The 54,772-nt window shown below is 59.9% G+C and carries 65 protein-coding genes and 2 riboswitches (1 of these 67 cut by a window edge); of the genes, 37 read left to right on the forward strand and 28 right to left on the reverse strand.

What is annotated here, in order from left to right; genetic code table 11:
- Positions 1-287: ATP-binding protein (locus tag N434_RS17990; protein ID WP_181424011.1), on the forward strand; the 287-nt coding region annotated here is incomplete at its 5' end.
- A gap of 49 nt (positions 288-336) precedes the next feature.
- Here the strand turns inward: N434_RS17990 and N434_RS26235 are convergent.
- The 6 genes from N434_RS26235 to N434_RS18020 all read right to left on the reverse strand — a co-directional run bounded on the left by N434_RS26235 (position 337) and on the right by N434_RS18020 (position 4,092).
- Positions 337-621 carry a phage tail fiber protein gene (locus N434_RS26235; protein ID WP_110759701.1) on the reverse strand — a complete coding sequence of 95 codons (285 nt, stop codon included), beginning with the start codon at positions 619-621 and terminating at the stop codon, positions 337-339.
- A complete protein-coding gene (locus N434_RS18000) occupies positions 621-1,247 on the reverse strand; it encodes a hypothetical protein (protein WP_110759703.1) in 627 nt (208 codons plus the stop codon). The genes N434_RS26235 and N434_RS18000 overlap by 1 nt, the downstream gene beginning before the upstream one ends.
- A complete protein-coding gene (locus N434_RS18005) occupies positions 1,247-1,948 on the reverse strand; it encodes a phage adaptor protein (protein WP_110759705.1) in 702 nt (233 codons plus the stop codon). The genes N434_RS18000 and N434_RS18005 overlap by 1 nt, the downstream gene beginning before the upstream one ends.
- Before the next feature lie 3 nt (positions 1,949-1,951).
- On the reverse strand, positions 1,952-2,398 hold the full coding sequence (locus N434_RS18010) for a hypothetical protein (RefSeq protein WP_110759706.1): 447 nt from the start codon (positions 2,396-2,398) through the stop codon (positions 1,952-1,954).
- Between the two features lie 62 nt (positions 2,399-2,460).
- Positions 2,461-2,922 (reverse strand): hypothetical protein, encoded by a 462-nt coding sequence (locus tag N434_RS18015; RefSeq protein ID WP_110759708.1) that lies wholly within the window; start codon positions 2,920-2,922, stop codon positions 2,461-2,463.
- Between the two features lie 72 nt (positions 2,923-2,994).
- Positions 2,995-4,092 (reverse strand): N4-gp56 family major capsid protein, encoded by a 1,098-nt coding sequence (locus N434_RS18020; RefSeq protein ID WP_110759710.1) that lies wholly within the window; start codon positions 4,090-4,092, stop codon positions 2,995-2,997.
- A 148-nt stretch (positions 4,093-4,240) separates the two neighbouring features.
- Between N434_RS18020 and N434_RS18025 the strand changes: the two genes are divergently transcribed.
- The 4 genes from N434_RS18025 to N434_RS18040 all read left to right on the forward strand — a co-directional run bounded on the left by N434_RS18025 (position 4,241) and on the right by N434_RS18040 (position 6,275).
- Positions 4,241-4,993: a glycoside hydrolase family 108 protein gene (locus N434_RS18025; protein ID WP_110759712.1), complete on the forward strand. Its 753-nt coding sequence runs from the start codon at positions 4,241-4,243 to the stop codon at positions 4,991-4,993.
- Positions 4,990-5,514 (forward strand): 3TM-type holin, encoded by a 525-nt coding sequence (locus N434_RS18030; RefSeq protein WP_110759714.1) that lies wholly within the window; start codon positions 4,990-4,992, stop codon positions 5,512-5,514. Before N434_RS18025 ends, N434_RS18030 begins: the two co-directional genes overlap by 4 nt.
- A complete protein-coding gene (locus N434_RS18035; RefSeq protein ID WP_065661025.1) occupies positions 5,514-5,846 on the forward strand; it encodes a hypothetical protein in 333 nt (110 codons plus the stop codon). The genes N434_RS18030 and N434_RS18035 overlap by 1 nt, the downstream gene beginning before the upstream one ends.
- Positions 5,847-6,050: 204 nt before the next feature.
- Positions 6,051-6,275 (forward strand): helix-turn-helix transcriptional regulator, encoded by a 225-nt coding sequence (locus tag N434_RS18040; protein ID WP_110759716.1) that lies wholly within the window; start codon positions 6,051-6,053, stop codon positions 6,273-6,275.
- Between the two features lie 263 nt (positions 6,276-6,538).
- Here the strand turns inward: N434_RS18040 and N434_RS18045 are convergent, their stop codons facing one another.
- Positions 6,539-6,895: a hypothetical protein gene (locus tag N434_RS18045; RefSeq protein WP_110759718.1), complete on the reverse strand. Its 357-nt coding sequence runs from the start codon at positions 6,893-6,895 to the stop codon at positions 6,539-6,541.
- Positions 6,896-7,213: 318 nt separating this feature from the next.
- Here N434_RS18045 and N434_RS18050 point away from each other — a divergent pair, with 318 nt between their 5' ends.
- The 8 genes from N434_RS18050 (at position 7,214) to N434_RS18085 (ending at position 16,547) form a co-directional block, all read left to right on the forward strand.
- The gene (locus tag N434_RS18050; RefSeq protein ID WP_110759720.1) at positions 7,214-8,302 is read left to right on the forward strand and encodes a septal ring lytic transglycosylase RlpA family protein; all 1,089 of its coding nucleotides are present in this window, start codon (positions 7,214-7,216) and stop codon (positions 8,300-8,302) included.
- A 74-nt stretch (positions 8,303-8,376) separates the two neighbouring features.
- Positions 8,377-9,549 carry a D-alanyl-D-alanine carboxypeptidase family protein gene (locus N434_RS18055; protein WP_110759722.1) on the forward strand — a complete coding sequence of 391 codons (1,173 nt, stop codon included), beginning with the start codon at positions 8,377-8,379 and terminating at the stop codon, positions 9,547-9,549.
- Positions 9,550-9,686: 137 nt separating this feature from the next.
- A complete protein-coding gene (gene tmk, locus N434_RS18060; RefSeq protein WP_110759723.1) occupies positions 9,687-10,361 on the forward strand; it encodes a dTMP kinase in 675 nt (224 codons plus the stop codon).
- Positions 10,354-11,379, forward strand: a complete 1,026-nt coding sequence (locus N434_RS18065; RefSeq protein ID WP_110759725.1) for a DNA polymerase III subunit delta' — start codon at positions 10,354-10,356, stop codon at positions 11,377-11,379. The genes tmk and N434_RS18065 overlap by 8 nt, the downstream gene beginning before the upstream one ends.
- A 112-nt stretch (positions 11,380-11,491) precedes the next feature.
- Positions 11,492-13,042 (forward strand): methionine--tRNA ligase, encoded by a 1,551-nt coding sequence (metG, locus tag N434_RS18070; protein ID WP_065115593.1) that lies wholly within the window; start codon positions 11,492-11,494, stop codon positions 13,040-13,042.
- 11 nt (positions 13,043-13,053) lie between these two features.
- Positions 13,054-13,836 (forward strand): TatD family hydrolase, encoded by a 783-nt coding sequence (locus tag N434_RS18075; RefSeq protein ID WP_110759878.1) that lies wholly within the window; start codon positions 13,054-13,056, stop codon positions 13,834-13,836.
- Positions 13,837-13,838: 2 nt separating this feature from the next.
- Complete coding sequence (locus tag N434_RS18080; RefSeq protein WP_110759727.1) at positions 13,839-14,663, forward strand: MBL fold metallo-hydrolase; 825 nt, start codon at positions 13,839-13,841, stop codon at positions 14,661-14,663.
- A gap of 102 nt (positions 14,664-14,765) precedes the next feature.
- Positions 14,766-16,547, forward strand: a complete 1,782-nt coding sequence (locus N434_RS18085; protein ID WP_110759729.1) for a chloride channel protein — start codon at positions 14,766-14,768, stop codon at positions 16,545-16,547.
- Positions 16,548-16,710: 163 nt separating this feature from the next.
- Here N434_RS18085 and N434_RS18090 read toward each other — a convergent pair whose 3' ends face one another.
- Positions 16,711-16,905 (reverse strand): hypothetical protein, encoded by a 195-nt coding sequence (locus N434_RS18090; protein ID WP_065115589.1) that lies wholly within the window; start codon positions 16,903-16,905, stop codon positions 16,711-16,713.
- A 122-nt stretch (positions 16,906-17,027) separates the two neighbouring features.
- On the opposite strand from N434_RS18090, the gene N434_RS18095 reads away from it, so the two are divergent.
- From N434_RS18095 to N434_RS18130, 8 genes are all read left to right on the forward strand, one after another.
- Positions 17,028-17,921 (forward strand): LysR family transcriptional regulator, encoded by an 894-nt coding sequence (locus N434_RS18095; protein WP_110759731.1) that lies wholly within the window; start codon positions 17,028-17,030, stop codon positions 17,919-17,921.
- A gap of 172 nt (positions 17,922-18,093) precedes the next feature.
- Positions 18,094-18,287, forward strand: a riboswitch (cobalamin riboswitch).
- A gap of 91 nt (positions 18,288-18,378) precedes the next feature.
- The gene (locus tag N434_RS18100; protein WP_286172326.1) at positions 18,379-19,170 is read left to right on the forward strand and encodes a (2Fe-2S) ferredoxin domain-containing protein; all 792 of its coding nucleotides are present in this window, start codon (positions 18,379-18,381) and stop codon (positions 19,168-19,170) included.
- A 16-nt stretch (positions 19,171-19,186) separates the two neighbouring features.
- Positions 19,187-20,683: an ABC transporter substrate-binding protein gene (locus N434_RS18105; protein ID WP_110759734.1), complete on the forward strand. Its 1,497-nt coding sequence runs from the start codon at positions 19,187-19,189 to the stop codon at positions 20,681-20,683.
- A 6-nt stretch (positions 20,684-20,689) separates the two neighbouring features.
- A complete protein-coding gene (locus N434_RS18110; protein WP_286172328.1) occupies positions 20,690-21,604 on the forward strand; it encodes an ABC transporter permease in 915 nt (304 codons plus the stop codon).
- Positions 21,604-22,365, forward strand: coding sequence for an ABC transporter permease (locus N434_RS18115; RefSeq protein WP_110759738.1), 762 nt, complete (start codon positions 21,604-21,606; stop codon positions 22,363-22,365). Before N434_RS18110 ends, N434_RS18115 begins: the two co-directional genes overlap by 1 nt.
- Before the next feature lie 44 nt (positions 22,366-22,409).
- Positions 22,410-23,183 (forward strand): class I SAM-dependent methyltransferase, encoded by a 774-nt coding sequence (locus N434_RS18120; protein ID WP_110759879.1) that lies wholly within the window; start codon positions 22,410-22,412, stop codon positions 23,181-23,183.
- 180 nt (positions 23,184-23,363) lie between these two features.
- Complete coding sequence (locus tag N434_RS18125) at positions 23,364-23,771, forward strand: cupin domain-containing protein (protein WP_110759740.1); 408 nt, start codon at positions 23,364-23,366, stop codon at positions 23,769-23,771.
- A 1,024-nt stretch (positions 23,772-24,795) separates the two neighbouring features.
- Positions 24,796-25,446, forward strand: a complete 651-nt coding sequence (locus N434_RS18130) for a DUF1062 domain-containing protein (protein WP_110759880.1) — start codon at positions 24,796-24,798, stop codon at positions 25,444-25,446.
- 287 nt (positions 25,447-25,733) lie between these two features.
- On the opposite strand, the gene N434_RS18140 is transcribed toward N434_RS18130, so the two are convergent.
- The 3 genes from N434_RS18140 to N434_RS18150 all read right to left on the reverse strand — a co-directional run bounded on the left by N434_RS18140 (position 25,734) and on the right by N434_RS18150 (position 28,529).
- Positions 25,734-26,366 (reverse strand): LysE family translocator, encoded by a 633-nt coding sequence (locus tag N434_RS18140; protein ID WP_110759742.1) that lies wholly within the window; start codon positions 26,364-26,366, stop codon positions 25,734-25,736.
- A gap of 151 nt (positions 26,367-26,517) precedes the next feature.
- The gene (locus N434_RS18145; RefSeq protein WP_110759744.1) at positions 26,518-27,183 is read right to left on the reverse strand and encodes a glutathione S-transferase family protein; all 666 of its coding nucleotides are present in this window, start codon (positions 27,181-27,183) and stop codon (positions 26,518-26,520) included.
- Positions 27,184-27,314: 131 nt separating this feature from the next.
- Positions 27,315-28,529 (reverse strand): MFS transporter, encoded by a 1,215-nt coding sequence (locus N434_RS18150; protein WP_110759746.1) that lies wholly within the window; start codon positions 28,527-28,529, stop codon positions 27,315-27,317.
- A 215-nt stretch (positions 28,530-28,744) separates the two neighbouring features.
- Here N434_RS18150 and N434_RS18155 point away from each other — a divergent pair, with 215 nt between their 5' ends.
- From N434_RS18155 to N434_RS18165, 3 genes are all read left to right on the forward strand, one after another.
- The gene (locus N434_RS18155) at positions 28,745-29,065 is read left to right on the forward strand and encodes an arginase family protein (protein ID WP_110759748.1); all 321 of its coding nucleotides are present in this window, start codon (positions 28,745-28,747) and stop codon (positions 29,063-29,065) included.
- Positions 29,066-29,080: 15 nt separating this feature from the next.
- Complete coding sequence (locus N434_RS18160; RefSeq protein ID WP_146227666.1) at positions 29,081-29,635, forward strand: arginase family protein; 555 nt, start codon at positions 29,081-29,083, stop codon at positions 29,633-29,635.
- A gap of 101 nt (positions 29,636-29,736) precedes the next feature.
- On the forward strand, positions 29,737-30,393 hold the full coding sequence (locus N434_RS18165) for a peroxiredoxin (RefSeq protein ID WP_065115576.1): 657 nt from the start codon (positions 29,737-29,739) through the stop codon (positions 30,391-30,393).
- Between the two features lie 63 nt (positions 30,394-30,456).
- Here the strand turns inward: N434_RS18165 and N434_RS18170 are convergent, their stop codons facing one another.
- Both N434_RS18170 and N434_RS18175 read right to left on the reverse strand, forming a co-directional pair.
- A complete protein-coding gene (locus tag N434_RS18170; protein WP_110759752.1) occupies positions 30,457-31,260 on the reverse strand; it encodes a hypothetical protein in 804 nt (267 codons plus the stop codon).
- A gap of 31 nt (positions 31,261-31,291) precedes the next feature.
- A complete protein-coding gene (locus N434_RS18175) occupies positions 31,292-31,744 on the reverse strand; it encodes a DUF5680 domain-containing protein (protein WP_110759881.1) in 453 nt (150 codons plus the stop codon).
- Between the two features lie 169 nt (positions 31,745-31,913).
- On the opposite strand from N434_RS18175, the gene N434_RS18180 reads away from it, so the two are divergent.
- The 3 genes from N434_RS18180 to fghA are packed head-to-tail and all read left to right on the forward strand — an operon-like array spanning position 31,914 to position 33,971.
- The gene (locus N434_RS18180; protein ID WP_110759754.1) at positions 31,914-32,369 is read left to right on the forward strand and encodes a YaiI/YqxD family protein; all 456 of its coding nucleotides are present in this window, start codon (positions 31,914-31,916) and stop codon (positions 32,367-32,369) included.
- A gap of 25 nt (positions 32,370-32,394) precedes the next feature.
- A complete protein-coding gene (locus N434_RS18185) occupies positions 32,395-33,108 on the forward strand; it encodes a DUF1345 domain-containing protein (protein WP_110759756.1) in 714 nt (237 codons plus the stop codon).
- Between the two features lie 29 nt (positions 33,109-33,137).
- Positions 33,138-33,971: an S-formylglutathione hydrolase gene (gene fghA, locus N434_RS18190; RefSeq protein ID WP_110759758.1), complete on the forward strand. Its 834-nt coding sequence runs from the start codon at positions 33,138-33,140 to the stop codon at positions 33,969-33,971.
- A 59-nt stretch (positions 33,972-34,030) separates the two neighbouring features.
- Here fghA and N434_RS18195 read toward each other — a convergent pair whose 3' ends face one another.
- From N434_RS18195 to crcB, 6 genes are all read right to left on the reverse strand, one after another.
- Positions 34,031-34,420 carry a RidA family protein gene (locus tag N434_RS18195; protein WP_110759760.1) on the reverse strand — a complete coding sequence of 130 codons (390 nt, stop codon included), beginning with the start codon at positions 34,418-34,420 and terminating at the stop codon, positions 34,031-34,033.
- Between the two features lie 231 nt (positions 34,421-34,651).
- The gene (locus N434_RS18200) at positions 34,652-35,140 is read right to left on the reverse strand and encodes a hypothetical protein (protein WP_110759762.1); all 489 of its coding nucleotides are present in this window, start codon (positions 35,138-35,140) and stop codon (positions 34,652-34,654) included.
- Between the two features lie 60 nt (positions 35,141-35,200).
- Positions 35,201-35,995: an ATP12 family chaperone protein gene (locus N434_RS18205; protein ID WP_110759764.1), complete on the reverse strand. Its 795-nt coding sequence runs from the start codon at positions 35,993-35,995 to the stop codon at positions 35,201-35,203.
- A gap of 33 nt (positions 35,996-36,028) precedes the next feature.
- On the reverse strand, positions 36,029-36,694 hold the full coding sequence (locus tag N434_RS18210) for an HAD family hydrolase (protein ID WP_110759765.1): 666 nt from the start codon (positions 36,692-36,694) through the stop codon (positions 36,029-36,031).
- Between the two features lie 5 nt (positions 36,695-36,699).
- Positions 36,700-37,689 carry an RluA family pseudouridine synthase gene (locus N434_RS18215; RefSeq protein ID WP_065115566.1) on the reverse strand — a complete coding sequence of 330 codons (990 nt, stop codon included), beginning with the start codon at positions 37,687-37,689 and terminating at the stop codon, positions 36,700-36,702.
- A gap of 66 nt (positions 37,690-37,755) precedes the next feature.
- Complete coding sequence (crcB, locus tag N434_RS18220; RefSeq protein WP_110759767.1) at positions 37,756-38,133, reverse strand: fluoride efflux transporter CrcB; 378 nt, start codon at positions 38,131-38,133, stop codon at positions 37,756-37,758.
- 202 nt (positions 38,134-38,335) lie between these two features.
- Here crcB and N434_RS18225 point away from each other — a divergent pair, with 202 nt between their 5' ends.
- Both N434_RS18225 and N434_RS18230 read left to right on the forward strand, forming a co-directional pair.
- Positions 38,336-38,626 (forward strand): hypothetical protein, encoded by a 291-nt coding sequence (locus N434_RS18225; protein WP_110759768.1) that lies wholly within the window; start codon positions 38,336-38,338, stop codon positions 38,624-38,626.
- A 119-nt stretch (positions 38,627-38,745) separates the two neighbouring features.
- The gene (locus N434_RS18230; protein ID WP_110759769.1) at positions 38,746-39,174 is read left to right on the forward strand and encodes a plastocyanin/azurin family copper-binding protein; all 429 of its coding nucleotides are present in this window, start codon (positions 38,746-38,748) and stop codon (positions 39,172-39,174) included.
- 62 nt (positions 39,175-39,236) lie between these two features.
- Here N434_RS18230 and N434_RS18235 read toward each other — a convergent pair whose 3' ends face one another.
- Positions 39,237-40,214, reverse strand: coding sequence for a copper chaperone PCu(A)C domain-containing protein (locus N434_RS18235; RefSeq protein WP_065115562.1), 978 nt, complete (start codon positions 40,212-40,214; stop codon positions 39,237-39,239).
- Between the two features lie 86 nt (positions 40,215-40,300).
- Positions 40,301-40,681: a hypothetical protein gene (locus N434_RS18240; RefSeq protein ID WP_110759882.1), complete on the reverse strand. Its 381-nt coding sequence runs from the start codon at positions 40,679-40,681 to the stop codon at positions 40,301-40,303.
- 171 nt (positions 40,682-40,852) lie between these two features.
- Here N434_RS18240 and N434_RS18245 point away from each other — a divergent pair, with 171 nt between their 5' ends.
- From N434_RS18245 to N434_RS18265, 5 genes are all read left to right on the forward strand, one after another.
- On the forward strand, positions 40,853-41,038 hold the full coding sequence (locus tag N434_RS18245) for a DUF3008 family protein (protein WP_065115560.1): 186 nt from the start codon (positions 40,853-40,855) through the stop codon (positions 41,036-41,038).
- Between the two features lie 124 nt (positions 41,039-41,162).
- Positions 41,163-41,250, forward strand: a riboswitch (glycine riboswitch).
- A gap of 154 nt (positions 41,251-41,404) precedes the next feature.
- The gene (gcvT, locus tag N434_RS18250; RefSeq protein ID WP_110759770.1) at positions 41,405-42,544 is read left to right on the forward strand and encodes a glycine cleavage system aminomethyltransferase GcvT; all 1,140 of its coding nucleotides are present in this window, start codon (positions 41,405-41,407) and stop codon (positions 42,542-42,544) included.
- Between the two features lie 27 nt (positions 42,545-42,571).
- Positions 42,572-42,934 carry a glycine cleavage system protein GcvH gene (gcvH, locus tag N434_RS18255; RefSeq protein WP_065115558.1) on the forward strand — a complete coding sequence of 121 codons (363 nt, stop codon included), beginning with the start codon at positions 42,572-42,574 and terminating at the stop codon, positions 42,932-42,934.
- Entirely contained in the window at positions 42,934-45,798 is a 2,865-nt protein-coding gene (gcvP, locus tag N434_RS18260; RefSeq protein ID WP_110759771.1) for an aminomethyl-transferring glycine dehydrogenase, read from the forward strand. Before gcvH ends, gcvP begins: the two co-directional genes overlap by 1 nt.
- A 157-nt stretch (positions 45,799-45,955) precedes the next feature.
- Complete coding sequence (locus tag N434_RS18265; protein WP_110759772.1) at positions 45,956-46,759, forward strand: endonuclease/exonuclease/phosphatase family protein; 804 nt, start codon at positions 45,956-45,958, stop codon at positions 46,757-46,759.
- 44 nt (positions 46,760-46,803) lie between these two features.
- Here N434_RS18265 and N434_RS18270 read toward each other — a convergent pair whose 3' ends face one another.
- The 6 genes from N434_RS18270 to cysG form a co-directional block, all read right to left on the reverse strand.
- Positions 46,804-47,319, reverse strand: coding sequence for a hypothetical protein (locus N434_RS18270; protein WP_174029373.1), 516 nt, complete (start codon positions 47,317-47,319; stop codon positions 46,804-46,806).
- Between the two features lie 162 nt (positions 47,320-47,481).
- Positions 47,482-48,294 (reverse strand): ferredoxin--NADP reductase, encoded by an 813-nt coding sequence (locus N434_RS18275; RefSeq protein ID WP_065115554.1) that lies wholly within the window; start codon positions 48,292-48,294, stop codon positions 47,482-47,484.
- Between the two features lie 148 nt (positions 48,295-48,442).
- On the reverse strand, positions 48,443-48,949 hold the full coding sequence (locus N434_RS18280; RefSeq protein ID WP_110759884.1) for a DUF934 domain-containing protein: 507 nt from the start codon (positions 48,947-48,949) through the stop codon (positions 48,443-48,445).
- 10 nt (positions 48,950-48,959) lie between these two features.
- Positions 48,960-50,630 (reverse strand): nitrite/sulfite reductase, encoded by a 1,671-nt coding sequence (locus N434_RS18285; RefSeq protein WP_065115552.1) that lies wholly within the window; start codon positions 50,628-50,630, stop codon positions 48,960-48,962.
- Between the two features lie 8 nt (positions 50,631-50,638).
- Positions 50,639-50,953, reverse strand: a complete 315-nt coding sequence (locus N434_RS18290) for a DUF2849 domain-containing protein (RefSeq protein ID WP_065115551.1) — start codon at positions 50,951-50,953, stop codon at positions 50,639-50,641.
- Positions 50,946-52,409: a siroheme synthase CysG gene (cysG, locus tag N434_RS18295; protein WP_110759773.1), complete on the reverse strand. Its 1,464-nt coding sequence runs from the start codon at positions 52,407-52,409 to the stop codon at positions 50,946-50,948. The genes N434_RS18290 and cysG overlap by 8 nt, the downstream gene beginning before the upstream one ends.
- 17 nt (positions 52,410-52,426) lie before the next feature.
- Here cysG and N434_RS25985 point away from each other — a divergent pair, with 17 nt between their 5' ends.
- From N434_RS25985 to mazG, 3 genes are all read left to right on the forward strand, one after another.
- A complete protein-coding gene (locus tag N434_RS25985) occupies positions 52,427-52,666 on the forward strand; it encodes a hypothetical protein (protein WP_161490905.1) in 240 nt (79 codons plus the stop codon).
- A 5-nt stretch (positions 52,667-52,671) separates the two neighbouring features.
- A complete protein-coding gene (locus N434_RS18305; protein ID WP_110759774.1) occupies positions 52,672-53,259 on the forward strand; it encodes a deaminase in 588 nt (195 codons plus the stop codon).
- Positions 53,260-53,334: 75 nt separating this feature from the next.
- A complete protein-coding gene (gene mazG / locus N434_RS18310) occupies positions 53,335-54,180 on the forward strand; it encodes a nucleoside triphosphate pyrophosphohydrolase (protein WP_110759775.1) in 846 nt (281 codons plus the stop codon).
- Positions 54,181-54,281: 101 nt separating this feature from the next.
- On the opposite strand, the gene hflX is transcribed toward mazG, so the two are convergent.
- Positions 54,282-54,772, reverse strand: partial view of a GTPase HflX gene (hflX, locus tag N434_RS18315; protein ID WP_110759776.1) — the end only. It continues 844 nt past the right edge of the window; only the last 491 of its 1,335 coding nucleotides appear in the window; its start codon lies off the right edge, out of view; it ends in the stop codon at positions 54,282-54,284.

Genomic DNA, 54,772 nt, shown 5'->3' on the forward strand with positions numbered 1-54,772 from the left:
TGCCGTTCAGTGCGTCAGGCGGTGCGATGCTGTTCCATCTGCTGAGCAAGCTATACGAGCGAACCAGCGTCATCATCACGACAAACCTCAGCTTCAGCGAATGGGCCAGCGTCTTCGGCGATGCTAAGATGACCACCGCGCTGCTGGACCGGCTCACGCATCATTGCCACATCCTTGAAACCGGAAACGACAGCTTCCGCTTCAAGAACAGTTCTGCGCACGACACCAAAACGACAAAGGAGAAAACGAGGAACTTGACCACGACCGCAGACCCGAAACATACCTAACAGGCGGGTCAATTCTCGGTGGAAACGCCGGGTCAGTTCTCAGTGGCAATCAACACGTGATAGGCGCCGCGCCGTCATGAGGGGCATATAGAAGGTCCAGCGCGTTTTTTGTGGCTTTTGAAGCCGCCGCCGAGAAGCCCGTCGCAACAGCTCCTCCCTGAGCCGCGTCGTTGCGAGCATATGCAGGCCAGGCCGCTGTCGTCACTTCGGCCGCGCCAGTGTTACCGGGGTTCCCGGTATGAAGTGAAACATAAACTCGCGCAGGCGCGGCCAATGCGACGCCACGCAGGAAGAGGTTCAGTAGGGCGTTTGCGGCATAGGTGCTGGCTGGCATCAGTAAAAGCTCGCTTTCGTTCTCGGGCGCGCGCCCTGCTGGCCCTTGGCTACGATCATGGGCAGCCGGTCGAGGAACCGGCTGAATTCGGTGAGAAGGGCGGTAGCGTTCGCCGGGTTCGCGCCACCATCATCGTTCGGCAGCATCAGGGCTTTACCGGCCGCGCCCAAGCCAATCTCCGTCGCATACTTGTCGAGCATGAAATCGGGGAGCGTCATCGCCCGGAGCGAAGGTTTCAGGACGAGGCGAACGGAGAGCGTCCCGGTAGCGCGTGGCGCAACCATGATTTTGCCTGGCGTAATCTGTGTGATGAAACGCGCCGGCGCTTCGTTCTCGTTGTCGCCGTCCCAGCCCGGGTGATTTTCATCGAGCCACGCCGCTGACTGCGGGGTGAGGGGGACGCCATTGAGCTTGGCGGCCTGTATCTTCTTTATCTCGGCGTCGCCAAACGTGCTGAGGCACTCGCCATCAATGTCGGTGATTTCGATCGTGTCTTTCTCGCGCCAGATGTCGGCCTTCTCGCAAACCTCGCGCGCAGCCTCGCGGATGCAGCGGTATGCGGTCAGGTCAGCGCAGTTCGGGACATATGGCAGGACATGGGGCAGCATGTCGTCGATGTCGCGCATCACCGCCTCCTGTTCGGATTGGAGGCGGCCTCGCCCTGCACCTTGATGCCAAGAGCGGTCGCAAAGGTCTGATAGTGCGTCATGGCCTTGGTCGGATCGCCGGCGATGTCATCCTTAGAGAAGGCTTTGAACAGCGCATAATCGATTAGCGGCACGGTGTAAGGTTCGGGAAGGCCGATTTCGACGTCCCACGCCTCGAGCTTCTCGATGTCCTTGTTCGGGATAGGCGTGACTTCCGCCGGCAGGTAGGAAATCGCAATTTCGACCACGCCGTTGCCATCGTTGCCGGGGTAGCAGGAGAATTCCAGCGGCACGTTCTCGTCGAAGATGACCTGGCGCACTTCCTTGGTGAAGGGGACATAGGCGGGATTGTGCCAGTTCGGCTCGTGCGAATCGAGCATGGCGCGCGCCGCGGTGCGGATCGCCCTGCCGCCGAGGTTCTTCACCGTGTCGATGATGTTGCGGTTCACGCCGAGGAGCTGCAGCGGCGTAACGCTGTCGAGCGTTTCGGGTATCTTCTGATAGGTCCCCTGCTCGAGCGGGAACTGAGCGGTCTTTGCCGATGCCGAGGGCTTGGCAAGCACGATGGCCTTGACCGCATCGTTGATGCAGTCGGCAAGCTCGGAAAGCGGCCAGCGAACATTGTCTTCGTCCAAGAGCAGGACGCTGACGCGCTTCATCACTTCACTTGCCTTCGGCATGGCTTACTTGCTCTTGCTGGTGGCCTTCTTGGCGGGGATGGCTACGGGTGCCTGCTCGGCCTGCTTGTCCGTTTCGCTGTCGTTGTGGCCAGAGCCAGAGGAATCGGCTGCATTCTCGGACGCATCGCCTTCACCTTCGCCAGTGCCTTCTCCATCGGAGTTGGAACCGTCATCATCGGCCGCACCGTCATTATCACCGCTGCCGGTGCCTTCACCTTCACCGGCGCCGCCCTGTCCGGACAGAAACACGGGGATTTCCTGCTCATCCTCAGGCGGGGGAGGATCAAGAGGCACTTCGCGATAATGGGCGACGTTCAGGAAGATCGAGCGATGCAGGACGCTGTTCACTTCGTTGACGAAACGACCATGGGCGTCGCGATCGAAGCTATAGGTGATGCCGCCTATCGTCTGTTCCGTCGCGCCCAGCGTGCATTCGATGACAGTCTTCATAATCCACTCCTTGAAAGAAAAAGGGGCTTGGCAGCCCCTTGTCATACCCAGCCTCGAGGGGCTTACTCGCTGGTGAGGGTGACGGTCAGGCCGATGGTGCCGACCTGGAAGGTGGCCGCAGCCGTGGTGAATTTCACGCCGATGCCGCGGTCCACGTTGGACGCTGTGGTGCGGTATGCGGTCTTGAGCGTTGATCGGGCGACGCCGCCGGCCTGAGCCAGATTGGAGCCGGAGAAGAATTCTGCGCCGCAGGTGCGGGCGTTATCCTCCTTGCCGAAATCGCCACTCATGATGCCGACGTCGGCAATGATCGTCGCAGCGCCGTTGCTGTCGAGATCGTCCATGTCGAGGATGATATCGGCAACGCGGCAGTTCGACGGGATGCAGGCCAGCTCGAGGATGTCGCCAGCAACGGGCGCAGCGGTGAGCTGGTGCGAGAAGCGGATGGCAACAGCTTCGCCAGCCGTGGACGGGTAGGAAAGGGGTTCGGTCCCTTTGGCATATTTGCTCAGAATGAGCGTCATGAGCGTGTTCCTTTGGAGTTCGGGCCGCAGTGGCGAAGCTGGAAAAGCCCGGGGCGAACCCCGGGCAGGTCATCAGGCGTTGGGGTCTTTCGACGCGGTGTCGATCGAGATCACGCCATAGTCGCGACCGTTGAAGCGCGTCTTCTTGACGCCGGCGATGACGCCGGATGCAACGACCGGCTCATTGCCGTGGTCCTTGGTCTCTTCGGTCCATGTGTAGCGGAAGCCACCAGCCGAACCGAAGGCGATCACGCCGCCCTGACGTCCCATGAACAGGGCGCGACCTGCGGCAACGTCCGAGCCGGCGCCATAGTCGGCGAAACGGATCGCCCATTCGTGGCTGTGCAGGACCGTGTTGTTGATCATGCCGAGGCCGCCCTTGAAGATCGGGTTGTTGCGGCCTTCGGCGGTCGCGGCCGCTTTCTGGATTTCCAGCCAGCCGCCCAGATCCTTGTTGCGCAGGTCGTGTTCCTGGAACGGGTTCATGACGCAGACGTAATGCGCTTCGCCGTTGATCATGATGGGCATCATGTTGGCGTTCTTCGGATCCTTGGCCGACATCATGCGGGCCTTGGTCTGTGCGCGCTCGATTACCGAACGGGACATGATGTCCGCCGTGTCGATGGTCGCTTTCGACGTCGCATCGCCACCGTAGAGGATGTGATCCGCGTCGGGCGCTTCGATTGGGTTCTCGGCGTGGCCGGCCCATGCCGTCGTTTCGATGAAGTCTTCATTGATGCCGCGTGCGCCGGACATGTAGATGAAGATCATCTGGTCGTTGAACTTGGCCCAGTAATCGGAAAGGCGGTTCTTGCCGACCTGGCGCATGTTGTGCGCGGTGCGCTTGCGGCTCATTTTACCGCCGGCGGAAACGCCGTGACGCATCTGGTCGATTTTGATCTGGTCAGAGAAGAAGCGGAGGCTTTCTTCCTTGCCCTCGAGGCGCTGGTCGCCATAGGTCGGGCGGTTGCGGAGCTGCACCGACAAATCGAAGGTGATCGTGTCGCCCGCTTCCGACTCGAGGTCGGTCAGACGCTGGATCGCATATTCGTCAGAAGTGCCGATGAACTTCTTGTCGAAATAGCTTTTCTTGGTGATGTCGATGAAGAGCGCGCCAGACCACTTTTTCTGCGCTTTCGGATCGCCAAAGGCAACCACAGTCTTGGTCATGAGTGATGTCTCCGGTTCAGGATCAAACAGCACTCATGCGCATCTGCTCTCTAAATACTGGATTTGGCGGATTGTTGCAACAACTGGCGCATGATATTGAAACACATCGCTAGCGCATGAGTGCGGCCCCTGAATTTGGAGCGCACCCATGACTGACCGATTCGAGATTTGCCAAGCCATTACGGCGAAGTGGGAGGGCGGATGGAGCGACCATCCCGCCGATCCCGGCGGCAAAACGATGTACGGCATCACCGAGGCCCGCTGGCACGAATATCAGGACAAACTGAAGGTCAAGCGGACGCCGGTGCGTAACGTGACGTTGGCGCAGGCCTTCAAGTTCTATCGGAGCGAATTCTGGCTCGCCTGCGGTGCCGACAAGCTTTTCCCCGGCGTTGACCTGGCTGTGTACGATGCATCGGTGAACTCTGGCGTTTCCCGTGGCCGCAAATGGCTGTTGGCCTCCGCCGGCAGTAACGACCACAGCGAGACGGTGAAGAAAATCTGCCGTGCTCGCCTTTCCTTCATGCAGTCACTCGCGATTTGGAAGACCTTCGGAAAGGGCTGGGGGCGGCGTGTCGCTGACATCGAGGCGCGGGGCGTCGCCATGGCGCTCGAAGCGATGGGCCTCTCGGCAACGCAGGTGCGTGAAAAGGCACTTTCCGAATCCGTTGCATCGGCAAAGCAGGCCAACACTGCAAAGAAGGCGGCCACCACCAGCGCTGCCGCCGCGTCGGCGCCAGCAACCGCGCCCGTCGTCGAGCCTTCCACCGTGACGGACACCACAACAATCTGGCTCCTCGTCGCTATCGTGGCGGCCGGTGCCATCGCAACGGTTATCTTTATCGCCAAGAAGCGCGCCGCCGATGCACGCGTTGAGGCCTACAACGAGGTGGCAGCATGAGCGCGCTCGCATCTATCCTGATTGGTGCGGCGCTGCGCGTCGGTGCTTCCACGGTCAAAACCATCCTCGAGCAGCAGGTCGGCGGTGTCGCGGGCGAAATAGGCGGCACAGTCATCGACGCGATCGCCAAGCAGGCCGGCGTTACGGTGGACGAGTTGCCGACGCTGCCGGATGCGACGCTGGACGAAGCCGTTAAACAAGTCGAGCCCATCGCGCCAGCCCTGATCCTTGCCGAAGTCGAACAGCAGAAAGAGGCAAACCGCCTCATGCTGGCCGAGATGGCCAAGGATAGCTCCTTCGGCTGGATGTGGCGGCCTGCAGGCATGTGGCTCATGCTGGTCTGCATCGCATGGTTCGTTATCGTCCGGCCGCTGCTCAACGCGCTATTGTGGGCAACCGGTACCGGCATCCAGATCGAGGTCGGGCTCGACCTCGCCACCTTCCTTGGCATTTTCACGATCTATACCGGCCTCTACATGGGCGGCAACACGGTCATTCGCGCTGTGAAGAAAGAAGGCTGATGTCTTTTTGGGACTGGTGGGGTTCGGCAGAAGGTAAGATCGCGCTGGCGGGCATAGCCGGGTCGGCCGTGTCTGTTGCGATGGAGTGGACCGGGTGGGGCCCCAGCGCTCGAAAGTTCTTGGTCGGGGCCGCCGCCGCCTACTTTCTCAGCCCGGTCGGCATGAAGTTCTTCCACTTCATCTTCGGCGCGATGAGCATTGCGGAGGAACAGTCCGCCAGTGTTGGAGGTTTCATTACCGGTATCGGCGGTGTTATCATCGTCGAAATTATCCTGAAGGCATTTCGCCTCCGTCACGCGGAGATCGGGAGACGCCGGCATGACGAGACCTAGAGTAAGGCATATTCGGGAAGCGGCAAAGCCGCAGGGCAGGGTAGTGGCCGTCGCGACGGTGATACTCGTCGTGTGGCTGATTTTTCTCCAAGCTTAGTTCCCGTGTCTTGACATAACGCCCCATATGTTCCCATATTGTTCCTGCGGATAGTTCCAACGCGGTGAGGCAGCTCGCCGTCATGTCTGTATGTTTGGAGCCCGCGAATGTCTGTCTCGCCCAATTTAATCTCTCTCGATTCCTACCTCTCGCTCAAAGAAGTAACCGATATGGTCAAGGTCGGGTCTTCAACGCTTTATCGCTGGATGGATAAGGGCGATTTCCCTCGACCGCGCCAGCTGGGCGAACGTTGCGTTCGTTGGACAGTGGCCGACATCAAGGAATGGCAGGAAAGTCGCCAAGTGGTGGGAGCGTTGAAAAAGGCGTCGTAAAAACCGAAATTAATTCCCGGGTATAAAACCGGGTACAATTCAAAATTACCAAAAAATTTCTGAGACGATTTCAACGCAGTAGGGGTCTAAACGTGACAGACACCCCATCTGCCATATATCCATGAAGACGAGCACAAAACGTCGCGGGTCGGGTTATTGCCCGCCGCGTGCTTGTCGTTACGCCATCGGCATATTCCCCGTATCCCCTGACATGAAGAACCCGCCTTATTGGCGGGCTCCACGGTTTAAGACGTGTCTCTACATCAGATTTCCGGGCAGCCGCGTTCGTTGGCGAAGGTAATGCGGCTTGGTCCGCGGCGTGTGAAGCCTTCAACCACGACGCGGCCGGGTGTGACACGAACCACTTCCGGATCGCGCAGGCCGGCGTCACGGGCGGCGGCGCGGGCTTCGCGTTCGCTGCAGCCGCGCATACGTGGCGGGCCACGGCGGTCGCGGTCACTGTCGCGATCACGATCGCGGATGACAGGGCGGACGCCGTCCGGGCCGATCCTCAATTCCATATCCTGTGCGCTTGCGGGAATGGGTGCCGCGAGGGAGGCCATTGCGAGAATGAGCGCAAGGCCTGCGGTTTTGCCCGTGGTTTTAATCGACTTGATCATGTTTCCTCCCTCAGCCGAAACCGGCGGAAAGCTCGTTTATCTGCGCGGAGGAAACGCGGTTGCGACCGGTTTGTTCCTCGGGATGCCCTTGCGAAAGGAAGGAACGGGCAGGGGAAATGTGCCTGACGGACACCCTGAAAAGATACCGATCATTAACCACGTTCGTTACAATTTTATCGAATTTGCAAAAGTCGTTCGCATTTTCGCCACGTTATGCACAAGATTAAGCGACTGTTAGGTGCTTCGATGGCAGGGGCAAATAATCGAGGCAAGTGAGGGTGCGGTTCTCCGAGCCAATAGCAGCGTGGGGCAGACGATTTGAATTCTACGGTCAAGAAACTCGGCATCAGCACCAGATCGGGTGCGAAGTGGCTTGCAATTTCCGTGCTTTGCGCCGCAACGGCGTCGTGTTCCACCACGTCTGAAACCAAGCCCAAACCCAAGCGCAGCAAGGAATATTTTTCCGAGTCGGAATATGGCGTCAAAGCCAGCCCGCGTGTCGCCGATGGCAGGAGCATTCCCAAGGGCGGCGGGCGAGAGCTGATCGGCAATGCCTATACCGTGAAGGGCCGCCGTTATTTTCCTAAAGAGGAGCCGGGTTACAACAAGACCGGTCTTGCCTCCTGGTACGGTTCAGCCTTCCACGGCCGCCTGACGGCGAATGGCGAAGTTTACGACAAAGAACATCTTTCTGCCGCACATCCGACATTTCCCCTGCCGAGCTATGCGCGTGTCACCAACATGGAAAATGGCGCTTCCGTTCTGGTGCGCGTCAACGATCGCGGGCCATTCCATGAAGGGCGCCTGATCGACGTTTCCAGCAAGACGGCCGATCTGCTCGACATGAAGGCTACCGGTACGGCGAATGTGCGCGTGCAATATGCCGGCCGCGCGCCGCTTGACGGGCACGACATGCCCTATCTGATGGCATCCTATGTTCCGAAGGGGTCGCGCTCGCCGGGCGTGGCGCCGGAAGGGCAGATCGCCACGGGCGTCATGGTGGCTTCGGCGTCTCCGAATTTCGTTCCGGCTCCTGCATCGAACCCGAATTATAGCGGTTCGACGCAGACGGCGCTCGTCGGTTCCAAGAAGAATGCGGCGCTTCAGGCCATGCCGCTGGTCAACGGCCCGGCACCGGCTTTCGAGCAATTCGCGATCCTGCCGGAAATCGGGCCCTTCCTCGCCGAGCGGCCGGAAGGCAATTTCCTGCGTGAGCCGGTAGCACCCGGCGGCAACTATCTGCGCGTGCCGACCCCGTCCTCCAAATATGCGGCGGCCTATTCGGAGGAATCCGCTACGGTCTCCAGAACGGCACGCGCCTTTGACAGCGTGCTCGTCGATCGTGGCGCGCTCAACGAGCAATCGATACTCGCCCATGTGAAGCGTCAGCAGGCGAAGTCGCGCTGACGAATTGAAGAATACGGCTGCTTCTCGCCTTCATCGCGGGTAGCCGGTTACGGCAGGCAGGACTGGGCGATTTCATGCGCAAAGCCATTCATCGCTCCTATCGGTCGGTCGTCGCGGCGGCCGCCTTTGCGTTTTTCAGCGCCGGTACGGCGCAATCGCAGACGGCGCCCTTCATCGCCAAGGCCGAACAGGCCTATATGATCGATGCCGAGACCGGCACGGTGCTTCTTTCCCAAAATGAGGATCAGCCCTTTCCGCCCGCATCGCTCGCCAAGCTCCTGACCGTGGAGGTGGTGCTGGATGCCTTGTCAAAAGGGCAGGTGACGCCGGAGACCGCCTATCCCGTCTCGGAATATGCCTGGCGCACGGGCGGTGCGCCGTCGCGAACCTCGACCATGTTTGCGGCGCTGAAATCCTCCGTCAGCGTCAATGATCTGCTGACCGGTATCATCGTGCAGAATGCCAATGATGGCTGCATCATCATCGCCGAAGGCATGGCGGGATCCGACGCGGCCTTTGCCAAGCGCATGACGGAGCGGGCCGGTGCGCTTGGCATGAGCCGCAGCACCTTCACCAATTCCACGGGGCTTCCCGATCCGGGCAACAGGACCACCGCCAGGGACATGGTGCGCCTTGCCCAGCATCTGCATGATACCTATCCCGACCGTTACGCGCTTTTCACCAAGCCCGATTTCGAATGGAACCGGATTTTTCAGCGTAACAAGAACTCGCTGCTGATGCCGGGCAGCGGTATAGACGGCCTCGGGCTCGGTTTTGCCGAAGGCAGCGGTTTTGCCGCCGTCATTTCGGCCGAGCGCGAGGGGCGGCGGGTCTATCTGGCGCTGTCGGGCATGACTGACGACAAGACACGGCAGGAGGAAGCCCGTCGTGTGGTGGACTGGGGCCTGACGGCCTTTGAAAAGCGCCATCTTTTTAGCAAGGATGAAGTGGTGGGGTCAGTGAGCGTCTATGGCGGCGATGCGTCCTATGTCGATCTCTCGCCGAAGGAAGATGTCAGCGTGCTGGTGCCGGTCAACAATCCGGAACGAATTTCCGGACGGATTGTCTATCGCTGGCCATTGAACGCGCCGCTGGACGCTGGCGCCAATGCGGGAACGCTCAAGGTTTTTTCCGGCGAGCGCTTGCTGCGCGAAGTGCCGCTTTATACCAAGGGTTCGGTCGGCAAGGGCTCGCTGACCCAGAATGCGGCGGATGCGTTGAAAGAACTGCTGCTGTTCTGGCTCTGAAAATCCGCGCTTTGCCCCACTTTCCCTCTATGCTTTTGTTCAGGCACCGGATTTTCTGAAAAGCGCTTCACACTTTTTGGTTCGATGCTGTAAACAGGCATTTCAATATTTCCGGGAATTCCTCGCAGGACGTGACATTGGCCGAAAAGACTGGATTGTTCATCAGCTTCGAAGGCGGCGAGGGCGCCGGCAAGTCCACGCAGATTCGCACGCTTGCCGAGGCGCTTCGTGGTCGGGGCTTCACCGTGGTCGTGACGCGCGAGCCTGGCGGCTCGCCGGGTGCGGAGGCTGTGCGGCATGTGATTCTGTCGGGTGCGGCAGAATCCTTCGGCGTGCGCATGGAAGCAATCCTGTTTGCGGCGGCGCGCAACGACCATGTCGAGGAGGTCATTCGCCCGGCACTTGCACGTGGCGAGATCGTGCTCTGCGACCGGTTCCTTGATTCTTCCCGCGTCTACCAGGGCACGACCGGCAATCTGGAGCCGGATTTCATCGAAACGCTGCAACGGATCGCCATCAACGGTGTGGTGCCGGAACTAACGCTGATCTTCGATATCGCCGCCGAAAAAGGGCTTGCCCGCGCCCGAAAACGCGCGGATGAGGGAGCTGCGCCCGACCGGTTCGAAAAAGAGGAAATCGAGACCCACGAGAAGCGGCGGGAAGCCTATCTCGACATTGCGCTGGCCGAGCCGCGTCGCTGCCGTATCGTCAATGCCGACCAGCCGGAGGCGAAGGTGGCGGAGGATGTGATGTCCTTTGTCGAGCCCTTGCTCGAACAACTGGGAACTGCGGCGGGCGCGGCGCATGAGTGAGGTTCAGGGCGTTCTCGACGGCGCGATCGCACCGCAGCAGAACACGAAGCTTTTCGGGCATGAGGAAGTCGAAGCGTTCCTCGCCCAATCCTATCGTTCCGGCAAGGGCCATCACGCCATTCTCATCGAGGGACCGGAGGGGATCGGCAAGGCAACACTCGCCTTCCGTTTCGCCAATCATGTGCTCAGCCATCCCGATCCGTCTTCGGCGCCGGATGTCCTTGCCGATCCCGATCCGCAATCGCTCGTCAGCCGGCAGATCACCGCCGGTGCCTCTCATAATCTGCTGCATCTCACCCGTCCGGTGGATGAAAAGACCGGTCGCGTGAAATCCGCCATCACCGTGGACGAGGTGCGGCGGGCAGGGCACTTCTTTTCCCAGACATCGGGCACCGGCAACTGGCGTATCGTCATCATCGATCCGGCTGATGATCTCAACCGCAATGCCGCGAATGCCATCCTGAAAATACTGGAGGAGCCGCCCAAACGGGCGATGTTCCTCGTCCTGTCGCATGCGCCGGGAAAATTGCTGCCGACCATCCGCTCACGCTGCATGCCACTCAGGCTCCTGCCGCTTTCCGATGCGGCCATGGTGCAATCGCTCGATCATCTCGGCATCAGCCCATCCGGCGAAAAACGCGACGCCCTGCTTGCCGCCTCAAAGGGCAGCGTGGCGCAGGCGTTGAAGCTGATGAATTACGGCGGCTCCGACATTGTCGAGGCCTTTGCCGAGGTCATGACGGCCGAAGGGCCGGGCGCGCGCAAGCGCATGCACAAGCTTGCCGAGGTTCTGGCACAGAAGGACGGCGACATCGTTCTCGGCTTCTTCATGGAGCACGTGACGGAAGAGCTGATGGAACGGGCCCGGGCAGCAGCGATGGCCGGCGATATCGCGGCGGCGGAAAAACACGCGCGGCTTTCCTCGACGCTGTCGGACCGCATCAGCGTGGCGCAGGCCTACAATCTCGACAAGAAGCAGATGGTGCTCTCCATTCTGGAGGATATCCGTTCGGTTTAGGTTCCGGGGTCAGGAATCATACCCAAAATGGGGAAGTTGTTGTTTCGCTGCTGCGAACAATGGTTTAAGAGCGGTCTATCCAAAAAACAGCCTGTAAAGTCGATCGACCGTCATGACAGACAAGACACCATTCTACATCACCACCGCGATCTCCTATCCCAACGGCAAGCCGCATATCGGCCATGCCTATGAGTTGATTGCGACGGACGCCATGGCACGTTTCCAGCGCCTGGATGGAATGGATGTGTTCTTCCTGACCGGCACCGACGAACACGGCCAGAAGATGCAGCAGACGGCGCGGGCGGAAGGCATTTCGCCGGAAGAGCTGGCGCAGCGCAATTCCGACCAGTTCCGCGAGATGGGCAAGCTGCTCAACGCCTCGAATGACGATTTCATCCGCACCACGGAAGAGCGTCACCACGAGACATCGCGCAATATCTGGAACCTGATGGCCGATAGCGGCGACATCTACAAGGACAGCTATGCCGGCTGGTATTCCGTGCGCGACGAGGCCTATTACGGCGAAGACGAGACGGAAGTGCGCGCGGACGGCGTCCGCTACGGGCCGCAGGGCACGCCGGTGGAATGGGTGGAAGAGGAAAGCTACTTCTTCAAGCTCTCCGAATACCAGGACAGGCTGCTGAAGCTCTACGAGGAAAACCCCGAATTCATCGGCCCGGCCGAACGGCGCAACGAGATCATCTCCTTCGTCAAATCCGGCCTGAAGGACCTGTCGATTTCCCGCACCACCTTCGACTGGGGCATCAAGGTTCCGAACGATCCCAAGCACGTTATGTATGTCTGGGTCGATGCCCTGACCAACTACATCACCGCCACGGGTTACATCGAAGACAGGAACGGCCCGCGTGCCAAATATTGGCCTGCCGACGTGCACATCATCGGCAAGGACATCATCCGCTTCCACGCGGTCTACTGGCCTGCCTTCCTGATGAGCGCCAAGCTGCCGCTGCCCAAGCGCGTTTATGCGCATGGCTTCTTGCTCAACAAGGGCGAGAAGATGTCGAAGTCGCTCGGCAACGTCGTTGATCCCGTCAATCTGGTCAGCCATTTCGGCCTTGATCAGGTGCGGTATTTCTTCCTGCGTGAAGTTTCCTTCGGCCAGGACGGCAGTTACAGCGAAGAAGGCATCGCCACCCGCATCAATGCCGATCTCGCCAATGGCATCGGCAATCTCGCCAGCCGTTCGCTGTCGATGATCGTCAAGAATTGCGATGGCCAGATTCCTGCGCCCGGCGAATTCACCGATGAAGACAGGGCGATGCTCGCTTCCGCCGACGGCCTGCTGGCGGTCTGCCGCGAGGAGATGGGCAAGCAGCTCCTTCACCGCGCGCTCGCTGCCATCATCGCCGTCGTTTCGGAAACCGACCGTTATTTCGCATCGCAGGAGCCATGGGCGCTGAAGAAAACCGATCCGGAGCGCATGGGCACCGTGCTTTACGTCACGGCGGAAGTGGTGCGCCAGATCGGCATCCTCCTGCAACCCTTCATGCCGGAATCCTGCGACAAGCTGCTTGATCTCGTCGCCGCCCCCGCCGACAAGCGCGATTTCGCCGCGCTCGGCGAGGCCGGTCGTCTGGTTCCGGGCACGCCGCTCGAAGCACCGAAGCCGGTCTTCCCGCGTTACGTCGCACCGGAAGCGTGAAGGCGACAACCATGCTGATCGATACGCATTGCCATCTGGACTTTCCCGATTTCGAGGCTGAGCGCGACGATATCGTCGCCCGCGCCCATGCTTCGGGCGTCAGCCAGATGGTGACGATCTCGACCCGGGTGCGTCGTCTGCCCGAGCTTCTGAAGATCGCGGAAAAATATCCGTCGGTCTTCTGCTCGGTCGGCACGCATCCCAACAGCGCAGCCGAGGAACTGGATATCTCGGCTGACGATCTGGTGCGGCTGGCCGAGAGCCACGACAAGATCGTGGCGATCGGCGAGGCGGGACTGGATTATTTCTACGACACGCAGAAGCCGGAAGACCAGAAAACCGGCCTCATTCGCCATATCGAGGCGGCTAGACGGACGAAGCTGCCGCTCGTCATTCACAGCCGCAGCGCCGATGACGACATGGCTGCTATTTTGCGCACGGAAAGCGACAAGGGAGCATTCCCCTTCATTCTGCACTGCTTCTCCGCTGGTCCTGAGCTGGCGAAAACCGGTGTCGAGCTTGGCGGTTATGTTTCCTTCTCCGGCATTCTCACCTTCCCGAAATCGCAGGATATCCGCGATATCGCCGCCACCGTTGCGCCTGACCGGCTGCTGGTGGAAACCGATGCGCCCTATCTTGCGCCGAAGCGCTGGCGGGGAAAACGCAACGAGCCGTCCTATGTGGTCAATACGGCCGAGGTTCTGGCCGAGGTTCATGGCGTTTCCTATGAACGCATGGCGGAAATCACCACCGAAAACGCCTTCCGCTGCTTCTCCAAGATGACAAGGGTGTAGGCGTGGCAACTTACCGTCGCCGCTTCACGGTTCTCGGATGCGCGTCGTCTCCCGGCGTTCCGCGCATCAACGGCGACTGGGGCGCCTGCGATCCTGAAAACCCCAGGAATCGGCGCACGCGCACGGCCTTCATGGTGGAGCAGATCGGCCCGGATGGCGGCAAGACGACTGTCGTCATCGACACCGGTCCGGATTTTCGCGAGCAGATGATCGCGGCGAAGGTCGAGGCGGTCGATGCCGTGCTTTACACGCATGCACATGCCGATCACCTGCATGGCATCGATGATCTGCGCATCTATTTCGCCATTCAGCAGGGCCGTATTCCGATCTATGCCGATCGCATTACCATGGCGCGCATAAAGGACGGTTTTGCCTATTGCCTTGAAACACCGCCGGGCAGCAGCTATCCGCCCATCGTCGAGCCAAGGATCATCGCGGACATGGATACGCCGGTGGTGATAAACGGGGCAGGCGGGCCGATAGAATTCAAGGTCCATATGCAGCAGCATGGCGACGTGCATTCGCTCGGTTTTCGCATCGGCGATGTCGCCTATTGCACCGATGTCAGCGACTTTCCGGCTGAAAGCCTGCCCAAACTTGCCGGCCTTGATATCCTCGTCATCGACGCGCTGCAGCACCGTTACCACCCCAGCCATCTGTCGCTGGAACAGGCGCTCGGCTGGATCGAGAGATTTGCCCCCAAAAGGGCGATCTTGACCCATATGCACATTCCGCTCGATTATGAGACGGTGATGCGTGAAACGCCTGATAATGTTGAACCGGCTTATGACCAGATGCGTTTCGAGGTCGAGATCGAAGCACCCTGAGCACGTCCCCCCAAAGCGGTTTCCGGTCCTGGGACAAGGATGTACTCTGAAACAATGAAGAGGAAGGGCGTCGCGCCTTGACGCCGCCCGAAAAGGAACAGCATGTCGACCAAGCCTTTCCGTGCACCCAGTATGGCGAGCTTCTTCGACAATCTGCGCGCCAGCAGGCTGCGGGCCATGTTCCGGCGCGGCGAACTGGGGCTGGTGGTCCTCGCCGTCTTCATCGGCATTGCGGCGGGGCTTCTGGTGGCGCTGATCGGCGCCTTGAGCACGGCGCTGCATGTGCTGGTCTTCGGTGTCGAGCGGCTGAGCAGCAGTGACCTGTCCGGATGGACCGTGCTGGCCGGGCCGATCATCGGCGGCATCGTGCTCGGCCTGGTCATCTTCATTCTTTCAAAGACCCGCAAGAAGCCCATGGTCGACCCCATCGAGGCCAATGCACTTCACGGCGGCCGCCTGTCCTTGACGGACAGTATCATCGTCTGTGTGCAGAACATCGTCTCCAACGGTTTTGGCGCCTCCGTCGGGCTCGAGGCCGGTTATACGCAGATTGCCAGCGGCGTCGCCTCGAAGATCGGCATCAAGCTGAAGCTGCGGCGAGGGGACATGCGCATCCTTGTCGGCTGCGGCGCGGCGGGAGCGATTGCGGCCGCCTTCAATGCGCCTCTGACCGGAGCGTTCTACGCCATCGAACTCATCATCGGCACCTACACCGTCGTCACGCTTGCGCCGCTCATCGTCTCGGCGCTGGTCGCCACCACTGTCATCGGTGTTATTGGCGGTCACGGCATATCGATCGATATTATCGATGCCAGCCGCGTGACACCGGCGGATTATGTGCCGGCGATCTTTCTTGGCATCGTGTGCGCGGCGATCGGTATCGTGCTCATGCAGACGGTGTCCTTCATCGAGGAGACGGCGCGCAAGAGCGCCATTCCCGGCTGGCTGCGCCCTGCCATTGGCGGCGTGGCGGTGGGCGGTCTCGCGCTGATTTCGCCGCAGGTGCTGTCAAGCGGCCATGGGGCGCTGCATCTCAATATCGATGCGGAGCTGACGATATACGGGCTGGCCGGACTGTTTCTGCTGAAGGCGGCGGCCAGCGCCATCTCCATCGGTTCGAATTTCCGTGGTGGCCTGTTTTTCGCCTCGCTGTTCATGGGCTCGCTGCTTGGCAAGATTTTCGCGCTCTGCGCACCCTATATCGGCTATGGGTCGACATCGCCGATCGTTTATGCCGTGATCGGCATGAGCGCCTTTGCCGCTGCCATTATCGGCGGTCCACTGACGATGACATTTCTGGCGCTGGAGCTGACCGGCGACTTCCAGATCACCGCGCTGGTACTGGCAGCCGTCATCACCACCTCGCTCGTGGTGCGCACCACCTTCGGTTATTCTTTCGCGACCTGGCGTTTTCATCTCCGGGGCGAGAGCATTCGCAGCGCCCATGATATTGGCTGGATCCGCGATCTCACCGTCGGCAGGATGATGCGCGCCGATATCCGCAAGGCCAATGTCAGCATGGGGCTTGCGGCCTTCAAGGAGAAATTCCCGCTCGGTTCGACGCAACGGGTGATCATGACCCATGATGACGGACGTTATGCCGGCATCGTCCTCGTGCCGGAAATCTACGCCGATCCGATGGATCGCGACCCGAGCAAGATCAGCCTCGAAACCTACCTGCAATACAAGAACGACGTGCTGCTGCCGACCATGAATGCCCGTCAGGCGGCCGCCGCCTTCGACGCCACGGAAAGCGAAGCGCTGGTCGTCGTCAATGACAAGATCGAGAACCGCCCGGTCGGCCTGCTCACCGAAAGCCATACGCTCAGGCGCTACAGCGAAGAGCTCGAATTGAGGCGCCGGGAGGCTTCCGGTGAGTTATAAACAAGATTAGAAAAGCACCTTTATTAATTGATATTTATATGAAATTACAAGTCATCAATACGTTCTCCGGATCGAAGAGGCTGACATGGTGCAATCGATAGTCGGTCGCTTTCTGTCGGCAACGGCCGAAACATAAGTTTACGCGCAGCCCGGCGCCGCTTGTCTAATCGTACAAAACCATGTCGCCCAAGGCCGTGCTGTCCTCGTCTGGAAGCGGCGATCCGTAAGTGGCCGCAGCGGTCACCGTTGCATCGATTGCCGGTCTGTTATCGGGGAGCGTCCTTGCGGCAAAAACAGCAAGGACAAGCAGCGCCAGTCTGAAGGCGATGGCGCGGAGAAGGGCTTCGGAGGCGTCCATGGATCGTCGTTCCGGGTCAATAAAACTATGGCGACAATGATCGCCATCCGTGACTCCGCACAATGCGGAAGATACAAGGGAGCCCTTAGGATAATCCGAAGGGTCCCGACTGGAGGGGGCGAATGCGCTTCGACTTGACCGATCTCCGTCTGTTCCTTCACGTGGTCGAGGCGGAAAGTATTACGCAGGGAGCAGACCGCACGGGGATGGCCTTGCCCTCCGCCAGCGCGCGTATCCGCGGCATGGAGGAGATGAGCGGCGTATCGCTTCTCGACCGGGGTGCCCGTGGCGTCAGGGTGACGCCGGCGGGGGAGGCTCTGGCCCACCATGCCCGTATCGTTCTCGGGCAGATGGAACAGATGAGGGGCGATCTCCAGCTTTATGCGCGGGGCCTGCGGGGGCAGGTCCGGATATTCTCGGGGCGGGCGGCAATGGCGCATCTTCCCGGCGCTCTCCGGCAATATCTCGTGGATCACCCGACAATCGACATAGACCTCGAGGAACGCCAGAGCCCCGATGTGGTTGCGGCCGTCGCCGCCGGGCAAGCGGATATCGGCATTGCGGCGGACACGACCGACACGGGAACGCTGGAAACACGGCCTTTCGAGATCGACAGGCTGGTTGTGATCACACCTGCCAGCCATGCACTCGCGGCCCGGAATATGGTGACTTTCGCGGAGCTTCTCGACGAACCTTTTGTCGGTCTGCCTGCGGAAAGCGCGCTTCAGGGGCATCTGGCAATCCATGCGGCGCGTGAAGGCCGGCCGTTCAAACTGCGTATCCGTCTGGATAGTTTCGAGGATATCTGCGCCATGGTCAGCAGCGGCGTCGGGCTCGCCATCGTGCCGGAGGTTTATGCCCGTCGATATCAGGCCGATTTGTCCTTCAAGACCGTCGCGATCTCCGACGTCTGGGCACGCCGTCATCTTCTTATCTGCGCGCGAAGTTTCGCCGGGCTTCCCGTGCATGCCCGAGCCGTGGTCGATTATCTGACGATGGCGAAAGGTCGGGGCTGAGGCCATCCGACATCCGGTCACATCAGTCTCAACAGCCTGTTTCACAAGAGAGAGCCTTGACGACGTCACGTGCCACGTGTTTAACGTTATTTTATAACGTAACATTACCGCAAAGCTTTGTTGCGCAGAAATCAGACTACCCGTGCAGGCGGTTGACAGTGACCGGCGGCAGTGTAGGGTCGCTCCGTCATGGTTCTTCCGCCGCCCGGCGGAAGCTAAGAGGGAATCCGGTTAAATTCCGGAGCTGTCCCGCAACTGTAAGCGGTGAGCCTATCGCCCACGATGTCACTGGCAGCGATGCCGGGAAGACAGGTGAGACGGCCTCGACCCGCAAGCCAGGAGACCTGCCTGACATCATGTAATTCCGTGGTCGGGGGGTGCCATGGGAATGATGGCTGTTTCCGGTCTTTAGCCGGAGACCCTGTCATTTTCGACGCCGCCTCGTGAATGAGGCAATGTGACAGACAGTATCCAACCAACCCAATACGAGCCGTCCGCGCCCGACGCCGTGCTGCTGGTCGCGAAGTCCGCCTTTGCCGCCGCGCCTCATCAGGACATGCAGCGTCTGGCAATGCAGGCTGAAGGGCTTTGCGGCGCAAGGACCGTTCGCATCGCCTTCACGGAACAGGGAACACCGTCACTCCGCGAAGCGCTGCTTAATCTGATCGATGAGGATGTCGGCCATATCCTGATCATTCCACTGATTCTGCCGCTGGAGCCCAGTTTTCACAACTGGATGACGAAGACACTGAAACGATGGCGGGCAGGCGACGTCAGGCCGTGGCCGTCCCTTTCCATAACAGCAAGCCCCACAGCGAGCGGCCTGATGGCGCGTCTGCTTGAAGATCTTGCCGAAACGGCGCAGGCGCTTGACCTCTCTGGGCCTGTTCGCCCGGCTGGCGAGGGATCGCTGGTCCCGGCACAGAAGCGCCGCGTGCTCGTCTGCCAGGGTGGTCCGTGCAATTCGGCGGGTGCGGATGCGATCTGGGGCCATCTGCGCAACCAGCAGGAGCGACAGAAGCTTCGGATTACGGGTGAGGGCACCATGACCGCCAAGTCCACCTGTCTTGGCCCCTGCAACCTTGCGCCCGTCCTGCAGGTCTTTCCCGAGGGCACCTATTATGGCGGCGTCACGGAAGAGGCAGTCGACCGTATCGTTGCCGAACACCTGCTGGGTGGCCGCGTCGTTGACGATTTCGCCTACCACCCGACCGGCCGCAAACAGCGGCTTCGTAATCTGTCCGAATAGCATGAGAGGAAATAGAATGTCGGCAAAGAGCTTTTCACGTCTGGCCGCGGCCGGGCTTGCGGCCCTGATCACGGGTGTGGGCGCCAGCGCTCTCGCCACCGAGCCATTGCGCGTTGGCGCCACCTACATCACGAGCGGCCTCGACCCGGCAAAGGGATCGAACGGCTGGGCGCTCGTCAGCCACGGCGTGGGTGAAAACCTCTTCACCGTCGACCGGGAAGGGCGGCTTGTGCCCGGTCTTGCCGAAAAAGTGGAACGCACCGGCGATCTCAGCTGGACAGTGACGCTGAAACCGGGCCACGCCTTTTCCGATGGTTCGCCTGTAACGGCGGCTGCACTTGCCGCCGGTTTCGACCACACATTTGCGACCAACAAGGCGGCGCTGGCAACGGGTGGAAAGCTGGATTTCAAGGCGGCCGATGACCTGACGCTGATGATTACCACGGAAAAGCCGGTGGCTTTTCTTCAGGCGCTTTTCGCGGAATGGCCGCTGATCGCCTACAAGCCTGCAACCGACGGGAAGGCGCTGTTCACCGGGCCGTATCAGATTGCGGATTTCAAGGCGGATACATCACTGACGCTCACGCCGAACATCCATTTTGCCGATGCGGATGCCCGTTCTCCGGTTGACTTTCGCAGGTTCGGCGATGCGCAAAGCATGACGCTGGCGCTGGAAGCGGGTGAACTGGACCTTGCTTTCGGTCTGCCGTCAGAAGTCGTAAGCCGTCTGAAAACCAATCCGGATCTGACGATCAAGTCTTTCCCTGTCGGTTATCAATATCTCGCTTTCCTGAACACAACGAGGCCGGTTACCGCCGATATCAAGGTACGCCAGGCGCTCGATCTCGGCTTCGATCGCAGGGAACTCGCCGCTGCGATCAATGGCGGTGAACCCGCGACCGGCGCTTATGCCGCCTATTTCCCCTTTGCCGGGAAGGAGCAGCGACAGACTGATCTTGCGAAGGCCGAAGCGCTTCTCGACGAAGCCGGCTGGACGAAAAACGGGGCAGGGAAGCGTGAGAAGGACGGCACGCCGCTTCGCCTTCTCGCCATTACCTATCCGCAGCGCCGGGACCTCGTCACCATGCTGCCGGTGGTCAAGGCGCAGCTTGCCAGAATAGGCATCGAACTCGACACGAAGGTCGTTGAAAATATCCAGGACGTGGCTGCCGCCGGTGAATTCGACATCGCGCTCTGGGCGCAGCATACCGCACCGAACGGAGACCCGGCGTTCTTCCTCAATTCGATGCTGCGCAGCGGCGCCTCGCTCAATTATGCGAAATACGCCTCGCCCGAATTCGATGCCATTCTCGATCGTTTCGCGACGGCTGGCGAGGCCGGCGAACGCGCCACGATCGCGCTTGATGCGCAGGCAAAGCTGTTTACCGACGTTCCCGCATCCTTCCTGGTTTCACCGGTCTGGTATGTCGGCCTTTCGAAGCGGCTGCAGAACTACGAGCCGTGGGGTTCCGACTATTATGTCCTGCGCGGCGATATAGGCGAAGCGCGGTAAGGTCAGATGCAATTGCTCCGGTTCGGCATATATTCCGTGTTGGGAATGGTTGCGCTTTCATTCGCATCCTTCACGCTCATCGCATGGATGCCCGCCGATCCGGTGCAGATTGCCATTCGGGTGTGGAACCTGACGGCCACGAGTGAAACCGTTGCGGCGCTGCGGGAAGGGTGGGGCCTCGATCGCCCGCTCATCCTGCGCTATCTGCACTGGCTTTCGGATTTCGTCGCCGGTGACTGGGGCCGATCCTTCCGAACCGGCGAATCCGTCTTTGCGGAGTTTATCGAGCGTCTGCCTCTCTCGCTCATGCTCGGTATTTCCGGTCTTCTCCTCGCCATTGCCGTCGCCGTACCGCTCGGTTTCAGCGCTGCGGCGCGGCCGGGCGGTATTGCCGATCGTGCCAGCCGCGCATTTTCGGTCTTCGTGCAGGCTGTTCCCGGTTTCTGGCTGGGGCTTGTCCTGCTCTGGGTTCTCGGCGTCCAGCTGCGCTGGATTCGACCCTTCGGAACCGACATCACAGCAATCATATTGCCCGTCCTTCTCATCGCCTCCCATTCGGCTGCCGTCTTTGCACGTATCTACCGCCGTGACATGATCGAAACCACGCGACAGCCGTATTTTCGCACCGCTCTCGCCAAGGGACTTTCGCACCGGCAGGCGCTCTGGCGCCACGCGCATCGCGGTGCGTTTTATGCCCTGCTTTCGGCGGTGCGCTCGGAGGCGGGGTGGGTTATCGGCTCAACGGCCACCATGGAAATCCTCTTCAATCTTCCCGGCATCAGCCAGTTCCTTGTGCAAAGCATCGCGGTACGAGACCAGATGGTGCTGCAGGCCTATGTGATGGTCATCGCGCTGTGGCTGCTCTTCATGAACCTGGTCGTGCAGCTGTTTCAGCGCCTTCTGGATCCACGGCTCGTCTGATGCTCCGGTATTTCGCGCTCGCCATCCTGGCCCTTTTCCTGCTCCTCAGCGCCCTTTGGCAGCCCTATGATCCTGACGCCGTGGATATCCTGGCCCGCCATTCCGGTATGACGGCGCAGCACCTGCTGGGTACCGATCATCTCGGCCGCGATCTTCTTTCGCGCCTCATGGCGGGCGGATGGCGCACCGCGCTTGTGGTTCTGTCGGTCGGCACCATCGCCTTTACCGGTGGCACCTTGCTCGGCGCCGGCGCCGCGGTGCTGGGCGGCTGGCAGGAGAGGGTGGTGTTGCGCTGTTGCGAATTCTTCATCACCGTTCCGACGCTCATCATCGCCCTGACGGCGGCGGCTATTTTTGGCCTGACGCCGATAACGGCCGGACTGGCGCTTGGTCTTGCCGGCATCGGCCCGACGGCTCTGCTTGCCCATTCCCTCAGCCGGCGCGTGCTTGGGCAACCCTTTGTCCATGCCGCACAGGCGCTGGGCGTTCCGCCCTTGCGGATGGTCCTGCGCCATCTTCTGCCGAATATCCTGCCGCTGATGGTGGCTCATACCGGAAATCAGGCGGGTTTTGCCGTCACCGCCTATGCCTCGCTGGCCTTTATCGGACTTGGCGCGGACCCTTCCAAACCGGACTGGGGCTCGATGTTGTTTGAATATCGCGTTCTCATCTTCGATCATCCAAGCCTGATGATCTGGCCCGGCATCGCAATCGCCATCACGGTTGCGACGCTCAATACCGTATTCGACGCTTCCGACTGATCATTTCGCTAAGCTTGAACATGGAACACACAAGGAACGACACGATGGATGGCGGTAATTTCGATCTCAAGGAAGAAATCCGCGACTACTGGTCGAAAAGATCGGAGACCTTCGATCTCGCCTTCGGACACAGGATCGCCGCCGGTCCGGAGGCTGATGCGTGGCAGAAACCGATCCGGCAGCTGATCGGCCCGGAACCGAAACGTGTTCTCGAACTGGCCTGTGGCACCGGCGAGGTGACGCGCCTGATCCACGATCTCGGCCACGATGTTACGGCACTCGACTTTTCAGAGGCGATGCTGGCTGTGGCGCGCGCCAAACACGCCGGCAAACCGCGGCTGCGCTTCATCATGGCGGATGCCGAAAACACCATGGAACCCGATGCATCCTATGACGCGATCATCTGCCGGCATCTGGTCTGGACTTTGACGCAGCCCGAACAGACGTTCCGCGAATGGTTCAAGCTTCTCCGTCCCGGCGGCCGGCTTCTGTTTTTCGACGGCGACTGGGCAACGCCGAAACCGACCGGACGTCTTGCGAGCCTGCTTATTTCGCTCATCGATCATGTGGTGGGTGAAGACAGGAATTATGACGGCGCCCTGGGCAACCGCCATGCGGCCATCATGAAGGCGCTTCCATTCGGCCAGGGGCTGCGACCTCAGATGCTGATGCCGCTGCTGACCGCTGCAGGCTTCGCGAAGATAGAACTCCATTCCCATGACCCGATAGCGAAAGCACAGCGGAAAAATGCCAACCTGCGCAACAGGCTGCGTACCTTTGTCTACAGGCGCTTCATTCTGACATGCCAGCGCCCTTGACGCGGTTGCTTCATCATCGCACTTTTCGGGGAGATATGGATGCTGGCAGCCCGCAAATAGCCGTCACAAGCATCAAAAAGTTCCATAATCTATCTTATGCGATCTTTGCCTGTAGCGGCTACGTCATCAAGACCGTGATACTTTCGCCGCCTGTTCATATCTCCCGAAAGGACGCCCTCAATGAAGTGCCTGCGCATCTACGCCTCGCCGGACGGTGAATCTCATTTCGATGAGATTGATTTGCCGACCACCAAGCGGTCAGTGCATCCGGAAGCGGTTCCCTTTGATGTGAGTGCCAGCTATGCAGCCTCTGGCGTGCGCATCGCTTACATCCCGGCTGGGATGCGAGAAGTGTCGTGGCATAAGGTGCCAGAGCCAGTTCTAACTGTTAGACTCAACGGCTCGGTCGAATACGAGACGAGCGACGGCGAAATACGACATGTTTCGGCCGGCAGCTTTGTGTTAGTCGCCGACACACATGGCAAAGGCCATCTGTCGCGCCATTCTCCGGAGGCGCAAACGGTAATCTGGATATCATTGCCCAACGGTCTTGAACTACCTCCCACGCAAGGGCTCCAATTAGCGTAACGTCGAAGGGCAGTGCGGCCGTCTTTGGGTGAGGAAGCCAAGGCCGACATTCCCACCCTGCCCTTGCAACCCCGACCGTCCGGGCAGTTCGGCAGCCGGACCCTTGTGCCTGTCGTCGAGAGAGTGTCGCGTTTCCATCTTGCCGGAGACGTCGCATCTTTAACTCGCCAGAACATTACCTGTGGGTTTTACCGGGTGGTGATTGTGCACACCATCGTGCGATCCGATGCTCTTGCCTTTCGGATCGAATACCCGTTCGACAGCAAGCCAGCGTGCAGTGCTAAACCTCTCACATAAGTTTGAAATTCACATGTAACTTATTGTATTTCATAACAAAATTACCAGAAAGAACTACCACGACGCCGGCAAGGACGGCTCTTCTCAAATCCAGATTACAATACCGGCATTGGTTTTCCGTTGAATGGCCATGAGCCGCATCCCGCCAGAGACAACGCGACAGCCGCGAACACCACCAGAACAATAATTCTGGGAAGATTTCCGTTCATTTTACGTTCCAATGCATGGTTGACACCTCAACTGAACCGCCCCAGGTCTCCCTGCGGCTATCTGCTTTATATATGGCAAACAGTTTTACGGCCATCGATGTTACTTCCTGCCTTGTCCGAACTCTGGTCAGAATTGGAACTTCGGGCCGACAGGACCAAGTTGCATAAAAGCCGCAACAGCTTCTGTTTCTGTCTGGAGCTATATCGAAAGGCTCCCTCTCGACGCGATCATTTGTTACTGATGTCCTCGAAGAGCGTTGGCATATCGAGGTAGACTTTGCCTAAGTAAATACCGGTCTCAATCCAGTTTCACCCGTATCGCCTGACGGCATCATGCTGTCGGCGTATGATCATGTTCATCGGGTGGTGGCAAGAGACCGGTTTGGCATCGTCAAAATGTGCCCTGTGCAGCGCCGCTGCTCCAGCTCTTCAGTCACCCAGAACATCGCCACACCGTTCCCGTCAGGGATTTCTCCTGCACCATCTTGGTGGACTTCCAAATGGAAGACCAAGACGATATGTGCGACACATTTCGGGTCCGTTGGACCATCATTCCTCAAATAGCCCCCCAGCCCTGGATTGCCTGCAGCGGATGCGGCGGTCTGAGAGCCTTTCAATCCAGCGGCAAGATTCGGCTGAATGCCAATGGCCGCAGGCTTGATGCCTGGCTCATCTATAAATGCCTTGCCTGCGAGAAGACCTGGAACCGGCCGATATTCGAACGGCAGACGGTGCGCGATATAAGCCCCGCGGTTCTGGACGCCCTGCAGTCCAACGACCCGCAATGGATACGGGCGGAAATGTTCAATATCGATGCCCTCAGGCGAAAATCGCAACGCATCGATGAGTTTGCCGCGTTTGAGATTGAAAAATCGATCATGGGCGACCCTCCCGACAGGACGTGGCACGAATGGGAAAAAGCCGAGATAGAGCTGGTCGTCCCGTTGATGACCGGCATACGCCTTGACCGCCTGCTGGCATCGGAACTGGGACTTTCCCGTTCCCGGCTGCAATTGCTTCACGACAACGGCCAGTTGCAAACGGAATCCGACCGTCCCGACATCCTCCGGCGGCGCGTCAGGAACGGCAGCCGGATCATTATCGATGTCTGCGTCGGATTTGATCCCGAGCGCTTATGGCTGCCTGTCATGGCGGCTGACGCTCTCTGAAGCCATCGCGAGGGCCTGAAGCTGCAGGCCCTCGCCCCTCCATTTGAAGAATGGTTACGATCCTGCGCCATAAACCGGCAAGTCGTGTCTTTTCCAAAGTTCCGGTGTATCGGAAAGAAAATAGGGCTTCGTAATTACCTGATCGAAAGCGTTTCCCGCACCGGCGAGACTTCAGTTGCCATATAGCTGCAGCGGCGCGGTTACCATCGACGCCACGGCACCCCTCGCCCGCGTCGTCGATGATATTGTTTCCGGATGCGGATTGCGCGGCTGAGAGCCGGGCGATCCTAGCGGCGTGCTTCCGTTGCCATGCGTATGGCGAGCCCGGCCAGCACCGTGCCCATCAGCCATCGCTGCACCACCAGCCAGGTCGGGCGGCTGGCAAGGAAAATCGCGATGGATCCGGCAGCGATGGCGATCACCGAATTGACACTGACGCTGATGGCGATCTGGGTACAGCCAAGGATAAGGGATTGGCTCAGGACGCTGCCATGGTCAGGGCTGATGAACTGCGGCAGCAGGGACAGATACATGACGGCGATCTTGGGATTGAGCAGGTTGGTCAGAAAACCCATCATGAACAGCTTGCGCGGACCGTCCTTGGGCAGGTTGCGCACCTGAAACGGCGATCTTCCGCCCGGCCGCACGGCCTGCCATGCCAAATAGAGCAGATAAAGAGCGCCGGCGAGCCGCAGTGCGTCATAGGCATAGGGAACGGCCATGACGATCGCGGTGATCCCGAAGGCCGCGCACATCATGTAAAAAACAAAACCGAGGGCGACGCCACCCAGGGAAATCAGGCCTGCGGTCGGCCCCTGGCAAATGGATCTTGAAATCAGATAGACCATGTTCGGCCCGGGCGTGAGCACCATGCCGAGCGCGATCAAGGCAAAAGCAAACAGGCTGGCTGTCTCCGGCATGTTACAAGTCCCCTCTTCCGGCCCCGTTGCGGAGATCGAATCCTCCGCCTGATGCCATCGAGGTTAGAATTATCCTTTCAGCAAATGCAATCCTGATGTGCAGCCGGGATATCGATCTGCAACTGAGATTCACAACGAAGAAAAAAGCGACCTAAACTTTATTTCTTCCGGCATCCGACGCGGCTTTGAAAACCGCCAGCTGATCGGCAAAGGCGCGCTTATAGGCCGGACGCGCCTCGCCTCGGGCCACGTAAGCGGAAAGGTTCGGATATTCATCAAGGATGCCCGAACTTTTTATCCTTTGCAGGACCGATATCATCATCAGGTCACCGGCACTGAATGTCCGCTCCAGCCAGTCGGCCCCACCGAGATGGCGGGATAATTCAGCGAGCCGTGTGCGAATGCGTTCATCGACGATCTGCAGGCGCTCACTGTGCCAGCTCTTGTCCCTTTCGAGAAAGCCGGTGACAAAATGCTCGACGATCGGCGGCTCCATGGTACTGAGCGCGGCGAACATCCAGCCTATCGCCCTTGCCCGCGCATCCGCATCCTTCGGCAGCAGGCCGGTATGGCGCTCGGCTATATGGAGAACGATGGCACCGGATTCGAACAGGACGAGATCGCCCTCCTGATAGGTCGGAATCTGCCCGAATGGCTGAAGCGCGAGATGCTCCGGCTGCTTCATCGCCTTGAAGGAAAGAAGGCGGACGTCGTAAGGCTGCCCCACTTCTTCCAGCGCCCAGCGGACGCGCATGTCACGGGCAAGACCCTTGCCGCCATCGGGCGAGCGTTCAAAGGCGGTAATCGTGATCGTCATCGGTATTCTCCATCACATGGTTTTGGAGACGGCGTGCGCGCGGCTTTCAGCGCCGGCTGAAGCGGCAAAGGGATGCCGTATCAGAATAGGCGCTTCGACCGGCGAAGACAATCTTGGCTCAGGCGTGCGCCTTATCCGGCCGGAGCGGATCTTCGCCGGGATATCCAGATCAAAACCGGCAATGCTGCGAGTGACAATATTGCCCCCATCAAGAAGGTGCCGAATGAACCATGGAGGTCCCACAGCAACCCGGCGAGGACATTACCGATCAGCACCGCCACACCCGTCAACAGGTTGAAAACGCCGAAGGCGGTTCCCTTGAGGTTTGGCGGCGCGGTTTCCGCGACAAGAGTTGCGAGCAAACCCTGGGACAGGCCCATATGTAGCCCCCACAGCAGAATTCCGGTCAGGAACAGCGGGATGGAATTGGCAAAAGCGAGCGCAAGATAGGATGCGGCCAGCACCGCCACGCTTGCGGCGAGAATTCCCGACCGGCCGATCCGGTCCGAAAGCCGTCCGGCGGGATAGGCCGTCAGGCCGTAGACGGCGTGCATGATGACCATGGTGACGGGTATCCATGCCGGCCTGAACCCCGCCTCTTCGGATTTCAGCAGCAGGAACGCTTCGCTGAACCGTGCAAAGGTCAGGAGCGACGCCCCGAAGATGACGATCCAGACCGCCGGGTTTAGCTTTGCAAAATCGGCGGTCCGAAACGGCTTTTCCGCTTTCGTTTGTGCCGGTGCATCCGGCTCCTTGACGCCGATCATGAGAATGAAGACCGACAGGAAAGCCGGGATGACCGCGATCCAGAAAATGGCGAGAACATTTTCACTCAGCGCAAACATCAGCGCCATGGCCGCCAGCGGCCCGATGAAACCGCCGACCGTATCGAGCGACTTTCGCAGCCCGAAGGCCGCTCCTCGGATTTCAGCGGGGGTCACATCGGCGATGAGGGCGTCACGCGGTGTTCCGCGAATGCCCTTGCCGACCCGATCCACCGACTTGGCAGCGACAATCCAGCCGAGCGAAGTGGCGAAGGGAAAGGCGAGTTTGGAAATGGCGCCAAGACCATATCCAAGCACGGCGAGCATTTTCCGCCGCCGCGTCCAGTCCGCGATGATCCCGGAGAACAGCTTGGTAGTGGTCGCGATGGCGACCGACAGGCCTTCGATGAAACCGACCGTGACAGCGGACGCACCGAGCCCCGAGACGAGATAATAGGGCAACAGCGTCTGCACCATCTCCGAGGAGATATCCATCAGCAGGCTGACGAAACCAAGAACCCATACGGTGGGCGGTATGCGTGCCCGAACTGCCGCTGAAACCGGCGCAGAGGATGTTGTCATGAATGGTCCCCGATCCATTCCGGAATAACGGCGGCGCCTGCGACATTCAACCGGTGTTGTCGACGATTTTGACCGTCGACTGCCTGTTGTGACGGGATGTCATTGGCACGCGGCTTTACCGACCTATATCAGGCAGGAAGCGGCAGGCGGCGCCTCCCTGCCCGCTTTGCCGGTCACCATGACCGATATGACGCCTGCTACAGAGGATCCGACCGATGATCGACCCCAGAAACGTGCTTCGCCTCAACCTGCCCCTTTGGCAAGGCGGCGATAACCCGGATTATTATATTGGCGGCCGGGTTCTTTCGGCCATTGCGCCAGACCCGGAAGGCCCGGTGGAAACCATCGCCGTTCCGCCGCCGGCTGACAGCGGCGCGCGTCCGGTCAGTGCCGGCATAATATCCCGCGAGGTGAACCTTGCCATTCTCGATCAGGTTCATGCGGCGATCGGCAGGCATAATCCCGACGCCATCGTCACGCTTGGCGGTGACTGCCTCGTCAATCTCGGCCCCGTCTCCTATCTCAACAGCCGCTAGCGGGACGATCTGGCGGTGATCTGGATCGACGCCCATCCTGACATTATGACAGCGGGGCAATATCCAAACGCCCATGCGCACCTGCTTGCGATATTGATGGGCGAAGGTGACGCGGATTTCGTCGCGACCGTTCCGAACCGGGTGAAACCGAAAAACGTGCTTTATGTCGGATTGACGGAGACGACGCCTTACGAAACCGACTTCATCACAAAACACGGTATTGCCCGTCTTTCTCCGGAGGACCTGCAAAATGGCGTCGCACCGGTGACGGCGTGGTTGAAGGCGCACGGCCTGAAACATGCGGCAATCCACTTCGACCTCGATGTGCTCGATCCGGGCCTTTATGATTTTCTTCTGTTCCGCAATCCGTCCGCCCGGCCGGGCGCGTTTGACGGCGTGGCCAAAGGTCGCATGACCCTGTCGCAAATCCAGCAGATTCTTCTGTCGATATCGTCCGTGTCGGACATCGTCGGACTGGCCATAACCGAATATCTGCCATGGAGCGTCATCGAGCTTTCGCGGGAACTTCGCAAACTTCCGCTGCTCGGCAATGCCGGAGGCGCACGATAAAAGACTGGTCATTTCACGCCGACACTCTAAGCTCCGGCGCCGGAAACGGATTGCCGAAAACCATCAGGATTTCAGTTCAAATCATTAGGGAGAACCACCATATGAGCCTGCGTATCAACGACATAGCACCGGATTTTACCGCCGAGACCACCCATGGTCCGGTGAGCTTTCACGACTGGATCGGTGACGGCTGGGCGGTGCTGTTTTCCCATCCGAAGAATTTCACGCCGGTCTGCACCACCGAGCTGGGTGCAATGGGTGGCCTGCAGCCGGAATTCGAAAAGCGCGGCGTGAAGATCATCGGCATTTCGGTCGACCCGGTCGAAAGCCACGAGAAATGGAAGAACGATATCCGCACCGCGACCGGCTTCAATGTCGATTATCCGCTGATCGGCGACAAGGACCTGAAGGTGGCGAAGCTCTATGACATGCTGCCCGCCGGGGCCGGAGACAGTTCCGAAGGCCGCACGCCGGCCGACAATGCGACGGTGCGCTCGGTCTTCGTCATTGGTCCCGACAAGAAGATCAAGCTGGTCCTCACCTACCCGATGACCACCGGCCGCAACTTCGAGGAAATTCTCCGTGCCATCGATTCCATCCAGCTGACGTCCAGGCATCAGGTGGCGACGCCGGCCAACTGGAAACAGGGCGAAGACGTCATCATCACCGCCGCCGTCTCCAACGAAGATGCAATTGCCCGTTTCGGCTCCTACGACACGGTTCTTCCCTATCTGCGCAAGACGAAGCAGCCCGGCTGAACCGATAACGAAAAACGGGGGCGGTGAACCATCATCGCTCCCGACTGCCCGCAAACGAGACCGTTACTCCGCGCCGTGCCGCACGACACGCAGCATGGGCTGGCCGTGCAGTTCGGCAGGCTCCAGCCGCGCGAGAAGGTCGAGAGAGGTGATGGCTTCACCGGCGGCAAACCGCCGCCTTCCGCTGACCACGAGATGCGCCAGGCCGAATATGGTCAGAAGCGCTTGTGTGGCGTCGCCGGCCTTCATTTCGTAGAGAATATCCGTCTGTCCGAAACGGTTCAGGCCCGTCGTCCAGGCTGTGATCGCCTCGCCCTCCTCCGTCACAAAGGCTCCGAAGGCGAGCATCGCAGCCATTTGCTGCGGTTGATCTAGATGGCTGTTTGCATAGTTCAGATAGTCATCCAGATTGGCGCGGCCGACGACCATGTCCAGGTAATGCAACACGACGGCCCGCATTGGGGCGACCTGATGGATGCCAAGCAGGGTCGAGGCGATCTCGTTGTGGGCGATTTCAGGATTATCCTCATCCGCGATGATGAAAAGTCCGAACTCGCACTGGTGTGTGGCCTGGCGTAGATCGTCATATGCCGCTTTTGCATCGACGCAAAAGAGCGACGACCAGTCGACGTCAGCCTGTGCGACTGCCGGATAATGCGCCGGCGCAAGCCGAGCCGTTACCGGTTCCGGCGTACCGACAAAAACTCTGGTCGCACCGCGAAGGCCGTCAAAGACACCCTTGTCGTTCACCAACTCGCATTCATAGCCTTCCGCGCCCCAGGCCTTCGTCAGGCTCTCCTCCGAAATCCCGGGCTCGCTGTCGAAATAGAGTGTCGCCTTGAAATACTGAACGTCGCCATTTGCCATTGTGCATCCTGTCGATGGCAGTGTCTTTAATCTAGGGCTTTATCATCCCGCCGTGATAGTCAAGCCGGTATGTCTCGACGCCGCCCCGGTAAATCCTCTCGACGCCCGTGAAGGACCGGGCTTCACCCGCATTCGTATCGACATAGACCAGCTCCCCGACGTGATGGGTGAAACCGCCAAGAAACCGGCCCTCCTGATAAAGTGCGGAAAGCGATGTCTGAATGACCCTGCCGGCAATCATGCCGTCGATCATGTCCGGCCTCAGGATGCGGCCATAATAATTCATCGCCCAGAGCGCGACGCCCTCATGCCAGATCACCTCCTGCCCGATGAAATCGGTCCCGCCGAAATAGCTGTCGATATAGTCCCACTCACCCTGCCGGTAAGTGAGATCATGCGACCCCTTGCGGGTGGAGGTCCTGGATTTGCTGCCGCCGCCGACATAGGTCGCGGATTTGGCCTGCACGATGAATTCTTCCAGCATCGGAACCCTCCCCCAAAAAAAGAACATATAGTGAACGTACGTGAGTTGCAGGATGATCGCAAGCCCCCGCCCCTGCCCAGCCAGCAAGCTGGCATTTCGGCGAAAGCAGGCTTGGTAATTGCCGTATTTGCCCTTAAAAGCATCGCAGGAATTGTCCAAAAGAGTGCCCATGTCGAAAAACCCGCAAATCTATGTCGATGCCGATGCCTGCCCCGTGAAGCCGGAGATCCTGAAAGTGGCGGAGCGGCACGGGCTGGAGGTGACCTTCGTCGCCAATTCCGGCCTGCGCCCCTCGCGTGATCCGATGGTGAAAAACGTCATCGTGTCGGCCGGTTTCGATGCGGCGGATGACTGGATTGCCGAACATGCCGGCGAAAACGATATCGTCATCACCGCCGATGTGCCGCTCGCCGGACGCTGCGTCGCCAAGGGTGCTCTGGTGACGGGACCGACGGGGCGCGTCTTCGACCAGTCGAATATCGGCATGGCGACCGCGATGCGTGATCTTGGCGCGCATCTGCGCGAAACGGGTGAAAGCAAGGGATATAACGCCGCCTTTTCACCGCGTGACCGCTCCGCCTTTCTGGAGACGCTTGACCGTTTCTGCCGCCGTGTCAAAAAGTGACACTGCAAACAGAAAGGCGTCGCCCATGACCCCGGCAAATCCGAAGAGTCCAGCCAGCCCCAAGGGCCCAGCCAACCCCAAGGGCCCGGTTAATCCCGGCGGCGATGCCTATCGTCGCCATCGGCCTTTCGTCATTGCCTTTCTCGTCGGCGCCTTCAGCCTCGCGCTGGCGCTGGCATTTGCCCCTGCCCTTGCCATAGAGATTGCCGCCGTTTTCTTTTTCCTGACCTATCTGGCGCTGGTTGCCCTTCGCCTGCCGGGACTGACGGCGCAGCATCTGAAGGCCCATGCCGATAGCGACGATCTTCCGGCGATCGCCATCATTGCCGTCACGCTGCTTGCGGTCGGCGTTGCCGTCGTCTCGCTGTTTCAGGCGCTCAACCATACGGGCGAAACGGTCTGGACCCTGTTTATCGCCTTTGCCTCGGTGATCTTCGGCTGGCTGACAATCCACACCATGACCGCCCTGCACTATGCGCATCTATACTGGCGGCCGGCGACGCTGGACGGCAAGCGCCAGCATCGCGGTGGCATGGATTTTCCGGCGACGAAGGAGCCATGCGGTTATGACTTCCTGTATTTTGCCGTGGTGATCGGCATGACGGCACAGACATCGGATGTGGGCGTGACCACCACCGCCATGCGCAAGGTGACGCTGCTGCACTCCATCGTTTCTTTCTTCTTCAACACGGTTCTGGTGGCGGCGGCGGTCAATGCCGCTGTCTCGCTTGCGGGCTGAACCGGGAACTTTCTTAAAGGAATGGCTTCATGAACATCATTTCGCAAAATACGGCCTTTGGCGGCATGCAGGGCGTGTTTTCGCACACATCCGAAACCCTGAAATGCGAAATGACCTTTGCGGTCTATGTGCCGCCGAAGGCGATCCACGAGCCCTGCCCGGTTCTCTGGTATCTTTCCGGCCTCACCTGCACCCATGCCAATGTGATGGAAAAGGGCGAATATCGCCGCATGGCCTCGGAACTCGGTCTCATCATCGTCTGCCCGGATACGAGTCCGCGCGGCAATGACGTGCCGGACGAGCTGACCAACTGGCAGATGGGCAAGGGCGCCGGCTTTTATCTCGACGCCACGCAGGAACCGTGGTCGGAGCACTACCATATGTACAGCTATGTCACGGAAGAGCTGTCAGCCCTTATCGGCCAGCATTTCCGCGCGGACATGAGCCGCCAGGGCATCTTCGGTCATTCGATGGGCGGCCATGGCGCGATGACCATCGCGCTCAGGAATCCCGACCGGTTCAAAAGCTGCTCCGCCTTTGCGCCGATTGTCGCCCCCTCTTCCGCCGACTGGTCCGAACCGGCGCTGGAAAAATACCTCGGTGCCGACCGGGCCGCATGGCGCCAATATGACGCCTGCTCGCTGGTCGAGGATGGTGCGCGTTTTCCTGAATTCCTGATCGATCAGGGCAAGGCCGACAGTTTCCTTGAAAAGGGTCTGCGCCCCTGGTTGTTCGAAGAAGCGATCAAGGGCACGGATATCGGCCTGACGCTGCGCATGCACGATCGCTACGACCACTCCTATTATTTCATCTCCACCTTCATGGACGACCATCTGAAGTGGCATGCCGACCGTCTCGGATAAGGATGGAAAGCAAGCCGGCGGCGCGCTTGCAGCGCCGCCGTTTCGGGCCTGACCCGACATTACGGGATGCGGGCGATGACCTTGATCTCGAAATCGAAGCCGGCGAGCCAGTTGACACCCAGAGCAGTCCAGTTCGGGTAAGGCGACTTGCTGAAAATCTCCTGCTTGACGGTCATGATCGTTCCGAACTGGTTTTCCGGGTCTATGTGGAACGTCGTCACATCCACGATATCGTCGAAGGTGCAACCCGCTGCAGCGAGCGTGGCCTTGAGATTTTCAAAGGCCAGCCGGACCTGACGTTCAAAGTCTGGTTCAGGCGTTCCATCGGCACGGCTGCCAACCTGACCGGAAACGAAAAGGAGGTCACCGGATCGAATAGCCGCGGAATAGCCGTGCTCTTCGTATAGCGCGTGCCTGTTGGCGGGGAAAATCGCTTCGCGTTTAGTCATTTGCATCTCTCTTTGTGGCTGAGTGGCAATGGACGGGCGAAGCATTGCTTTCAAAGCTTCGAACGCCCCTTCACATACGTTACGTATGCGAGATAGTGACGTACGCAGCGTATGTCAATTAAGATACGTAACGTATGTGAGTTTCAAGGCGTTGAGATGCGATTTTTCCGGGGGGTGAGTTTGCAGAGCAAACGGCAGACGATTGGCTTTCGCGCCCCCGCCTTTCGTCATTTACGGAAACAGGGCGGTTGCCAGTGTCGTGGGGCCGGGGCGGCTCAGCCTGAATTCGCGGATTACCCGTTCGGCAACGCCATAGGCGAGTTCCTGCTCGATTGACTGATTATCGAAGCTGACGACAGTGGCGGTGAATTTCGCCTCGGCGATCACCTCACCCGTCGCCACCGCTGCGGCACGGACAATCACCTTGGCCGAGGCCCGCTCTCCGAACAGGAACGGGGCGCGCGTGACGGATGTAAGGCGAATGGTCAACACCACGCGCGGCCTTGTCTCGCCACGCGCCGTCGTGCGGATTGCGCTCTGTACCTGCGCATGGATGGACTGCATCAGCGCCGGCGCGACATCCGGGCGTGCGGCGACAAATGCGCCACGCACATCGTAAAGCAGCCGGTCGGTATTTGTCGCTTCCGATTCCAGCCTGAAAGACATGAGCGCGAAACACGCCAGCACGACAATGCCAAGGCGTTCCAGCGTGGTGTTCATGATCAGCGGCTCCCCTAACGTGAGGTAACCGCATGTTCGGCGATCAGGGTTAGAAAAACGTTAAGAGGCGCTCTTCAGCGACTCCAGAACGTTGAGCGCGGCGCGCATGTCGATGAGCCTGACGGCACGGCGTTCCAACGCCTCCTCGTCCTCACCCCATTGCTCGGCGGTCCAGTCTTCGTCGAGATGGGCGAGCGCCCACGTCTCCTCCAGCGTCAGCTCTCCTTCCGCCAGCGCCAAAGCCAGAATGGCGGAACCGGTCAGCGACGTCATGGTGTGCAGTGCGGCGAGCGCAATCGGCGTATCGTATTTCCTCAGCGTCACCGCGAAGGCCGCGATTGCCTCACGCGGCTGGTCGCGATGCATGACGCCTTCGACAAGAATAAAACGGGCGCCGAGCACATTGGCCGCCCAGTCCAGAACCGGATCCCAATGGTCCGTCTGCCGCGCAACCAGCGCTTCCGGATCGCCCGCGCGGTAACACAGGAGATCGGAGGAGGAAAAACGGAGGATATCCTCGAAAACCGCCTGGGTGTCGGTGGCGACGCCGTCGATTGCGGTGTTCACATGCCGCGATACCGGCATGACCACCGGGTTCACCACTTCCTTCTGCGCATCCCATTCATCGCGAAGCAGGCTGGCAAGCGCCTGCGTCGGCACGGTCAGCGGCTTCTTGGCCGGAGTGCGCAGCGGCTTGCCATCAAGATGGATGGTGAAGCCACCCTCCTCCGCCTCGGCGACGGTGACATCCTTGTAGAACCGTTTCGGTAACGGCTTCTGCATCTGGATTTGTGCTCGCAGGATCGGGTCGGGATGGCTCAGTCCCTCCGAAAGGTCGTTCAGGAGATCACGCATGGCACGTCCTCATCAGTCGGGTAGAAAAGGTCACTAGAGATTATCGGCAGGCACATAGGCCGGGATTTCGCGCGGGTGGCTGACGACCGCATCGGCGCCCGCCTTCCAGAGATCGTCAACCGAGGCATAACCCCACGCGACACCGATAGCTTTCGCGCCTGCGGCCTTGGCCATCTGCATGTCATAGATCGCATCGCCGATCACGACAGTATCGGCCGGAACCATGCCGGTTTCATGGCAGCATTCCATCACCATGGCCGGGTGCGGCTTGGAGGGGCAGTCATCCGCCGTGCGTGAGACGATGAAGTGATCGGCAAAGCCGTGCGTCTCGAGAATATGTGTGAGCCCTCGCCGGCCCTTGCCGGTCACCGCGCCGATCAGCACGTCATCCCGCTTCGAAAGCGTTTCGATCAGTGGCGCGATACCGTCGAAGAGTGGCGTCGTCATTTCAGGACGCTCGCGCAGCGGATGATAAACTTCCCTGTAACGCCGCGTCATCGCCAGCGCCTCCTCATCCACATGCGTCTTACCGAGCATGCGGGCGATAGCGATATCCAGCGTCAGGCCGATGATCGCCTTGGTCTCGGAGAGATCAGGCCGCGGCTTGCCAAAATCGGCAAAGGTTTCGGACATCACGGCATGGATCAGGCCGGCGCTGTCCACGAGCGTGCCGTCGCAATCGAAAAGAACCAGCTTCATCGTTTTCAGTCTTCCCTATCGCCATCGGCCACGTCGAGACCGAGCAGGTTCCAGGTCTGCACCATATGCGGCGGCAGGGGTGCGCTGACCCGAAGCCGGCCGCCGGAAGGGTGCGGTATGTCGATATGACGCGCATGCAGGTGAAGGCGCTTCTGAATACCACCCGGAAAATCCCAGTTCGGATCGTCGATGTAATATTTGGGATCGCCGATGATCGGATGGCCCATATGCAGCGCATGAACGCGCAGCTGGTGGGTGCGGCCGGTATAGGGCTCCATTTCCAGCCAGGCGAGGTTCTGCGCAGCGGTATCGATGACGCGGTAATAGGAAATGGCGTGGTCGGCCCCCTCCTCGCCATGCTTGGCGATGCGCATGCGATCGCCATCCATCGTCTGTTCCTTGACCAGCCAGGTGGAAATCTTGTCCTGATGCTTGCGCGGCACGCCCTTGACCAGCGCCCAATAGGTTTTCTTAGTATCGCGTTCGCGGAAGGCGGCCGTCAGCTTCTGCGCCGCGCCCCGGGTGCGGGCAACCACCAGCACGCCCGACGTATCGCGGTCGAGGCGGTGCACCAGACGCGGCTTTTCGCCCTTCTGGTTGGTCCAGGCTTCCAGCAGCCCATCGATATGGCGGGTGACACCCGAACCGCCCTGCACGGCAATGCCGGCCGGCTTGTTGAAAACGAAGACCTTGTCATCCTCATGCAGCAGCATGCGCGCCAGAAGCTCGCCATCTTCGGAATGCTTGAGGTCCTTCGAGCCGATCGGGCCGGTCTTGGTCTTCATATCGGAATCGACCGGCGGCACACGCACCATCTGTCCCGGCTGCACCCGCGCATCCGTCTTCACCCGGCCGCCATCCACGCGCACCTGGCCGGAGCGCAGCAGCTTCTGCAGCTGCCCGAAACCAAGCCCAGGATAGTGAATCTTGAACCAGCGATCGAGGCGCATACCGGCCTCGTCGGCCTCGACCTTGATATGCTCGATACCTGCCATGAAATTTCCAGTCTTTCTGTCCTGATCGCGCGCCCTATTGACCGGCGCGCCGTTTGGACCAAGCCTTTAGAACAAACTGCGGCCCAAGGCCAGCCCGGCGAAAACCGCGGCGATGGAAACCACAAGGCTTGCAAGCACGTAAACGGCCGAAAGCCCGAGCGCACCACGCTCGAACAGCGAGACCGCATCGAGAGAGAAAGACGAAAAAGTGGTGAACCCGCCAAGTACGCCGGTGACGAGAAACAGGCGCATCTCCATCGAGGCGTTCAGCCGACGCGCCACAAGCTCGACCAGCAGACCGATCAGGAAAGACCCGACCACGTTGACCGCCAGTGTCCCCCAGGGGAAATTCAGCCCCGCCAGTCGCACACTCCACACGCCGACCAGATAACGGAAAACGGAACCGATTGCGCCGCCTGTGGCGACAAGAGCGATATTGAGCATGGGGATTGTATCTCCGGGGAAATGGCCGGACCGGGCAGTCCGACGTATTTCTAGACCATGGGAACGGTTGGTGAAACCCCTTTGCCCGGCGCTTTCGGCCATTAAAATACGATTAAATTGCACGCCCGCGATTTAGCCTTCCAACAAGGCGCCGGTGTTAATCTCCAGCCTTTAAGGGTCAGTGAAGATTGCCGGGGGTTGGATGACACAGGTTCTTTCCGTTTCTGCGAATACGGCAGCCTATGCGCTGGAAGCCGTGAAGCCGTCGCAGCGCGTGCCGCGCAGGAGCGAGGTGGAAGAAGCCATTCACGAATTGGCGCGCAAGGCCGAAAACGGCGACGATTTCCAGCTTAGAGCCCTGATGACGGCCATCAAGCCGCCGGCGCTGACGCTTTATTTTCTGACAGCCGCAAGCCAGCGCCACGAACAGCAGGCAACTCTTGAGCAGGCCCTGCAGGCATACGAAGAGAATGAAAGTAAAAAAACTATTTAATATCTTATAGATATAAATAATTTTGGATGTATCGCTTCATTTATGTCAGTTTAATTTCACTCGTTCAGGTTGCTGTCAGTTGGAAATCCTAATCCTCCAGTGTCCACTGGAGGAGCGTCATGACATTATCGATCCGCCACGCAACCGCCCTCGCTACTTTGCTGATGGTATCAGCGCCTGCTTTTGCTGCCACCACCATAAAAGTGACGGAAGGCGGTGAAGGCGGAGGGCCCATGACCCTTGCCCTCGACCAGAAGACGGTCAAAGCCGGAGACGCGGTATTTCAGGTGCATAATGACGCCATGAGCGAGCGGCACGAGATTATCCTCGTGAAGCTGAGGTCGGCCGACGAAAAAATCCCCCTGAACACGACGGGGCATCGCGTCGATGAAAAACAGCTGAAGAACCTTGGTGAAGTGGCCGATCTGAAGCCTGGCGGCGACGGGCGGCTGAAGGCGAAGCTTGCGCCCGGCACCTATCTCCTCTTCTGCAACATCAAGGGTCACTACGAAGCAGGCATGCAGGCCAGGCTGACCGTTACAAAATAAGAATGGCCGAAAAAACTGAGGCTGCCGGATAGGTATTGCATTCCGGCAGCCTCTTTTTACTGTCAGTTGTGCTGGTGCCCGCTCTTGTCGTCACCGCCCTTGGCCGCGCCCGTCGAGAGCACGATCTCAACCTTGCCCGCCTTTTCGAAGATGAGCGTTACCGGCACCTTATCGCCCTCGGCAAAGGGCTTCTTCACGTCGAAGAACATCATGTGCAGGCCGCCGGGCTTCAGCTCCACCGTCTGGCCGGCGGGGATGACGATACCGTCATCCAGCTTGCGCATCTTCATGACGTCGTTGACCATGGCCATTTCGTGAATTTCGGCCCGGCCTGCCGCGGCGGATTCGACGCCAATGAGCTTGTCGTCGCTATCGCCGGCATTTTTGATCGTCACGTAACCGCCCCCTACCGGCTGGCCCGGCAACATGGCCTTGGTCGCGCCGCCCGATACTTCGAGGCTGCCGGCCTTCACGACATCCATATCCATGGCGGCGTGATCATGGCCGCCGGCATGGGCCTTCGCCGCAACCCTGATGGTCGGCGCCGGGCTTTTCAGAGAATGCGGATCGACACCTGCGGCGGCAACCTCATCCCAGGATACCTTGCCCTTGTCACCGCACAGCTGCGTTATCTTGAAGGGCAGATCCTGCCCGACCTCGATGCCGGAGATTTTTCCCTGCACGGCGAAAGTGTCGTAGAACTCGTCCGGCAGCTCGCCGCCCTTCCAGCGGATTTCGACCGGACCGCTTTTGATCTCCTTGCCGTGGTTCTTGTAAACCTTCTGGTAGTCGCCTTTGATGATCTCCAGCTCCCAGCCGGCCTTGGGCTGCGGCTTGGCGGAGATGAAGCCTTCCGGCAGCTTGATCTGCACCTCTGTCGTGGCAAGCCCGCCGTCGCAGCCATGGGGCACCTGAAGGGCGGCAACGATGGTGCTGTCCTGTTCGGCCGAACCGTCCACAAACGTGGCGTGGGCGAAAGCCGGTGCGGTCGAAACCGATGCGGCGAAGAGAGTGCAGGTGATGATCTTGGTGGTTTTCATTTGCTTGTCCCTGCGACTGCGCCCCTCAGGGCCCGGCAGCCGCTCCGTGCCGCCAGCCGGCGGCGATGATCCCGTAAAACGAATAATCAGGCGGACAGGGACGGCGGGCCGCGCGCGGCCGGTTTGCGGATCGTCAGAACGGAGCGGAAGCTCCATTCAGCGGCCAGACGATTGTCGAGCCAGGCAAATTCCGTCTTCAGCCAGCCCGCTGTATCGGGCACAGGCAGAAGAATGGACGAGGCCAGCAGACAGGCCTCGCAGAACAGGATGGCATCGCCGGAATGGGGCTGATCGTTGCCGGGATGGGAAGCGTTGACGCCATCACCGTGGCCAAGGCAGATTTCCGCAAAGGTGCCGTCCGGCAGCCGGTAACTCTCGTCCAGGGCAACGGCAGGCGCCACGGCAAGCGCCGGCTTATGGGCAAAACCGAGCGACAACATCAGGGTCGCGCAGAAAATGCGAAGCATTTTCTCCATCCCCGTCAGCCATGGTTTTCGATTTGCATTCATGGTCTAGGCGATATCCCGCTTTCCTGCCGTTTCAAAGGGGAATTTTGCCGCAGGCTTAACACTTGCAAGGGAACAATCGACACAAGGGGGCATTTTCCTGTCGAAACGATGTTTCAAGGGAGATCCGACATGCCAGCCAAATCGAAAGCCCAGCAGAAAGCCGCGGGCGCGGCACTGGCCGCCAAACGCGGCGACGTGAAGAAATCCAGTTTAAAAGGTGCTTCAAAAAGCATGGAGAAGTCCATGACAGAAAAGGAACTTGCGGATTTCGCCTCAACGAAACACAAGGGCCTGCCGGAGAAGAAATCCGATTGAAAGAAGCCGTGCTTGCGGAACGCGGCCACGTATTGCGGTGGCAATGGCGCAGATGGAGCAAGAATCTGTTCAGATGCGTCATTTGGTCCTTGCCAACAGCGGGGCTTCGCAGATAATGAGCGTCGCATCATCGTTGGGAGAAACCGCTTCACTGCGGTGCCGAAGGAGCAACCGCCCCGGAAACTCTCAGGCAAAAGGACCAGCGGTGACGACGGAACTCTGGAGAGAAGCCACCTTTCATAAGGACGGCTCGCCGAAGGGATAACAATCTCAGGCGACAAGGACAGAGGGGGCTCTTGAACCCGGCGCGTTTTTCGCGTCATGACCTGAGCCCGCGCGATCTTTCGCGCAACCCTGGAGGCGTCCTTGGACGATACCGCCGAGCTTCAAATCACGCCGCTGCATTCCCTGCATCTTTCGCTTGCCGCCCGCATGGTGCCGTTTGCCGGTTACGACATGCCGGTGCAATATCCGGCCGGCGTGCTGAAGGAACATCTTCAGACCCGCACCTCCGCCGGCCTGTTCGACGTGTCCCATATGGGTCAAGTGATCCTGAAGGCGAAGTCCGGCAACAATGAAGATGCCGCACTTGCGCTCGAAAAGCTGGTGCCGGTCGATATTCTCGGTCTCAAGGAAGGCCGCCAGCGCTACGGTTTCTTCACCGATGAAAACGGCGGTATCCTCGACGACCTGATGATCACCAACCGTGGCGATCACCTCTTCGTCGTTGTCAACGCCGCCTGCAAGGATGCCGATGTCGCCCATATGAAGGCGCATCTTTCCGACACCTGCGAGATCACCCTTCTCGATGACCGCGCCCTGATCGCGCTGCAGGGACCGCGTGCCGAAGAGGTGCTGGCCGAACTGTGGACGGGCGTTTCGGAGATGAAATTCATGGACGTGCAGGAAGTGCCGCTGCACGATGTGGCCTGCATCGTCTCGCGCTCCGGTTACTCCGGTGAAGACGGCTTTGAAATCTCGGTACCCGCCGACAAGGCGGAGGAAATCGCCAAAGCCCTGCTCGAACATCCCGATTGCGAAGCCATCGGGCTTGGTGCGCGCGACAGCCTGCGTCTTGAGGCCGGCCTTTGTCTCTACGGCAACGATATCGACACCACGACCTCCCCGATCGAAGCCTCGCTGGAATGGGCGATCCAGAAGGCGCGCCGCGCCGGTGGTGATCGTGAAGGCGGTTTTCCGGGGGCGGAGCGCATTCTTGGCGAACTCAAGGACGGCACCTCGCGCCGCCGCGTCGGCCTGAAGCCCGAGGGCAAGGCGCCGGTGCGCGGCCATTCGAAGCTTTTCGCAGATGCCGAAGGCAAGACGGAAATCGGTGAAGTGACGTCGGGCGGTTTCGGCCCCTCGGTCGAAGGTCCGGTCGCCATGGGTTACGTGCCTGTTTCCCAAGCTGCTCCCGGCACGGCGATCTTCGCGGAAGTGCGCGGCAAGTACCTGCCCGTCATCGTCGCCGCCCTGCCCTTCATCAAGCCCACCTATAAACGATAATTTCATCCCATCTCCGGAGAGAATACGATGCTGAAATTTACCGCAGAACACGAATGGCTGAAGTTCGAAGGCGATGTCGCAACCGTCGGCATCACCAGCCACGCCGCTGAACAGCTTGGCGATCTCGTTTTCGTTGAATTGCCGGAAGTGGGCGCAACCTTCGCCAAGGATGGCGAGGCCGCAACCGTTGAATCCGTCAAGGCGGCGTCCGACGTCTATTGTCCGCTGGATGGCGAAGTGGTCGAGATCAACCAGGCCATCGTCGATGACCCCTCGCTGGTCAATTCGGACCCGCAGGGTGCTGGCTGGTTCTTCAAGCTCAAACTTTCCAACGCCGCAGATGCCGATACGCTGCTCGACGAAGCAGCCTACAAGGAGCTGATCGCGTAATGACGACGCCCACCGAATTCCATTTCACCGACTATCAGCCCTATGATTTCGCCAACCGGCGTCACATCGGGCCGTCGCCGTCGGAAATGGCTGAGATGCTGAAGGTCGTCGGCTATAAGAGCCTCGACGCGCTCATCGACGCCACCGTTCCCTCCTCGATCCGCCAGAAGGTGCCGCTCACCTGGGGTGCGGCGCTGACCGAACGCGAGGCGCTGGATCGTCTTCGCGAGACGGCCAACAAGAACCAGGTCCTGACCTCGCTGATCGGCCAGGGCTATTACGGCACCATCACGCCGCCGGTCATCCAGCGCAATATTCTGGAAAACCCGGCCTGGTACACGGCCTATACGCCCTACCAGCCGGAAATCAGCCAGGGCCGCCTTGAGGCGCTGCTGAACTACCAGACCATGGTCTGCGATCTGACCGGCCTCGATGTCGCCAATGCATCGCTGCTCGATGAAGCGACCGCCGCTGCCGAAGCCATGGCCATGTGCCAGCGCGTCGCAAAGTCCAAGGCGACTGCCTTCTTCGTTGACGCCAATTGCCACCCGCAGACCATCGCGCTGATCGAGACCCGCGCGGCCCCGCTCGGCTGGAAGGTAATTGTCGGCAATCCGTTCACCGATCTCGATCCCGTCGACGTGTTCGGCGCAATCTTCCAGTATCCCGGCACCCACGGCCATGTCAGCGATTTCTCCGGCCTGATTTCCCGTCTGCACCAGACGGGCGCGATTGCCGCCGTCGCCGCCGACCTTCTGGCGCTGACGCTTCTGAAATCTCCCGGCGAAATGGGCGCTGACATCGCCATCGGCTCCTCGCAGCGTTTCGGCGTTCCGGTCGGCTACGGCGGTCCGCATGCGGCTTACATGTCCGTGAAGGATGCGCACAAGCGTTCCATGCCCGGTCGTCTGGTCGGCGTCTCGGTCGATGCGCGCGGCAACCGCGCCTATCGACTGTCGCTACAGACCCGCGAGCAGCATATCCGCCGCGAAAAGGCGACGTCGAACATCTGCACGGCGCAGGTGCTGCTCGCCGTCATGGCCTCCATGTACGGCGTCTTCCATGGCCCGCAGGGCATCAAGGCGATTGCCCAGCAGACCCACCAGAAAGCCGTGCTGATGGCCAAGGGGCTGGAGAAGCTCGGTTACACTATCGAACCGGAGACTTTCTTCGACACGATTACCGTCGAAGTCGGCCACATGCAGGGCGTCATCCTGCGCTCGGCCGTGGCGGAAGGCGTGAACCTGCGCAAGGTCGGCGCGACAAAGATCGGCATGAGCCTTGACGAGCGCACGCGCCCGGCAACGCTTGAGGCCGTCTGGCGTGCTTTCGGCGGCAATTTCTCGATTTCGGATTTCGAGCCGGACTATCGTCTGCCGAAGGAATTGCTGCGCACCAGCCAGTACATGACGCATCCGATCTTCCACATGAACCGTGCCGAAAGCGAGATGACCCGCTACATCCGCCGTCTTTCGGACCGCGATCTGGCGCTTGACCGCTCGATGATCCCGCTCGGTTCCTGCACCATGAAACTGAACGCCACGGCGGAAATGCTGCCGATCACCTGGCCGGAATTTTCCGACATCCATCCCTTCGTGCCGGCCAATCAGGCGCTTGGCTACAAGGAGATGATCGATGATCTCTCGGAAAAACTGTGCTCGGTCACGGGTTATGACGCCTTCTCCATGCAGCCGAATTCCGGCGCGCAGGGAGAATATGCGGGCCTTCTGACCATCCGCAACTACCACCTCGCCAATGGCGATACGCATCGCGATATCTGCCTCATTCCGACGTCCGCGCATGGTACAAACCCAGCCTCGGCGCAGATGGCGGGCATGAAGGTAGTGCCGGTGAAGGCACGTGAAAACGGCGACGTCGATATCGATGATTTCCGTTCAAAAGCAGAGCAGTATGCGGAAAACCTCTCATGCTGCATGATCACCTATCCGTCCACCCACGGCGTGTTCGAGGAGACGGTTCGCGAGATTTGCGAGATCACCCACAAGCATGGTGGACAGGTCTATCTCGACGGCGCCAACATGAACGCCATGGTCGGCCTTGCCCGCCCCGGCGATATCGGCTCCGACGTTTCGCACCTCAATCTGCACAAGACCTTCTGCATTCCGCACGGCGGCGGCGGCCCGGGCATGGGCCCGATCGGCGTCAAGGCGCATCTGGCGCCTCACCTGCCTGGCCATCCGGCGACGGACGGTCGTGAGGGCGCGGTTTCGGCGGCTCCTTTCGGTTCGCCGTCGATCCTGCCGATTTCCTGGAGCTATTGCCTGATGATGGGCGGCGAAGGGCTGACGCAGGCGACCAAGGTGGCGATCCTCAACGCCAACTACATCGCCGAGCGGCTGAAGGGCGCTTACGACGTGCTCTACAAGTCCGAGACCGGTCGCGTGGCGCATGAATGCATCATCGACACCCGCCCGCTCGCCGACAGCTGCGGCGTGACGGTGGACGATGTGGCAAAACGCCTCGTCGATTGCGGTTTCCACGCGCCGACCATGAGCTGGCCGGTGGCCGGCACGCTGATGATCGAGCCGACGGAATCCGAGACCAAGGCGGAAATCGACCGTTTCTGCGATGCCATGCTGGCGATCCGCGAGGAGGCCCGCGACATCGAAGAAGGCCGCGCGGACAAGACCAACAATCCGCTGAAGAACGCGCCGCACACGGTGGAAGACTTGGTCGGGGAATGGGATCGTCCCTATAGCCGCGAAAAGGGCTGCTTCCCGCCCGGCGCCTTCCGCATCGACAAATACTGGTCGCCGGTCAACCGCATCGACAATGTCTATGGCGACCGCAACCTCATCTGCACCTGCCCTCCGATGGAGGACTATGCCGAGGCGGCCGAGTAAAGCACTCGGCCCGAAGGAACAGGCAAAGGCCCGGAGCAATCCGGGCCTTTATTGTTTGATGGTTGCAGCTCAGGTTCGGAAAAACGGGGGAGCAGGATTGATCGCCATCGGCTCCATGCTAAACCGGATCGGGTAATCCGCTAGCGATGGAGCGCGAATGCGTCTGATCTGCCTGAACGGCTGGGGTGGGAAGCTGAACGACGAGCTTCTTGCCTATCTGTCCTCATCCGATCCCGATATTCTGTGCCTGCAGGAAGTGGTGCATACGCCGGCCGCCACGCAGGACTGGCTGACCTATCGCGACCATGGCATCGAACTGCCGCAGCGGGCGAACTTCCTGCGGGATGTCTCGGACGCCCTGCCCGATCATGTGGCGGTCTTTTGCCCGGCGGCTCAGGGTGATCTCTGGCACGGCGAGGTGCGCTATCCCTCGCAATGGGGACTGGCGACCTTCATTCGTAAATCCATAGCCGTCATCGCGCAGGCGCAAGGTTTCGTTCACGGTAGCTTTTCAGCGGATGGATACGGCGACCATCCGCGATCGCGCACCGCCCATGCCATTCGTGTCTTCGATTTCAGAAACGGCCAGCCGGCGGTCATCGCCCATATGCACGGCCTGCGGGACCTTGAGGGCAAACACGATAGCCCCGCACGGCTGGCGCAGACAAAGCGTCTCGTCCAGCTCGTCAGGAATATCGCGCAGGATGGTGACCGGATCGTCGTCTGCGGCGATTTCAACGTTCTGCCGGACAGTGAGACATTCACTGTTCTGAAAGAGCTTGATCTCATCGAACTCGTCACGACACGCGGCTATACCGATACCCGCACCTCGCACTATACCAAGCAGAACCGTTATGCGGACTACATGCTGGTCAATTCGGCAGTGACGATTGATCACTTCGACGTTGTAAGACAACCCGAGGTTTCTGATCATCGCCCTCTGCTGCTCGAATTCAGGTGAGAACCGGGTCTCTCATCCGGTTCGTCAAGATCGGTGGAATATAGTCACCGCACCAGACTGATATCGCTCGTCACCACCGTCTTGCCGGTCCTGCCGTCCCTGTCGGTGGTGCGCAGCCGCAGGCCGTTATTGCCGATCTTTTCGATCGTCATGGCAGCGACGCGGTCCCCGTTGATATCGCGGTTCCAGCGAACGGTGAGGTTGATCGAATTTCCGCGGCGATTGCCGGCCAGTGCCGAAGGGCGGCCGGATGGACCGGTATAGGTGCCGCTGTAACGTGCGCCGCTTGCAGCCAGATCGGCGGCGATAGCGCGCTTCACCACCAGAAGCCCGCGGCAGGTGCCTGACATGCGCAGCGCGGTCTGCCGGGCATCGGAGTTCAGCGTGCAGTTGACGTTGATGGCCGGCGCGCCGATGCGGGTGATCACCGTCCCCTTGCCCGTCCATGTGCCCTGAAGGGAAGACAGAAAAGCGCTTTCATCGGCAAGAGCGGGCAGCGCGGCAAACAGGCTTGCCGCCAAGGCAATGATTGTGGTGCGGATTCTCTCTGTTTTTCCCATTGGACGACTTCGCAGGTTCGATTTCTTTCGAACGCTAACGCGTCGTCGCCTGCGGATGTTCCAGCTGGACGACTTGCTGTTTCGTCTCCCCGCATAAGCCTTAAAACAGAAAGGAGGCCTTGTGGGCCTCCTTTTTTATTCGTTACGGGAGAAACGCCTCCGTCAGCCGACGAAAGCGCGCTCGATCACAAATTCGGCGGGCTTGTTGTTCGCGCCTTCGGTGAGGCCAGCCTTTTCAAGCAGTTCCTTGGTATCCTTCAGCATGGCGGAGGAACCGCAGATCATGCCGCGATCGACGGCCGGATCGAGAGCGGGAACACCGAGATCGGCAAACAGCTTGCCGTTTTCGATCAGCGTGGTGATCCGTCCCTGGAAGGGGTAGTCCTCACGGGTGACGGTCGCATAATGCTTGAGCTTGTCGCCGACGATTTCGTTCAGGAATTCGTGGTTCCTGATTTCCTCGACCAGATCGAAGCCATATTTCAGCTCGGCCACGTCACGGCAGGTATGGGTCAGGATGACCTCTTCGAACTTCTCGTAGGTCTCGGGATCGCGGATCAGGCTCGCGAAAGGCGCGATGCCGGTGCCGGTGGAGAACATGTAAAGCCGTCTGCCGGGTGTCAGCGCATCCAGAACCAGCGTGCCTGTCGGCTTCTTGCGCATCAGGACGGTATCGCCGGGCTTGATCGCCTGAAGATGCGATGTCAGCGGACCATTCGGAACCTTGATCGAGAAGAATTCCAGTTCCTCGTCCCAGGCGGGGCTGGCGATGGAATAGGCGCGGTAGATCGGCTTGTCGCCGACCATCAGGCCGATCATGGCGAATTCGCCGGAGCGGAAACGGAAGCCGGCCGGACGCGTCATGCGGAAACGGAACAGGTGATCCGTATAGTGTTCCACCGATAAAACCGTCTCGGCGTAAACACCGTCGGGTATCTTGATCGCGAAATCTTCCGTCTTGGCTGGCGCGTTCATTTCAGGTTCCGTCCATTCTCATTCGATAAGCGACATTCTCCAACCGGGCAATTATACCATTTTTGCCGAGGTTTGAAGGCATGAGAATGTCAGAACTGCTATGTGCTCAGGAAATATGTATCAAAAAATCATATTTCCGCGCAACGTGTCACAGGGACGCACGCCGACGCCAGCTATAGGCCTCGCCAACTGCTGCCGGTTTGGCTGTCGGCTGGTAATAGACCGGTATTTCCGGCAGGCGATTTTCCGACAGGCGGCGAATGGCCGTACCGTTCGTCACGGCAAAGCTGGTAAATCCCGTGCGCAGCATCAGCGGCACCTGATCGATCAGCACATCGCCAACCGCCCTCACCTCGCCGGCAAAACCGAGGCGGCTGCGCAGCAGCGAGGCGTGGCTGAAACCACGGCCGTCATTGAAGGCCGGGAAGCTTATGGCGACAAGGTCGATACGGTCGAGATAGGGGCCGAGCTGGATGACATCATCCGCCGGTGTAATCAGAACACCGAGACCGATATCGTTGCTTTCGGCGGCACGAACCAGGAAATCGGCAAGCGGCAACACCGGCTTCTGATCTGCTGCGGCCTTCACCTCTTCCGTTTCGATCACCCAGGCATCGTTTTCCACGAAGCCGTCGCGGTTCCAGATTTTCGTCATGGCATTCTCCTCAGGCGGCTTCTGCAGCGGAACCGTAAAGCGCATCCTTGAATGGCTGCGGTCCGACGCGGCGATAGGCTTCGAGGAAGGTCTCTTCCTTCGAAAGGCGAAGCCCGAGATAGGTATCGACAATGGTCTCGATGGCGTCGGTCACCTTTTCCGGCTCGAAGCCGCGGCCGATGATCTCACCGATCGAGGTGTTTTCGTCACCCGATCCGCCGAGCGTGATCTGGTAAAGTTCCGCGCCCTTCTTTTCCACGCCCAGCAGGCCGATATGGCCAACATGGTGGTGGCCGCAGGCATTGATGCAGCCGGAAATCTTGATCTTCAGCTCACCGATTTCCGCCTGACGCTCGGGCGCGCCGAAGCGGGTGGAAATTTCCTGCGCCACCGGAATGGAGCGCGCATTGGCGAGCGCGCAATAGTCCAGCCCGGGACAGGCAATGATATCGGTGATCAGCCCCGCATTGGCGGTGGCAAGGCCCGCACCCACCAGTGCGCGATAGACCGGCTCGAGATCGGCCAGCGCCACATGCGGCAGGATGATGTTCTGCTCGTGGCTGATGCGGATTTCGTCGAAGGCATATTCCTCGGCAATATCGGCGACGAGCTCCATCTGCTCGTCCGTCGCATCGCCCGGAATGCCGCCGATCGGCTTCAGCGAGATCGTCACCATGCCGTAGTCGGGATGCTTGTGCGGCGCGACGTTCTGCTCGACAAAACGGGCGAAGCCTTCATCGGCCCGCTTCCAGCGCGCCAGGCTTTCCCAGCCTTCCGGCCGGTCCTTCAGCGCCGGCGGCGCGAAATAAGCGGTGATTGCCGCAATATCGGCATCCGGCAGCTTCAACTCGGTGTTTTTCAGCTCCGCGAATTCGACTTCGACCTGGCGGGCCAGTTCTTCCGCACCGGTCTCATGCACGAGGATCTTGATGCGCGCCTTGTATTTGTTGTCGCGACGGCCGTGCAGGTTATAAACACGCATAATGGCCGTGGTGTAGGACAAGAGGTCCTCTTCCGGCAGGAAGTCGCGAATTTTCTTGGCGATCATCGGTGTGCGGCCCTGCCCGCCGCCGACATAGACGGCAAACCCGATCTCGCCCCTGTCGTTCTTTTTCAGATGCAGGCCGATATCGTGAACCTGAATGGCGGCGCGGTCGCGCTCGGCACCCGTGACAGCGATCTTGAACTTGCGCGGCAGGAAGGAGAACTCCGGGTGCACGGAAGACCACTGACGCAGGATTTCCGCATAAGGGCGCGGATCGGCAACCTCATCGGCGGCCGCACCGGCGAAATGATCGGCGGTCACGTTGCGAATGCAGTTGCCGGACGTCTGCAACGCGTGCATTTCCACGCTCGCCAGTTCGGACAGGATATCCGGCGTATCGGAAAGGCGCGGCCAGTTGTACTGGATGTTCTGACGGGTGGTGAAATGGCCGTAACCGCGATCATATTTGCGGGCGATGTGGGCCAGCATCCGCATCTGCTTCGAATTCAGCGTACCGTAGGGAATGGCGACACGCAGCATATAGGCGTGCAGCTGGAGGTAGACGCCGTTCATCAGGCGCAGCGGCTTGAACGCGTCCTCGGCCAGTTCGCCGGACAGCCGGCGCTCGACCTGATCGCGAAACTGTGCCACACGGCCTTCAACAAATGCGTGATCGAACTCGTCGTAACGGTACATATTCTTCCTCAGACTGCGATAAATGCTGCATCGGCCGGCTTGAAGCCGGTGGCATAGTGCACGGTGGGGCCGGCGGCGCGAATGCGTTCGCGAAGGCGCGTCGGCCAGAGCTTGCCGTTCTCCTCGACGACATCGATGACGGCGACATCCACGACCTTGTTGGCGGAGAAATCTCGCTTGCCGATTTCCTCAAACGAGGCGACGGCCTCCGCGTGGCGCGCAACGATCGCCCCCTGCAGGTTCTCCGTCCACTCGCCACTGGCATCGAGCCAGACGGCAATACCATCGCTGAGGCGGTTGGCGGTCAAAACCTTGTCAACCATTTACATACTCCCGTTTGAAATCCGCCGGCTGCACTGACAATGCAAGCGCCTCGGACCTGTCAAAATTGGCGCCCGCCACCGCATCGCCGATGATGACCATGACCGGACCGGTCAGTTCATCGCGATGTTCGAGTTCGGGCAGATCGTTCAATGTTCCATGCAGCAGGCGGCGATCCGCGCGGCTGGCGTTTTCGATGACGGCGACGGTCGTTTCCACACCCAATCCCGCGTCGATCAGCCGTTTCGCGACCGAAGCAGCGACACTGCGGCCCATATAAACGGCGATGGTGGCCCCGGAGACGGCAAGCCGCGCCCAGTCGGGCAGCACATCCCCGGTCAGATCGTGGCCGGTGGTGAAAATCAACGACGAGGCGACACCACGAAGCGTCAGCGGCAATTCGAAATCCGCAGCCGCGGCGAAGGCCGATGTGATGCCGGGCACGATCTCATAGGCAACACCGGCGTCGCGCAGCGCCGCCATTTCCTCGCCCGCCCGGCCATAGACCAGCGGATCGCCGGATTTGAGGCGCACAACGCGTTTGCCATCCTTGCCGAGGCGCACCAGCAGGCGGTTGATCTCTTCCTGCGACTTGCTGTGGCAGCCCTTGCGCTTGCCGACGGAAAGCCTTTCGGCATCACGGCGACCCATATCGACAATCGCCTGCGGCACCAGCGCGTCGTAAACGATCACATCGGCTTCCATCAGCACGCGCTGCGCGCGCAGCGTCAGCAGGTCTTCCGCACCGGGGCCGGCGCCGACGAGCCAGATGCGGCCTTCACTGCGTTCGGGCGATTGCAGCAGGCGGTCGACGGCCTGACGGGCGGAAGGGGTATCGCCGATGGCGACCGCATCCGCGACCGCGCCGGAAAAGAACCGGCGCCAGAAATTGCGGCGCAAGGCGCCCTTCGGCACATTTTCCTCGGCGGCGTCGCGATATTGTACGGCGAGACGCGCAAGCTTGCCGAGCGACGGCGACAGCATCTGGTCGATGCGGGCGCGGATCATCTGGGCAAGAACCGGCCCCGCCCCTTCCGTGCCGATGGCGACGGCGACTGGCGCGCGGGTGACGAGCGCGGGGGTGAAGAAATCGCAGAATTCCGGCTGATCCACCGCATTGGCGGGAATTTTCGCGGCGCGGGCAACGGTGACGATCTCTCGATCCAGCGCCTCGTCTCCGGTGGCGGCAAAGACCAGCGTCGCGCCCTGAAGCAGCCGACCGGCGAAAGCCAGAGCCCGGTGATCGATACCGTTTTCCCGAAGATAGCGGGAAAAATCCGCTTCAGGCTGATCCGCGTAAACGATGATATGTGCATTGGTATTGGCGAGCAGCCTTACCTTCGCGAAAGCCTCGTCGCCATTTCCGAAAACAGCGACCTGCCGTCCCTCAACCCGGAAGAATGCGGGGAAGGTTGAAAGGCGGTCGCCAGCAGCGGAAAAATCATGTTCGTTGTGCATTGGACATATATCCCGCATTGCCGCACAAGATTGAAGAAACAGAAATTCAAGCCTTTCCGACACCTGGATTTTTATTTCTCGAAGACCCCGGTTTTGGAGGAAAACAAACCGGCACTGGTTTTTCGCTGCCCGGCACCTCCCCGGTTTCCCTTGCGAATCCCTTGACAAAGCGGGCGCCCGCGCCGAACAAGGAGCGACAATTTATTGTCGATTTCCCCATGCGAAGACCGCTTTTTTGCAAGCGGAACGAAGGATAAGACCCTTGACCAGCCACAGCCTCGCCGCCCGTCTTCTCGACGTCATCGAACATGATATCCTGCCGTTGACGGCGCGTGGCGTGAGCCTCGGTAACAAGGTTTTCGGTGCCGCGATCCTGCGCAAGTCCGACCTCTCGCTTGTTGTCGCGGAAACCAATAACGAGCTGGAAAATCCGCTCTGGCACGGCGAAGTGCACACACTGAAGCGGTTTTACGAGCTGGGCGAGAAGCCGAATACGAAGGAACTGATATTCCTTTCCACCCACGAACCCTGCACCATGTGCATGTCCGCGATCACCTGGGCCGGTTTCGACAATTTCTACTCCTTCTTCAGCCATGAGGATTCCCGCGACGCTTTCGCAATCCCGCATGATCTCAAAATCCTGAAGGAGGTCTTCGGGCTGGAGCCGGGCGGTTATCGCCGCAACAATGCCTTCTGGAATTCGTATTTTGTCGCCGATCTGGTGGAAGGCGAAGACGATCCGGTGAAAACCACGCTGAGGGCGCAGACGGCCCGCATCAAGGCCACCTATGACGATCTTTCAACCAGCTATCAGTCGTCAAAAAGCGACAATGACATTCCGCTCAACTAGGGCATTTTCAGGAAAGCCGCGTGGCGGTTTTCCATCCGGACGCAGCATGAAACAGAGAATGAAGGTTTGAGACATATGGAAGCCTCGAAGGATATTTCCCGCCTGATCGAGATCATGGAGGCCCTGCGCCAGCCGGAAACCGGCTGCCCATGGGATGTCGTGCAGACCTTCGAGACGATCAAGCCCTATACAATCGAAGAGGCCTATGAAGTCGCCGACGCGATCGAGCGCAAGGATATGGACGATCTTTGCGAGGAGCTGGGCGACCTTCTGCTGCAGGTGGTTTTCCACGCCCGCATGGCTGAGGAAAGAGGCGAATTCGCCTTTGGCGACGTGGTGCATGCCGTCACCTCAAAGATGATCCGCCGCCATCCGCATGTCTTCGCCGTCTCCGACGCCGACACGCCTGATAGCGTCAAGCTGCAATGGGACCAGATCAAGGCCGAGGAAAAACGCGAGCGCGCGGAACGCCGGGCGCGTCGAGGCATCACCGAGGATTTCAAGGCCGGGTTTCTGGGTGGCGTGCAACGCAGCCAGCCGGCGCTGACCGAGGCACTCAAGCTACAGGAACAGGCCGCCCGCGTCGGTTTCGACTGGTCGGACCCGGCTCCGATCCTCGACAAGATCGAGGAAGAAATCGCGGAACTGCGTGAGGCGCTTGCGGAGGGAAAACCCGAAAAGGTTTCGGACGAACTCGGCGACCTCATCTTCGCCCTCGTCAATATCGGCCGCCACGTCAAGGCCGATCCCGAAAATGCCCTGCGCGGCACGAATACGAAATTCCGACGTCGTTTCAATCACATAGAAGCATCTCTGAAGGAAAATGGCGAGACGCTGGAAGACGCCGATCTCGAGAGGATGGAAGATTTGTGGCAGGCGGCAAAGCGGATCGAACGCGCGCTCGATACGGTTTCGTCCTGATCACGGGGATGCTGGGGACGCTTTGGCTGGCGCCGTCAAAGGAATAGGTGGTGCGTCGTACCAATCACGCCGACGTCATCCTCGCATCCTTGTCGGAGCGCTCAGCGCTCCCAGTCCTCGCGTTCGCGGACAGTCGTTTTTCCAAGCTTCCGCTCCAGTTCGGCCGCCTGCGCTTCGGACAGGCGCACATCGAGCGCAACCGAGCCGTCTTCGTGGTCTTCACGGCCGTCGACGATGGAATTGCTGTAGACCCAGGAGATCAACGGCAATTGTTCGACGGAAAGCACGACGGTCGTTTCCGTCAAAACGCCGGACAGACGCTTTGAAATCTCGTCCATCAGGGCATCGACACCCTCGCCCGTGATGGCCGACACGGCGCGGATATCCGAGCGACCTTCGGCGCGCTGCAGGATGGCGTCATGCGCTTCAGGTTCCAGGCGGTCCACCTTGTTCCAGACCTCGATGATGCGCTTTTCCGCTTCCTTCTCGTCAATGCCGAGGTCGCCGAGAATACGCAGCACATCAGCCGATTGCGCGGCATTGTCCGGATCGGACATGTCGCGCACATGCAGAACGAGATCGGCTTCCAGCA

The organism is Rhizobium sp. UGM030330-04, assembly GCF_003208455.1.
GTDB classification, from domain to species: domain Bacteria; phylum Pseudomonadota; class Alphaproteobacteria; order Rhizobiales; family Rhizobiaceae; genus Agrobacterium; species Agrobacterium rhizogenes_A.

Coding starts and splice junctions, on each gene's coding strand:
- N434_RS18165 (WP_065115576.1), top strand. CDS start 29,737: ATGAGCCTGCGTATCAACGACATAGCACCGGATTTTACCGCCGAGACC.
- N434_RS26235 (WP_110759701.1), bottom strand. CDS start 621: ATGCCAGCCAGCACCTATGCCGCAAACGCCCTACTGAACCTCTTCCTG.
- N434_RS18275 (WP_065115554.1), bottom strand. CDS start 48,294: ATGAACGCGCCAGCCAAGACGGAAGATTTCGCGATCAAGATACCCGAC.
- N434_RS18240 (WP_110759882.1), bottom strand. CDS start 40,681: ATGCTTCGCATTTTCTGCGCGACCCTGATGTTGTCGCTCGGTTTTGCC.
- N434_RS18170 (WP_110759752.1), bottom strand. CDS start 31,260: ATGGCAAATGGCGACGTTCAGTATTTCAAGGCGACACTCTATTTCGAC.
- N434_RS18230 (WP_110759769.1), top strand. CDS start 38,746: ATGACATTATCGATCCGCCACGCAACCGCCCTCGCTACTTTGCTGATG.
- N434_RS18035 (WP_065661025.1), top strand. CDS start 5,514: ATGTCTTTTTGGGACTGGTGGGGTTCGGCAGAAGGTAAGATCGCGCTG.
- metG (WP_065115593.1), top strand. CDS start 11,492: ATGACAGACAAGACACCATTCTACATCACCACCGCGATCTCCTATCCC.
- N434_RS18225 (WP_110759768.1), top strand. CDS start 38,336: ATGACACAGGTTCTTTCCGTTTCTGCGAATACGGCAGCCTATGCGCTG.
- N434_RS18195 (WP_110759760.1), bottom strand. CDS start 34,420: ATGACTAAACGCGAAGCGATTTTCCCCGCCAACAGGCACGCGCTATAC.
- N434_RS18235 (WP_065115562.1), bottom strand. CDS start 40,214: ATGAAAACCACCAAGATCATCACCTGCACTCTCTTCGCCGCATCGGTT.
- N434_RS18125 (WP_110759740.1), top strand. CDS start 23,364: ATGAAGTGCCTGCGCATCTACGCCTCGCCGGACGGTGAATCTCATTTC.
- N434_RS18020 (WP_110759710.1), bottom strand. CDS start 4,092: ATGACCAAGACTGTGGTTGCCTTTGGCGATCCGAAAGCGCAGAAAAAG.
- N434_RS18005 (WP_110759705.1), bottom strand. CDS start 1,948: ATGCCGAAGGCAAGTGAAGTGATGAAGCGCGTCAGCGTCCTGCTCTTG.
- N434_RS18075 (WP_110759878.1), top strand. CDS start 13,054: ATGCTGATCGATACGCATTGCCATCTGGACTTTCCCGATTTCGAGGCT.
- N434_RS18010 (WP_110759706.1), bottom strand. CDS start 2,398: ATGAAGACTGTCATCGAATGCACGCTGGGCGCGACGGAACAGACGATA.
- N434_RS18270 (WP_174029373.1), bottom strand. CDS start 47,319: ATGGGAAAAACAGAGAGAATCCGCACCACAATCATTGCCTTGGCGGCA.
- N434_RS18110 (WP_286172328.1), top strand. CDS start 20,690: ATGCAATTGCTCCGGTTCGGCATATATTCCGTGTTGGGAATGGTTGCG.
- N434_RS18285 (WP_065115552.1), bottom strand. CDS start 50,630: ATGTACCGTTACGACGAGTTCGATCACGCATTTGTTGAAGGCCGTGTG.
- N434_RS18065 (WP_110759725.1), top strand. CDS start 10,354: ATGAGTGAGGTTCAGGGCGTTCTCGACGGCGCGATCGCACCGCAGCAG.
- N434_RS18265 (WP_110759772.1), top strand. CDS start 45,956: ATGCGTCTGATCTGCCTGAACGGCTGGGGTGGGAAGCTGAACGACGAG.
- N434_RS18185 (WP_110759756.1), top strand. CDS start 32,395: ATGACCCCGGCAAATCCGAAGAGTCCAGCCAGCCCCAAGGGCCCAGCC.
- N434_RS18030 (WP_110759714.1), top strand. CDS start 4,990: ATGAGCGCGCTCGCATCTATCCTGATTGGTGCGGCGCTGCGCGTCGGT.
- N434_RS18105 (WP_110759734.1), top strand. CDS start 19,187: ATGTCGGCAAAGAGCTTTTCACGTCTGGCCGCGGCCGGGCTTGCGGCC.
- N434_RS18155 (WP_110759748.1), top strand. CDS start 28,745: ATGATCGACCCCAGAAACGTGCTTCGCCTCAACCTGCCCCTTTGGCAA.
- N434_RS18140 (WP_110759742.1), bottom strand. CDS start 26,366: ATGCCGGAGACAGCCAGCCTGTTTGCTTTTGCCTTGATCGCGCTCGGC.
- N434_RS18040 (WP_110759716.1), top strand. CDS start 6,051: ATGTCTGTCTCGCCCAATTTAATCTCTCTCGATTCCTACCTCTCGCTC.
- N434_RS18025 (WP_110759712.1), top strand. CDS start 4,241: ATGACTGACCGATTCGAGATTTGCCAAGCCATTACGGCGAAGTGGGAG.
- N434_RS18245 (WP_065115560.1), top strand. CDS start 40,853: ATGCCAGCCAAATCGAAAGCCCAGCAGAAAGCCGCGGGCGCGGCACTG.
- N434_RS18215 (WP_065115566.1), bottom strand. CDS start 37,689: ATGGCAGGTATCGAGCATATCAAGGTCGAGGCCGACGAGGCCGGTATG.
- N434_RS18015 (WP_110759708.1), bottom strand. CDS start 2,922: ATGACGCTCATTCTGAGCAAATATGCCAAAGGGACCGAACCCCTTTCC.
- gcvP (WP_110759771.1), top strand. CDS start 42,934: ATGACGACGCCCACCGAATTCCATTTCACCGACTATCAGCCCTATGAT.
- N434_RS18085 (WP_110759729.1), top strand. CDS start 14,766: ATGTCGACCAAGCCTTTCCGTGCACCCAGTATGGCGAGCTTCTTCGAC.
- N434_RS18115 (WP_110759738.1), top strand. CDS start 21,604: ATGCTCCGGTATTTCGCGCTCGCCATCCTGGCCCTTTTCCTGCTCCTC.
- N434_RS18055 (WP_110759722.1), top strand. CDS start 8,377: ATGCGCAAAGCCATTCATCGCTCCTATCGGTCGGTCGTCGCGGCGGCC.
- N434_RS18130 (WP_110759880.1), top strand. CDS start 24,796: ATGTGCGACACATTTCGGGTCCGTTGGACCATCATTCCTCAAATAGCC.
- N434_RS18145 (WP_110759744.1), bottom strand. CDS start 27,183: ATGACGATCACGATTACCGCCTTTGAACGCTCGCCCGATGGCGGCAAG.
- N434_RS18045 (WP_110759718.1), bottom strand. CDS start 6,895: ATGATCAAGTCGATTAAAACCACGGGCAAAACCGCAGGCCTTGCGCTC.
- N434_RS18200 (WP_110759762.1), bottom strand. CDS start 35,140: ATGAACACCACGCTGGAACGCCTTGGCATTGTCGTGCTGGCGTGTTTC.
- N434_RS18180 (WP_110759754.1), top strand. CDS start 31,914: ATGTCGAAAAACCCGCAAATCTATGTCGATGCCGATGCCTGCCCCGTG.
- N434_RS18205 (WP_110759764.1), bottom strand. CDS start 35,995: ATGCGTGATCTCCTGAACGACCTTTCGGAGGGACTGAGCCATCCCGAC.
- N434_RS18095 (WP_110759731.1), top strand. CDS start 17,028: ATGCGCTTCGACTTGACCGATCTCCGTCTGTTCCTTCACGTGGTCGAG.
- crcB (WP_110759767.1), bottom strand. CDS start 38,133: ATGCTCAATATCGCTCTTGTCGCCACAGGCGGCGCAATCGGTTCCGTT.
- N434_RS18090 (WP_065115589.1), bottom strand. CDS start 16,905: ATGGACGCCTCCGAAGCCCTTCTCCGCGCCATCGCCTTCAGACTGGCG.
- mazG (WP_110759775.1), top strand. CDS start 53,335: ATGGAAGCCTCGAAGGATATTTCCCGCCTGATCGAGATCATGGAGGCC.
- N434_RS18150 (WP_110759746.1), bottom strand. CDS start 28,529: ATGACAACATCCTCTGCGCCGGTTTCAGCGGCAGTTCGGGCACGCATA.
- fghA (WP_110759758.1), top strand. CDS start 33,138: ATGAACATCATTTCGCAAAATACGGCCTTTGGCGGCATGCAGGGCGTG.
- gcvH (WP_065115558.1), top strand. CDS start 42,572: ATGCTGAAATTTACCGCAGAACACGAATGGCTGAAGTTCGAAGGCGAT.
- N434_RS18120 (WP_110759879.1), top strand. CDS start 22,410: ATGGATGGCGGTAATTTCGATCTCAAGGAAGAAATCCGCGACTACTGG.
- N434_RS18280 (WP_110759884.1), bottom strand. CDS start 48,949: ATGACGAAAATCTGGAACCGCGACGGCTTCGTGGAAAACGATGCCTGG.
- N434_RS18000 (WP_110759703.1), bottom strand. CDS start 1,247: ATGCGCGACATCGACGACATGCTGCCCCATGTCCTGCCATATGTCCCG.
- N434_RS18175 (WP_110759881.1), bottom strand. CDS start 31,744: ATGCTGGAAGAATTCATCGTGCAGGCCAAATCCGCGACCTATGTCGGC.
- N434_RS18290 (WP_065115551.1), bottom strand. CDS start 50,953: ATGGTTGACAAGGTTTTGACCGCCAACCGCCTCAGCGATGGTATTGCC.
- cysG (WP_110759773.1), bottom strand. CDS start 52,409: ATGCACAACGAACATGATTTTTCCGCTGCTGGCGACCGCCTTTCAACC.
- N434_RS18210 (WP_110759765.1), bottom strand. CDS start 36,694: ATGAAGCTGGTTCTTTTCGATTGCGACGGCACGCTCGTGGACAGCGCC.